General features: G+C 68.7%; 53 protein-coding genes and 1 tRNA gene (2 of these 54 only partly in view). 27 read left to right on the top strand and 27 right to left on the bottom strand.

Features of this window, described 5'->3' with window-relative positions:
* On the bottom strand, positions 1-212 hold the 5' portion of the coding sequence (locus tag IE263_RS02400) for an HAD family hydrolase (RefSeq protein ID WP_189931613.1). It extends 421 nt beyond the left edge of the window; 212 of the gene's 633 nt are visible here — the first part of the coding sequence; its start codon is at positions 210-212; its stop codon lies off the left edge, out of view.
* A gap of 193 nt (positions 213-405) precedes the next feature.
* Here IE263_RS02400 and IE263_RS02395 point away from each other — a divergent pair, with 193 nt between their 5' ends.
* Positions 406-1,272: a GNAT family N-acetyltransferase gene (locus IE263_RS02395; RefSeq protein ID WP_189931611.1), complete on the top strand. Its 867-nt coding sequence runs from the start codon at positions 406-408 to the stop codon at positions 1,270-1,272.
* A gap of 156 nt (positions 1,273-1,428) precedes the next feature.
* On the opposite strand, the gene IE263_RS02390 is transcribed toward IE263_RS02395, so the two are convergent.
* Complete coding sequence (locus IE263_RS02390) at positions 1,429-2,637, bottom strand: MFS transporter (RefSeq protein WP_189931609.1); 1,209 nt, start codon at positions 2,635-2,637, stop codon at positions 1,429-1,431.
* 143 nt (positions 2,638-2,780) lie between these two features.
* Between IE263_RS02390 and IE263_RS02385 the strand changes: the two genes are divergently transcribed.
* Complete coding sequence (locus IE263_RS02385) at positions 2,781-3,245, top strand: MarR family winged helix-turn-helix transcriptional regulator (RefSeq protein WP_189931606.1); 465 nt, start codon at positions 2,781-2,783, stop codon at positions 3,243-3,245.
* A gap of 9 nt (positions 3,246-3,254) precedes the next feature.
* A complete protein-coding gene (locus IE263_RS02380; protein ID WP_189931604.1) occupies positions 3,255-3,707 on the top strand; it encodes a GNAT family N-acetyltransferase in 453 nt (150 codons plus the stop codon).
* Positions 3,708-3,786: 79 nt separating this feature from the next.
* On the opposite strand, the gene IE263_RS02375 is transcribed toward IE263_RS02380, so the two are convergent.
* Together IE263_RS02375 and dnaB are read right to left on the bottom strand one after the other, a co-directional pair.
* Positions 3,787-5,172, bottom strand: coding sequence for a serine hydrolase domain-containing protein (locus IE263_RS02375; protein WP_189931602.1), 1,386 nt, complete (start codon positions 5,170-5,172; stop codon positions 3,787-3,789).
* 60 nt (positions 5,173-5,232) lie between these two features.
* A complete protein-coding gene (gene dnaB, locus IE263_RS02370) occupies positions 5,233-6,711 on the bottom strand; it encodes a replicative DNA helicase (protein ID WP_189931600.1) in 1,479 nt (492 codons plus the stop codon).
* A 450-nt stretch (positions 6,712-7,161) separates the two neighbouring features.
* Between dnaB and IE263_RS02365 the strand changes: the two genes are divergently transcribed.
* On the top strand, positions 7,162-8,508 hold the full coding sequence (locus tag IE263_RS02365) for an MATE family efflux transporter (protein ID WP_373311839.1): 1,347 nt from the start codon (positions 7,162-7,164) through the stop codon (positions 8,506-8,508).
* A 149-nt stretch (positions 8,509-8,657) separates the two neighbouring features.
* Here the strand turns inward: IE263_RS02365 and rplI are convergent, their stop codons facing one another.
* The 4 genes from rplI to rpsF all read right to left on the bottom strand — a co-directional run bounded on the left by rplI (position 8,658) and on the right by rpsF (position 10,350).
* Positions 8,658-9,104 carry a 50S ribosomal protein L9 gene (rplI, locus tag IE263_RS02360; RefSeq protein ID WP_189931596.1) on the bottom strand — a complete coding sequence of 149 codons (447 nt, stop codon included), beginning with the start codon at positions 9,102-9,104 and terminating at the stop codon, positions 8,658-8,660.
* An 18-nt stretch (positions 9,105-9,122) separates the two neighbouring features.
* Entirely contained in the window at positions 9,123-9,359 is a 237-nt protein-coding gene (rpsR, locus tag IE263_RS02355; RefSeq protein ID WP_003949403.1) for a 30S ribosomal protein S18, read from the bottom strand.
* Positions 9,360-9,403: 44 nt separating this feature from the next.
* The gene (locus IE263_RS02350; RefSeq protein WP_189931594.1) at positions 9,404-9,979 is read right to left on the bottom strand and encodes a single-stranded DNA-binding protein; all 576 of its coding nucleotides are present in this window, start codon (positions 9,977-9,979) and stop codon (positions 9,404-9,406) included.
* A gap of 80 nt (positions 9,980-10,059) precedes the next feature.
* The gene (rpsF, locus tag IE263_RS02345; RefSeq protein WP_006604399.1) at positions 10,060-10,350 is read right to left on the bottom strand and encodes a 30S ribosomal protein S6; all 291 of its coding nucleotides are present in this window, start codon (positions 10,348-10,350) and stop codon (positions 10,060-10,062) included.
* Positions 10,351-10,638: 288 nt separating this feature from the next.
* On the opposite strand from rpsF, the gene IE263_RS02340 reads away from it, so the two are divergent.
* From IE263_RS02340 to IE263_RS02330, 3 genes are all read left to right on the top strand, one after another.
* Positions 10,639-10,953, top strand: coding sequence for a hypothetical protein (locus tag IE263_RS02340; protein WP_189931592.1), 315 nt, complete (start codon positions 10,639-10,641; stop codon positions 10,951-10,953).
* Positions 10,954-11,162: 209 nt separating this feature from the next.
* Complete coding sequence (femX, locus tag IE263_RS02335) at positions 11,163-12,284, top strand: peptidoglycan bridge formation glycyltransferase FemX (protein WP_189931590.1); 1,122 nt, start codon at positions 11,163-11,165, stop codon at positions 12,282-12,284.
* A gap of 82 nt (positions 12,285-12,366) precedes the next feature.
* Positions 12,367-13,398: an alanine racemase gene (locus IE263_RS02330; protein ID WP_189931588.1), complete on the top strand. Its 1,032-nt coding sequence runs from the start codon at positions 12,367-12,369 to the stop codon at positions 13,396-13,398.
* A 101-nt stretch (positions 13,399-13,499) separates the two neighbouring features.
* Here IE263_RS02330 and IE263_RS02325 read toward each other — a convergent pair whose 3' ends face one another.
* Together IE263_RS02325 and IE263_RS02320 are read right to left on the bottom strand one after the other, a co-directional pair.
* Complete coding sequence (locus tag IE263_RS02325; RefSeq protein WP_373311838.1) at positions 13,500-14,999, bottom strand: glycosyltransferase family 87 protein; 1,500 nt, start codon at positions 14,997-14,999, stop codon at positions 13,500-13,502.
* Positions 15,000-15,129: 130 nt separating this feature from the next.
* On the bottom strand, positions 15,130-17,808 hold the full coding sequence (locus tag IE263_RS02320) for a transglycosylase domain-containing protein (RefSeq protein ID WP_189931584.1): 2,679 nt from the start codon (positions 17,806-17,808) through the stop codon (positions 15,130-15,132).
* Between the two features lie 385 nt (positions 17,809-18,193).
* Here IE263_RS02320 and IE263_RS02315 point away from each other — a divergent pair, with 385 nt between their 5' ends.
* From IE263_RS02315 to IE263_RS02300, 4 genes are all read left to right on the top strand, one after another.
* Entirely contained in the window at positions 18,194-18,874 is a 681-nt protein-coding gene (locus tag IE263_RS02315) for a PadR family transcriptional regulator (protein WP_189931582.1), read from the top strand.
* Positions 18,875-18,918: 44 nt separating this feature from the next.
* Entirely contained in the window at positions 18,919-20,001 is a 1,083-nt protein-coding gene (locus tag IE263_RS02310) for an inositol-3-phosphate synthase (RefSeq protein ID WP_189931579.1), read from the top strand.
* Positions 20,002-20,091: 90 nt separating this feature from the next.
* The gene (locus IE263_RS02305; RefSeq protein ID WP_189931577.1) at positions 20,092-21,354 is read left to right on the top strand and encodes an MFS transporter; all 1,263 of its coding nucleotides are present in this window, start codon (positions 20,092-20,094) and stop codon (positions 21,352-21,354) included.
* 124 nt (positions 21,355-21,478) lie between these two features.
* Positions 21,479-21,991: an LppU/SCO3897 family protein gene (locus IE263_RS02300; RefSeq protein ID WP_189931575.1), complete on the top strand. Its 513-nt coding sequence runs from the start codon at positions 21,479-21,481 to the stop codon at positions 21,989-21,991.
* 104 nt (positions 21,992-22,095) lie between these two features.
* Here the strand turns inward: IE263_RS02300 and IE263_RS02295 are convergent, their stop codons facing one another.
* Positions 22,096-23,562: a CCA tRNA nucleotidyltransferase gene (locus IE263_RS02295; protein ID WP_189931572.1), complete on the bottom strand. Its 1,467-nt coding sequence runs from the start codon at positions 23,560-23,562 to the stop codon at positions 22,096-22,098.
* A gap of 258 nt (positions 23,563-23,820) precedes the next feature.
* On the opposite strand from IE263_RS02295, the gene IE263_RS02290 reads away from it, so the two are divergent.
* The 7 genes from IE263_RS02290 (at position 23,821) to trxA (ending at position 33,589) form a co-directional block, all read left to right on the top strand.
* A complete protein-coding gene (locus IE263_RS02290) occupies positions 23,821-26,211 on the top strand; it encodes a DUF6049 family protein (RefSeq protein ID WP_189931570.1) in 2,391 nt (796 codons plus the stop codon).
* A gap of 44 nt (positions 26,212-26,255) precedes the next feature.
* Positions 26,256-28,532 (top strand): murein biosynthesis integral membrane protein MurJ, encoded by a 2,277-nt coding sequence (gene murJ / locus IE263_RS02285; protein WP_189931568.1) that lies wholly within the window; start codon positions 26,256-26,258, stop codon positions 28,530-28,532.
* Between the two features lie 138 nt (positions 28,533-28,670).
* The gene (locus IE263_RS02280) at positions 28,671-30,392 is read left to right on the top strand and encodes a protein kinase family protein (RefSeq protein WP_189931566.1); all 1,722 of its coding nucleotides are present in this window, start codon (positions 28,671-28,673) and stop codon (positions 30,390-30,392) included.
* A gap of 27 nt (positions 30,393-30,419) precedes the next feature.
* A complete protein-coding gene (gene sigM, locus IE263_RS02275; protein ID WP_189931564.1) occupies positions 30,420-31,145 on the top strand; it encodes an RNA polymerase sigma factor SigM in 726 nt (241 codons plus the stop codon).
* A complete protein-coding gene (locus IE263_RS02270) occupies positions 31,142-32,056 on the top strand; it encodes an anti-sigma factor family protein (protein WP_189931562.1) in 915 nt (304 codons plus the stop codon). Before sigM ends, IE263_RS02270 begins: the two co-directional genes overlap by 4 nt.
* A gap of 192 nt (positions 32,057-32,248) precedes the next feature.
* Positions 32,249-33,217, top strand: a complete 969-nt coding sequence (gene trxB / locus IE263_RS02265; RefSeq protein WP_189931560.1) for a thioredoxin-disulfide reductase — start codon at positions 32,249-32,251, stop codon at positions 33,215-33,217.
* Positions 33,218-33,259: 42 nt separating this feature from the next.
* On the top strand, positions 33,260-33,589 hold the full coding sequence (gene trxA / locus IE263_RS02260; RefSeq protein WP_189931557.1) for a thioredoxin: 330 nt from the start codon (positions 33,260-33,262) through the stop codon (positions 33,587-33,589).
* A 129-nt stretch (positions 33,590-33,718) separates the two neighbouring features.
* On the opposite strand, the gene IE263_RS02255 is transcribed toward trxA, so the two are convergent.
* From IE263_RS02255 to rpmH, 9 genes are all read right to left on the bottom strand, one after another.
* Complete coding sequence (locus IE263_RS02255) at positions 33,719-34,336, bottom strand: GNAT family N-acetyltransferase (protein ID WP_189931555.1); 618 nt, start codon at positions 34,334-34,336, stop codon at positions 33,719-33,721.
* Between the two features lie 327 nt (positions 34,337-34,663).
* Complete coding sequence (locus IE263_RS02250; protein ID WP_189931553.1) at positions 34,664-35,764, bottom strand: ParB/RepB/Spo0J family partition protein; 1,101 nt, start codon at positions 35,762-35,764, stop codon at positions 34,664-34,666.
* Positions 35,761-36,831, bottom strand: coding sequence for a ParA family protein (locus tag IE263_RS02245; RefSeq protein ID WP_189932022.1), 1,071 nt, complete (start codon positions 36,829-36,831; stop codon positions 35,761-35,763). Before IE263_RS02245 ends, IE263_RS02250 begins: the two co-directional genes overlap by 4 nt.
* 265 nt (positions 36,832-37,096) lie before the next feature.
* Positions 37,097-37,813: a 16S rRNA (guanine(527)-N(7))-methyltransferase RsmG gene (rsmG, locus tag IE263_RS02240; protein ID WP_189931550.1), complete on the bottom strand. Its 717-nt coding sequence runs from the start codon at positions 37,811-37,813 to the stop codon at positions 37,097-37,099.
* Between the two features lie 118 nt (positions 37,814-37,931).
* Positions 37,932-38,444 (bottom strand): Jag family protein, encoded by a 513-nt coding sequence (locus IE263_RS02235; RefSeq protein WP_189931548.1) that lies wholly within the window; start codon positions 38,442-38,444, stop codon positions 37,932-37,934.
* A 15-nt stretch (positions 38,445-38,459) separates the two neighbouring features.
* Positions 38,460-39,719 carry a membrane protein insertase YidC gene (gene yidC, locus IE263_RS02230; protein ID WP_189931546.1) on the bottom strand — a complete coding sequence of 420 codons (1,260 nt, stop codon included), beginning with the start codon at positions 39,717-39,719 and terminating at the stop codon, positions 38,460-38,462.
* A 3-nt stretch (positions 39,720-39,722) separates the two neighbouring features.
* Positions 39,723-40,076, bottom strand: a complete 354-nt coding sequence (gene yidD / locus IE263_RS02225) for a membrane protein insertion efficiency factor YidD (RefSeq protein ID WP_189931544.1) — start codon at positions 40,074-40,076, stop codon at positions 39,723-39,725.
* Positions 40,073-40,444 carry a ribonuclease P protein component gene (gene rnpA, locus IE263_RS02220; protein WP_189931542.1) on the bottom strand — a complete coding sequence of 124 codons (372 nt, stop codon included), beginning with the start codon at positions 40,442-40,444 and terminating at the stop codon, positions 40,073-40,075. Before rnpA ends, yidD begins: the two co-directional genes overlap by 4 nt.
* A gap of 21 nt (positions 40,445-40,465) precedes the next feature.
* On the bottom strand, positions 40,466-40,603 hold the full coding sequence (rpmH, locus tag IE263_RS02215; protein ID WP_003956500.1) for a 50S ribosomal protein L34: 138 nt from the start codon (positions 40,601-40,603) through the stop codon (positions 40,466-40,468).
* Between the two features lie 377 nt (positions 40,604-40,980).
* Between rpmH and dnaA the strand changes: the two genes are divergently transcribed.
* The 9 genes from dnaA to IE263_RS02170 all read left to right on the top strand — a co-directional run bounded on the left by dnaA (position 40,981) and on the right by IE263_RS02170 (position 53,984).
* Positions 40,981-42,912, top strand: a complete 1,932-nt coding sequence (gene dnaA / locus IE263_RS02210) for a chromosomal replication initiator protein DnaA (protein WP_189931540.1) — start codon at positions 40,981-40,983, stop codon at positions 42,910-42,912.
* A gap of 924 nt (positions 42,913-43,836) precedes the next feature.
* Positions 43,837-44,967: a DNA polymerase III subunit beta gene (dnaN, locus tag IE263_RS02205; RefSeq protein ID WP_189931538.1), complete on the top strand. Its 1,131-nt coding sequence runs from the start codon at positions 43,837-43,839 to the stop codon at positions 44,965-44,967.
* A gap of 198 nt (positions 44,968-45,165) precedes the next feature.
* Complete coding sequence (gene gnd, locus IE263_RS02200) at positions 45,166-46,041, top strand: phosphogluconate dehydrogenase (NAD(+)-dependent, decarboxylating) (protein ID WP_189931536.1); 876 nt, start codon at positions 45,166-45,168, stop codon at positions 46,039-46,041.
* 53 nt (positions 46,042-46,094) lie between these two features.
* Positions 46,095-47,216, top strand: coding sequence for a DNA replication/repair protein RecF (recF, locus tag IE263_RS02195; RefSeq protein ID WP_189931534.1), 1,122 nt, complete (start codon positions 46,095-46,097; stop codon positions 47,214-47,216).
* Positions 47,213-47,749 (top strand): DciA family protein, encoded by a 537-nt coding sequence (locus IE263_RS02190; RefSeq protein ID WP_189931532.1) that lies wholly within the window; start codon positions 47,213-47,215, stop codon positions 47,747-47,749. Before recF ends, IE263_RS02190 begins: the two co-directional genes overlap by 4 nt.
* A 430-nt stretch (positions 47,750-48,179) precedes the next feature.
* Positions 48,180-50,240 (top strand): DNA topoisomerase (ATP-hydrolyzing) subunit B, encoded by a 2,061-nt coding sequence (gyrB, locus tag IE263_RS02185; protein WP_189931529.1) that lies wholly within the window; start codon positions 48,180-48,182, stop codon positions 50,238-50,240.
* 42 nt (positions 50,241-50,282) lie between these two features.
* Positions 50,283-52,877 (top strand): DNA gyrase subunit A, encoded by a 2,595-nt coding sequence (gyrA, locus tag IE263_RS02180; protein WP_189931527.1) that lies wholly within the window; start codon positions 50,283-50,285, stop codon positions 52,875-52,877.
* A gap of 18 nt (positions 52,878-52,895) precedes the next feature.
* Positions 52,896-53,786 carry a DUF3566 domain-containing protein gene (locus IE263_RS02175; protein ID WP_189931525.1) on the top strand — a complete coding sequence of 297 codons (891 nt, stop codon included), beginning with the start codon at positions 52,896-52,898 and terminating at the stop codon, positions 53,784-53,786.
* Between the two features lie 124 nt (positions 53,787-53,910).
* Positions 53,911-53,984: transfer RNA gene (locus tag IE263_RS02170), tRNA-Ile, on the top strand.
* An 81-nt stretch (positions 53,985-54,065) separates the two neighbouring features.
* Here the strand turns inward: IE263_RS02170 and IE263_RS02165 are convergent.
* The 7 genes from IE263_RS02165 to IE263_RS02135 all read right to left on the bottom strand — a co-directional run.
* Positions 54,066-55,223 (bottom strand): tyrosine-type recombinase/integrase, encoded by a 1,158-nt coding sequence (locus IE263_RS02165; RefSeq protein ID WP_189931523.1) that lies wholly within the window; start codon positions 55,221-55,223, stop codon positions 54,066-54,068.
* Positions 55,223-55,411: a helix-turn-helix domain-containing protein gene (locus IE263_RS02160; RefSeq protein ID WP_189931521.1), complete on the bottom strand. Its 189-nt coding sequence runs from the start codon at positions 55,409-55,411 to the stop codon at positions 55,223-55,225. The genes IE263_RS02165 and IE263_RS02160 overlap by 1 nt, the downstream gene beginning before the upstream one ends.
* Entirely contained in the window at positions 55,408-56,706 is a 1,299-nt protein-coding gene (locus tag IE263_RS02155; protein ID WP_189932020.1) for a replication initiator, read from the bottom strand. The genes IE263_RS02160 and IE263_RS02155 overlap by 4 nt, the downstream gene beginning before the upstream one ends.
* A gap of 158 nt (positions 56,707-56,864) precedes the next feature.
* The gene (locus tag IE263_RS02150; RefSeq protein ID WP_189931519.1) at positions 56,865-57,116 is read right to left on the bottom strand and encodes a SpdD protein; all 252 of its coding nucleotides are present in this window, start codon (positions 57,114-57,116) and stop codon (positions 56,865-56,867) included.
* Positions 57,117-57,138: 22 nt separating this feature from the next.
* Positions 57,139-57,333, bottom strand: coding sequence for a hypothetical protein (locus IE263_RS02145; RefSeq protein ID WP_189931517.1), 195 nt, complete (start codon positions 57,331-57,333; stop codon positions 57,139-57,141).
* 16 nt (positions 57,334-57,349) lie between these two features.
* Positions 57,350-57,541, bottom strand: a complete 192-nt coding sequence (locus tag IE263_RS02140) for a mobile element transfer protein (protein WP_010985414.1) — start codon at positions 57,539-57,541, stop codon at positions 57,350-57,352.
* Between the two features lie 11 nt (positions 57,542-57,552).
* On the bottom strand, positions 57,553-57,671 hold the end of the coding sequence (locus IE263_RS02135) for a DUF2637 domain-containing protein (RefSeq protein ID WP_189931515.1). Its footprint extends 508 nt past the window's final position; the window shows 119 of its 627 coding nt (coding positions 509-627); the start codon falls outside the window, past its right edge; the stop codon is at positions 57,553-57,555.

Genomic DNA, 57,671 nt, shown 5'->3' with positions numbered 1-57,671 from the left:
TCGAAGGCCGCCGTCACATGTGCGTCGGTGAGCTGCGCCCAGAGGGCGTGCACCTGTGTCGCGTACTCCGGCGGCCCGATACGTCCTGCCGAGATTGCCCGGTCCAATGCGACCGTCTCTGCTTCCAGTCCGAGTTGACGCGAAATCTCGACCGGTGCTGATGTCCCGTACAGCAACGTGCCGTCAAGATCGAAGAGATGAAGTCTCGTCACGGGCCGAGGCTAACGGGAGGTACCGACAGCACCTTGCGAGGGTGACCAAGGGTCCGCTGCTCGCCGATGTTTCACGTGAAACGTCCCCCGCCTGTCGGCATGCTGTGGAGTTGGCCACGGCATGGCCAAAAGCATCTGTGTCCGCGGGGAAACAGGTGGACGGCGGGGGCACCGGTCGGACAGCCTGACCCGCGTGCCGACTCCTTTCCCCGCCGCTCTCCCCATCCGCCGTCTGACGCATCGCGATCTCACCGCCTGCGCCGACTTGTCCGAGGACCGGGGGTGGCCACGCGAGGAGCACAAGTGGGGTCTCCTCCTCACCGCCGGGAAGGGGTACGGCATCGACGACCCCGACGGGGGTCTCGTCAGCGCCTGCGTGGTCACCGAGTACGGTCCGCCCGGTCGGCCCGCTCTCGGAGCCATCGGCATGGTGCTGGTCGCCGAACGGCACGCCCGTCAGGGCATCGGCCGTCGCCTGATGCGGCATGTCGTCTCCACGATGGGCACCACCCCGCTGACCCTGCACGCCACACCGAACGGCCGTCCGCTGTACGAGGAGCTGGGGTTCAAGGTCATCGGCCGGGCGGAGATGGTGGTCGGACACCTCACAGCTCAGGGATTGGCGCCCGGCGTCGTCACCCGTGCGGCCACGGCCGAGGACCTCGCCACGATCCTCCGGCTCGACGAAGAAGTGTTCGGCGCCGACCGCACGCACATGATCGCCCGTCTGCCCGCCTTCGCCGACCAGGTACGGGTCGCCGAGGACGACGGCCGGATCATCGGCTACGCGGCCGCCTGGCCCAACATGGACACCCATGTGGTGGGTCCGCTGATCGCCCGGGACACAGAGACGGCGAAGGCCCTCCTGGCCTCCCTCGCCGCCCACACCGACCGGCCCCTGCGCACCGACATCGACGTACGACACGAGGAACTGCTCGCCTGGGTGAAGGCGCGGGGTCTGGAGTCCGTCGCCTTCAACGCCGTGATGACCTATGGGACTGCGGACCTGCCAGGTGACTGGCACCGACGATTTGCCCCGCTGACAGTCGCGGCCGGCTGAGGCTCTCGCACACGACGACGCCGGTTCCGTGATCTATGAGGAACCGGCGTTCGTGGTGGACAGCAGTGGCCGGTCGAGTGCGGTGGGCAGGCTGGGAAAGGCCCCCTCCCGAGGACCGGTCCGCCGGAACGGTCTGGCCCGGTCGACCGGCAGGGCTCAGCGGCGGACGGCCAGCGGCTGCTTGGCAGGCGTACCGCCGGCGACGACCGTGCTGGGGGCGCTGTCGCGGCGCTCCAGTGCGGCCGAGACGAACGCGAGGATCAGGGCGGCCGCCGCGAGCACGGCGCCGACCCAGTTGGGAGCCGTGTAACCGAGGCCGGCGGCGATGACGAGGCCACCGAGCCAGGCGGACAGGGCGTTGCCGAGGTTGAAGGCCCCGATGTTGACCGCAGAGGCGAGCGTCGGGGCGCCGTGCGCCTGGTCGAGAACGCGCTTCTGCAGCGGCGGGACGGTCGCGAAGCCCAGGGCGCCGATCAGGGCGATCGTGACGGCCGCGAGGACCTTGTGGTGCGCGGTCAGGGTGAAGAGCGCCAGGACGACCGCCAGGGCGCCCAGAGAGACGTACAGCATCGGCATCAGGGCGCGGTCGGCGTACTTGCCGCCGACGAGGTTTCCGCCGACCATACCGAGCCCGAAGAGGACCAGCAGCCAGGTGACGGAGCCGTCGGCGAAGCCGGCGACGTGGGTCATCATCGGCGCGATGTACGTGATGGCCGCGAAGACACCACCGAAGCCCAGGACGGTCATCGCCATGGCGAGCAGGACCTGCGCGTTCTTGAACGCGGCCAGCTCGTGGCGCAGGCGTACGCCCTCCGGCCGGGGCAGGTCGGGGACGAGCTTGGCGACGCCGGCAAGGCCGACCACACCGAGGGCGGCGACGATCCCGAAGGTGACGCGCCAGCCGGCGCTCTGCCCGACGAGGGTGCCCAGCGGGACCCCGACGACGTTGGCGACGGTCAGGCCGGTGAACATCATCGCGATGGCGCCGGCCTTCTTGTCCGGGGCGACCAGGTCGGCCGCGACGACGGAGCCGATGCCGAAGAAGGCGCCGTGCGCGAGGGAGGCGACCACGCGGCCGATCAGCATGACCGCGAAGGCCGGGGCGAGGGCGGACAGCAGATTGCCGACGATGAACAGACCCATCAGCAGCATCAGCATCCGCTTGCGGGAGATCTTGGTACCGAGGACGGTCATCAGCGGTGCGCCGAACATGACGCCGAGCGCGTAGCCGGTCACGAGGAAGCCGGCGGTGGGGACGGAGACCCCGAAGTCGCCCGCGACCTCGGGCAGCAAGCCCATGATCACGAACTCGGTCGTTCCGATCCCGAAGGCCCCGATCGCGAGGGCCAGAAGCGCGAGAGGCATGGTGGGGTACACCTTCCCAGACGATTGCATGTGCGCTTTGCGTGCGCCCACAATAGTTGCAGACGCGCTATACCTGCAAACGCCGACTATCGCGGCACTGCTCTATCCTGGTTTCAGCCGCCCCGGGACGGAGGAAGACGCCCATGACTGCGACGGACCCCGCGCTCACCGCCCTCGCCCAGGGCTGGTGCGCCCTCTCCCTGCTGCACGGGAGGATCGAGGCCCACATCGAGCGTGCGCTGCAGGCCAAGCACGACCTGAGCGTGCGCGAGTACTCCCTGCTCGATGTGCTCAGCCGCCAGCACGACGGCGACGGGGGCCATCTCCAGATGAAGCAGGTCGCAGACGCGGTCGTCCTCAGCCAGAGCGCCACCACCCGGCTCGTCACCCGGCTCGAGGATCGCGGGCTGCTCGAGCGCTATCTGTGCCCCACCGACCGCCGCGGCATCTACACCAACGTCACCGAGGCCGGCCTCAAGCTGCTAGGCGAAGCCCGCCCCACCAATGACACGGCACTGCGCGAGGCCCTCGACGAGGCCGCCAAGAACCCGGAACTGGCCCCACTGGTACGGGTCGTGGAGTCACTGAAGGCGCCCGCCGCTGCATAGGCTGCGGCCATGGGAGATCTTGACATACGCGCCGCCGTCCCCGACGACATCCCCGCCATCGTCGGCTTGCTCGCTGACGACCCGCTGGGCGCCCAGCGCGAGTCGCTGGACGACTTCACGCCGTATCTGGCCGCACTGGAACGGCTCAGCGCCGACCCGAACCAGCGTCTGGTCGTCGCCGTACGGGACGGGCGCGTCGTCGGCACCCTCCAGTTGACGATCGTCCCCGGCCTGTCCCGACGTGGTGCGACCAGGTCCATCATCGAGGGCGTACGCGTCCACGCCGACGAGCGCGGCAGCGGTCTGGGAACACGGTTCATCGAGTGGGCGATCGAGGAATCCCGGCGTGAGAACTGCCAGTTGGTGCAGCTGACCTCCGACAACACGCGCACCGACGCACACCGCTTCTACGAGCGACTGGGCTTCGTGGCCTCGCATGTGGGCTTCAAACTCCAGCTCTGAGCCTGCGGCACCCACAGCAGAAGCGCCTTGTTTCACGTGAAACAAGGCGCTTCCTTCACTCGGAGGTACTCGGTGGTGGCTAGCCGATCCCCCGCCATCCCTCCGGGTCGATACCACCGGGCACAGCAGCCCCTTCCTCGTACGGCTGGCGCGTGAACACGAACGACCCGAGGTCCAGATGGTCCACGGTGCCGTCCGGGCGCCGTACGGCCCGCAGGACCTCTCCGGCGAAGTACCCCTCCAGCCCCGACCAGGTCCCGTCACCGTTCGCCCGGAACCGTGAGCGCCGTCCGCTGCCGGAGAGCGGCCCCAGGGAGACGAACCCGTCCGCCGTGAGACGCAGAGCGAAGGGACTCGTGCCCCAGTACCACTGGCCCGCCAGCTCCAGAACGGAGCGGTCGACCTCCCGCAACGGCTTCCAGGGTTCAGGGATCCGCGGCTCAGCCTCGGCGACGATGCGTACGAGGTCGGCGGCCACCTGGGTCACCATCGGGCCGGAGGTGCAGTTGGCGAGCACCACCGCGGCGACGTCGTCGGCCACGCTGAGGGTGAGGCTCGCCAGGAAACCCGGTACCGAGCCGGAGTGGCCCACCAGCAGTCGGCCGCCCTGGTTCTCGATCCGTAGGCCGAGCCCGTACGTGCCGCCGTCCACGAGGTCAGTGAGCTCGGCCGGCGCGGCGGGCGTCCGCATCTCCCGCAGGGTCTCCGCGCTCAGGACCCGGTCGTCCCCACGGGCCAGGAAGGCGGCGAACCGCGCCAGATCGCCGGTCGTTGACCAGAGTTGCCCGGCCGCGACCATCCTCCCGAAGTCCTCGGTGGGCTCGGGCAGCATCACGTCGGCCCACGGATGCACTGCCCAGCCACCCGCGTGCGGGTGCTGCGGTCGCATGCTCGTGCGATTCAGGCTCAGGGGTTCGAGCACTTCACGCCGTAGTACGTCGTCCCACGGAGCTCCGCGGAGTTCTTCAACGAGCGCGCCCAGAAGGCTGTAACCGGGGTTGGAGTAGTGGAACCGACGCCCCGCCGGGTGCAGGACGGGCTGGTCGCCGAGAACGTCGGTGAGCTCGGGACGCAGCGAGCCCGGCGTCCGCTCCCACCACGGCCCGGGGGATTCTGCCGCCAAACCACCGGTGTGGGCGAGCAGTTGGGCGATCGTGGCCTCCCCCGCGCCGGTTCCCGGCAGATGCTTCTCCAGCGGATCCTCGAGGTCGAGCACTCCTTCGTCGCGCAGCCGCAGCACGAGAACGGCGGTGAAGGTCTTGGTGATCGAGCCGATCCGGTACTGCACGTCCTCGTCCGGCGCGTGCCCGTCGACCGAGGTCCGCGCCCCGTGCCACACGGCACGCCCGTCCCGTACGACCGCGGCGACCAGCGACGGGGACCGCCCTTCGGACTGGGCCACGGCGATGCGGTGCAGCAGCGCACGCCGTGTGGCGGGAAGCAGCTCTTCCTGAGATGACGTCATGGGCCCAGTCCACCCGGAAGGCGCAGCCGAGGTCGAGCCCATTTCGCTCAGGGCGCCGGCTCAGGTCTGTGCCATGTCCACGAAGCGCGAGTAGTGGCCCTGGAAGGCGACGGTGATGGTGGCCGTCGGGCCGTTACGGTGCTTGCCCACGATGATGTCCGCCTCGCCTGCGCGGGGCGACTCCTTCTCGTACGCGTCCTCGCGGTGCAGCAGGATCACCATGTCGGCGTCCTGCTCGATGGAGCCGGACTCACGCAGGTCGGAGACCATCGGCTTCTTGTCCGTGCGCTGCTCGGGACCACGGTTGAGCTGCGAGAGCGCGATCACCGGGACCTCGAGTTCCTTGGCCAGGAGCTTGAGGTTCCGGGACATGTCCGAGACCTCCTGCTGACGGCTCTCGGAGCGCTTGGAGCCGCCGGCCTGCATCAGCTGCAGATAGTCGATGATCACGAGCTTGATGTCGTTGCGCTGCTTCAGCCGACGGCACTTCGCGCGGATCTCCATCATCGACAGGTTCGGGGAGTCGTCGATGTAGAGCGGCGCGGACGAGACCTCGGGCATCCGGCGCGCCAGACGGGTCCAGTCCTCGTCCGTCATGGTGCCGGAACGCATGTGGTGCAGGGCGACGCGGGCCTCGGCGGACAGCAGACGCATCGCGATCTCGTTGCGGCCCATTTCGAGGGAGAAGATGACGCTCGGCAGGTTGTGCTTGATCGACGCGGCCCGGGCGAAGTCCAGGGCGAGCGTGGACTTACCCATGGCGGGACGAGCCGCGATGACGATCATCTGACCCGGGTGCAGGCCGTTGGTGAGCGAGTCGAGGTCGGTGAACCCCGTGGGCACACCGGTCATCTCGCCACTGCGCGAACCGATCGCCTCGATCTCGTCGAGGGCGCCCTCCATGATGTCGCCGAGGGGGAGGTAGTCCTCGCTGGTGCGCTGTTCGGTGACGGCGTAGATCTCCGCCTGGGCCCGGTTGACGATCTCGTCGACGTCGTCGTCGCCCGCGTATCCCATCTGTGTGATGCGGGTGCCGGCCTCGACCAGGCGGCGCAGGACCGCGCGCTCGTGCACGATCTCCGCGTAGTACTCGGCGTTCGCAGCCGTGGGCACCGTCTGGACGAGCGTGTGCAGGTACGACGCGCCGCCCACCTTGTTGATCTCGCCGCGCTTGGTCAGCTCGGCGGCGATCGTGATGGGGTCGGCCGGCTCGCCCTTGGCATAGACGTCGAGGATCGCCTGGAAGATCGTCTCGTGGGCGGGCTTGTAGAAGTCGTGGCCCTTGAGGATCTCGACCACGTCGGCGATGGCGTCCTTGGACAGGAGCATGCCGCCGAGGACGGACTGTTCGGCGTCGAGGTCCTGCGGCGGAACCCGCTCGAAGGCCGTGCCGCCGCCGTCCCACTCGCTGCTGTCCCGGCCCCGGTCGTGCTGTTCGTCACGACCACGGCCGCCGTCGCCGCGTCGCCGGGCGGAGGGCAGACGATCACTGGGACCGCTGTCGGCCCACGGATCGTCCAAGGGCTCGGAAATGCTCACCGAGCCACCTCCTCCCGTCCGCGGAGCGGACCTCGCCGTGCCCCTCATTTCTACGGCACGGCACTGACAACTGAGAGGCCCAACTCCGGTTCTCGCGCGTCGGTTTTGTGAGGTTTGCACAGCCGACGGAGGGAGCGGGCGTCGGACAACCGTAGGCCTGCGGGCACCGTCAGCCAATCTGGTTATCCACAGGCCATGTGGACGACGGCCCCGATGCTGTGGAGAACTCCGCAAAACCTGTGCACGACCCGGTGGACAGCCCTGTGAACAAGCCCTCGACTTTTCCCACGTAAGCCAGCTGACCTGCACGTTTACCGTCCACCGGCTGTGCAGAAGAAAAACTTTCCCGGTCGGGCCAAGATCGCTTCGAACGGTGCGCGAGAGGACACGCGATGAGACGAAGAGTAAGGGTCACTCGCTGCTTGTATCACTTACCTGTGGACGATTAGATTGGTGGTCATGACACAGGCTCCCGCGACGCCCGAGGCCACCCGGCGAAAGCACGATCGAGAGATCATCGCACTGGCCGTACCGGCCTTCGGCGCACTCGTCGCCGAGCCCCTCTTCGTCATGGCCGACAGCGCCATCGTGGGCCACCTCGGTACCGCACAACTCGCCGGCCTCGGTGTCGCCTCGGCGCTCCTGACGACCGCCGTCAGCATCTTCGTCTTCCTCGCCTACGCCACCACGGGGGCCGTCGCCCGCCGCGTGGGCGCCGGCGACCTCCCGGCGGCCATCCGCCAGGGAATGGACGGCATCTGGCTGGCGCTGCTGCTCGGTGCCGCGGTGATCGCCGCCGTCCTGCCGACGGCCCCCGCGCTCGTGGAGCTCTTCGGCGCGTCAGACACAGCAGCGCCGTACGCGACCACCTATCTGCGCATCTCGGCACTCGGCATCCCGGCCATGCTCGTCGTCCTGGCCGCGACCGGCGTCCTGCGCGGTCTCCAGGACACGCGGACACCGCTCTACGTCGCCATCGCGGGATTCGTCGCCAACGCCGCCCTGAACGCCGGTCTCGTCTACGGCGCGGATCTCGGCATCGCGGGCTCCGCCTGGGGCACCGTCCTCGCCCAGTGCGGCATGGCCGCGGCCTACCTCGTCGTGGTCGTCCGGGGTGCCCGCCGCCACGGCGCCTCGCTGCGCCCCGACGCCGCCGGCATACGGGCCTCCGCCCAGGCCGGGGTGCCCCTGCTGGTGCGCACGCTGTCCCTGCGGGCCGTTCTGATGATCGCCACCGCTGTGGCCGCGCGCCTCGGTGACGCCGACATCGCAGCTCACCAGATCGTCCTGTCCCTGTGGAGCCTGCTCGCCTTCGCCCTCGACGCCATCGCCATCGCAGGGCAGGCCATCATCGGGCGCTGTCTCGGCGCCAACGACGCCCAGGGTGCCCGCGCCGCCTGTCGCCGCATGGTGGAGTGGGGCATCGCTGTGGGTGTCGCACTCGGTCTGCTGGTGGTGATCAGCCGACCGCTCTTCCTGTCGCTGTTCACCGGCGACCACATCGTGAAGGACGCAGCGCTACCTGCCCTCTTGGTGGTGGCGCTCTCCCAGCCGATCTGCGGCGTCGTCTTCGTCCTGGACGGTGTACTGATGGGCGCGGGCGACGGCCCCTATCTCGCCTGGGCGATGGTGCTCACCTTGGCCGTCTTCGCTCCGGTGGCCCTGCTGGTGCCGACTCTCGGTGGTGGACTCACCGCGCTGTGGGGAGCGATGACGCTGATGATGCTGGTGCGGCTGCTGACTCTCTGGCTGCGTGCCCGCTCCGGCCGCTGGGTGGTCATCGGCGCCAGCCGCTGACCGTTTCACGTGAAACCGACGTTTCCCGTGAAACAGCGCCGCCCCACACCGACAGGCGGACAGCCGCAGCGGACGTCGGCCCGAGCATGCAGAAGGGGCCGCACTCGAAGGTGCGACCCCTCCTCAGCTCTTCAAGCCGAGCGCAGCGATCAGGCCGCGATGACCTCGATGTTGACCTTGGCGGCAACCTCGGGGTGCAGACGCACGGACGTCTCGTGGGCGCCCAGGGTCTTGATCGGCGCGCCGAGCTCGATGCGGCGCTTGTCGACCTCGGGGCCACCGGCAGCCTTGATCGCCGAGGCGATGTCGGCCGGGGTGACGGAACCGAAGAGACGACCGGCGTCGCCGGAGCGGACGGCCAGACGGACCTTCACACCCTCGAGCTGGGCCTTGACCTGGTTGGCCTGCTCGATGGTCTGGATCTCGTGGATCTTGCGAGCACGACGGATCTGCTCGACGTCCTTCTCGCCACCCTTGGTCCAGCGGATCGCGAACTTCCGCGGGATCAGGTAGTTGCGAGCGTAACCGTCCTTGACGTCGACGACGTCGCCCGCGGCACCGAGGCCGGAAACCTCGTGGGTGAGGATGATCTTCATGTGTCGGTCACCCTTCCCTTAGCGCGCGGTGGAGGTGTAGGGCAGCAGCGCCATCTCACGGCTGTTCTTGACGGCCGTGGCGACGTCACGCTGGTGCTGCGTGCAGTTGCCGGTCACGCGGCGGGCACGGATCTTGCCGCGGTCGGAAATGAACTTCCGCAGCATGTTCGTGTCCTTGTAGTCCACGTACGTGACCTTGTCCTTGCAGAAAGCGCAGACCTTCTTCTTCGGCTTGCGCACAGGCGGCTTCGCCATGGTGTTTCTCCTGTGTGATCAAGAAGTTGGGTGTGAACCCGCCCTTAGAAGGGGGGCTCGTCCGAGTAGCCGCCACCCTGGCCGCCGCCGGAGTTTCCACCCCAGCCGCCACCGCCGCCCTGGCTGCCACCGGCGGGAGCGCCGGACGCCCACGGGTCGTCGGCGGGAGCGCCGCCGCCCTGCTGACCGCCGCCGGGGCCGCCGCCCCAGCCGCCGCCACCCTGGCCGCCGCCGTAACCGCCCTGGCCACCGCGGCCGGAGGTCTTGGTGACCTTCGCCGTGGCGTTGCGCAGGCTGGGGCCGACTTCCTCGACGTCCAGCTCGAAGACCGTGCGCTTGACACCCTCACGGTCCTCGTAGGACCGCTGCTTCAGCCGGCCCTGCACGATGACGCGCATGCCTCGCTGGAGCGACTCGGCGACGTTCTCCGCCGCCTGGCGCCAGACCGAGCAGGTCAGGAAGAGGCTTTCGCCGTCCTTCCACTCGTTCGTCTGGCGGTCGAAGGTGCGGGGAGTGGACGCGACACGGAACTTCGCGACCGCCGCACCGGAAGGGGTGAAGCGCAGCTCGGGGTCGTCGACAAGATTGCCGATGACCGTGATGACGGTCTCGCCTGCCATGGGGAACCTCTCGGCGGGTTTGCTGCTGCTGGCTGCTTGTGCTGCTACTCAGATTCCCGAGATCAGCTGAGCGGAAGAGCTCAGTGGGTCTCGGGGCGGAGGACCTTGGTCCGGAGGACCGACTCGTTCAGGTTCATCTGGCGGTCGAGCTCCTTGACGACCGCAGGCTCGGCCTGCAGGTCGATGACCGAGTAGATGCCCTCAGGCTTCTTCTTGATCTCGTACGAGAGACGACGACGGCCCCAGGTGTCGACCTTCTCCACCTTTCCGTTGCCCTCACGGACGACGGAGAGGAAGTTCTCGATCAGCGGGGAGACAGCGCGCTCCTCGAGATCGGGGTCGAGGATGACCATCACCTCGTAGTGACGCATGTGGAACCCACCTCCTTTGGACTCAGCGGCCACGGTCGTTCCGTGGCAGGAGGGTTGTGATGCGTACGCAACGGTATCGGCCGCCACTGACAATCGGGGGTCGGCTTGCGACGTTCCCCGCTCTGAGCTGGGCGGAGTTCCTGGCTGTGCCTGGGCAGACACCGGTGCAGACGGTACAGACTACCTGCACACCGGCTTCCGGTTGAAATCCGGCCGGGTGGACCGCCAATCTGTACACGTCGGGTGTGTATGGCGCTACGATGCGCCGCCTTCCGCAGGAGGTGCCCTATGGCACAGGCATTGCGACCCAACACCGGAATCGGTTCCCTCTTCGCCACCGACGGCAAGCCCCACCCCGTCCAGCACGCGCTTCTCGCGGTGACCCTGGTCCTCGGTGTGACGTCGTTCGTGACGGCGCAGTTCGACAGCCTGCATCTGCTCAGTTCCTGGACCGGTCTGGCGGGGATCGGGACCGGCGCGTACGGACAGTGGATCTCCGAGACCACCCGTGAGCGCTTCGGTCTGATCCTGGGCCTCGGTGCCTCCGGCGTCGGATTCTTCCTCGGCATGGCGCACGGCGGCCTCTTCGGCGGGCTCTGGTGACCTGACCGACGGCGATCCGGCACCCGGACACCGTCCACAACCCACACGCGTAGCGGCTGCTGCGCCCCGGCGGACTGCTCCGGCCGTCCATGGGCCGGGGCGAAGCAGCCGTACGCCCAGTCGGGCCGCCCGCAAGGCGCAGTAGGCTTCGGCGCGAGAGCCGGAGCCCCTGTACCCATGGGGACACACCAGCCCGAGGAGCGCCCCGAATGAGCCTGACCCTGAGGACGATCAGTCGCGAGCAGCATCTGGCATACATCCAGAGCCTGCCGTCGGCGAGCCACATGCAGGTTCCGGCCTGGGCAGACGTCAAGGCGGAGTGGCGTTCGGAGAACCTCGGCTGGTTCGACGGCAGGACCGGCGAGCTCGTCGGTGTCGGCCTGGTCCTCTACCGTCAACTGCCCAAGATCAAGCGGTACTTGGCCTATCTGCCCGAGGGCCCGGTCATCAACTGGTATGCGCCAAATCTGACCGAGTGGCTGGAACCGATGCTCGCGCACCTCAAGCAGCAGGGCGCGTTCTCCGTGAAGATGGGCCCGCCGGTGATCATCCGGCGCTGGGAGGCCACGTCCATCAAGGCGGGCATCCAGAACCCGGACGTGAAGCGACTGCGCGACATCGAGGCCGACTTCATCGAGCCGCGCGCCTTCGAGGTGGCCGACAAGCTGCGCCGGATGGGCTGGCAGCAGGGTGAGGACGGCGGCGCCGGCTTCGGCGACGTCCAGCCGCGTTACGTCTACCAGGTACCGCTGGCGAACCGTTCCCTTGAAGAGGTCCACAAGAACTTCAACCAGCTGTGGCGCCGCAACATCAAGAAGGCCGAGAAGGCCGGCGTCGAGGTCGTCCAGGGCGGTTATCACGACCTTGAGGAGTGGCAGCGGCTGTACGAGATCACGGCCGTGCGCGATCACTTCCGGCCGCGCCCGCTGTCGTACTTCCAGCGCATGTGGACGGCCCTCAACACCGAGGACCCCAACCGCATGCGGCTGTACTTCGCCCGCCACAACGGAGTGAACCTGTCGGCGGCGACGATGCTGATCGTCGGCGGGCACGTCTGGTACTCCTACGGCGCCTCCGACAACATCGGCCGGGAGTTCCGCCCCTCGAACGCGATGCAGTGGCGGATGCTGCGCGACGCCTACGCGCTCGGCGCGACCGTTTACGACCTGCGCGGCATCTCCGACTCGCTGGACGAGTCGGACCACCTGTTCGGCCTGATCCAGTTCAAGGTCGGCACGGGCGGACAGGCCGCCGAGTACCTCGGCGAGTGGGACTTCCCGCTGAACAAGCTGCTCCACAAGGCGCTCGACATCTACATGTCGCGCCGCTGAGCACGCGTTCGCCGCTTCGACAAGGTCACCAGCTCCCCCACCTCTGACACACCCAGCCACGAGAAAGGTTCCAGGTCCGGCCATGGCGCTCACGCTCTACGTCGACACCGCGCGCTGGCGGGCGCACCACAAGCACGTGCAGGAGCAGTTCCCCGGGCTCGTCCCGGTCTGCAAGGGCAACGGCTACGGCTTCGGGCACGAGCGGCTGGCGGAGGAGGCCACCCGGCTGGGCTCGGACATCCTCGCCGTCGGCACCACGTACGAGGCAGCGCGCATCAAGGACTTCTTCGGCGGTGACCTGCTGGTGCTGACGCCGTACCGGCGCGGCGAGGAGCCCGTGCCGCTGCCCGACCGGGTCGTGCGCTCGGTGTCGTCGGTGGACGGCGTGTACGGCCTCGTGGGCGCCCGCGTGGTGATCGAGGTGATGTCCTCGATGAAGCGGCACGGCATCAGCGAGCAGGACCTGCCGCAGTTGCACGCCGCCATCGAGAACGTCCGGCTGGAGGGCTTCGCCATCCACCTGCCGCTGGACCGCACCGACGGCTCCGACGCCGTCGAGGAGGTCATCGGCTGGATGGACCGGCTGCGCGCGGCCCGGCTGCCGCTGCACACGATGTTCGTCAGCCACCTCAAGGCCGAGGAACTCGCCCGGCTGCAGCAGCAGTTCCCGCAGACCCGCTTCCGCGCCCGTATCGGCACGCGGCTGTGGCTGGGGGACCACGAGGCCACCGAGTACCGCGGTGCCGTCCTGGACGTCACGCGCGTCGCCAAGGGTGACCGGTTCGGCTACCGGCAGCAGAAGGCGGCCTCGGACGGCTTCCTGGTGGTCGTGGCGGGCGGTACGTCGCACGGGGTGGGCCTGGAGGCCCCCAAGGCCCTGCACGGCGTCATGCCGCGTGCCAAGGGCGTTGCCCGGGCCGGCCTCGCCACGGTGAACCGGAACCTCTCGCCGTTCGTCTGGGGTGGCAAGCAGCGCTGGTTCGCCGAGCCGCCGCACATGCAGGTGTCCATCCTGTTCGTGCCCGCGGATGCCCCGGAGCCGACGGTCGGCGACGAGCTGGTGGCCCATCTGCGGCACACCACCACACAGTTCGACCGGCTCGTGGACCGCTGAGCAGGCGCGAACCCGAGCACAACAGCAACGCGCAAAGGCCGTACACGGGGACTTCCGTGTACGGCCTTTGCGCGTTGCCGGGGGAGGAGACCCCTGTTCGCTCAGGGCGAACCGTCGGTCGCGCCTTGCTTGCCCCACTCCACCTGCGGCCCGTCGAACTGCGTCGCGTGCTCGGGGGGATGGGCCGCCGCGCCGAGGACGAAGACGTCCTCCGCGCCGTCGAGCACACCGCCCGAGGGATCGTCGTCGCCAGCCTGTCGCACCACGTCCCGTTCCGGCATCAGGATGTCCCGTACGACCATGACGCACAGATACAGCGTGCCCAGCAGGTGGACGCCGATGGCCCAGTGATAGCCGTCGGTCGGCAGACCCTTGTGGGCGTCTCCACTGGTGGTGTACGCGAGGTACATCCAGATCCCCAGGAAGTACGCCACCTCGCATACCTGCCAGATCAGGAAGTCACGCCACTTCGGCCGGGCCAGCGCCGCCAGCGGGACCAGCCACAGGACGTACTGCGGCGAGTAGACCTTGTTGGTGAGGATGAAGGCCGCCACCACCAGGAAGGCGAGTTGGGCGAAGCGGGGGCGGCGCGGAGCGGTGAGCGTCAGCCCCGCGACACCCACGAAGCACACCACCACCAGGAGCGTGGCCAGGGTGTTGACGCTGTCGGTGGTGAGGGGATCGCTGGAGTTCTGGGCGAGGATCAGCCAGAAGGAGCCGAAGTCGACGCCCCGTTCCTGGCTGAACGTGTAGAACTTCGACCAGCCCTCGAAGGCGAAGAGCATCACCGGCAGGTTCACCACCAGCCAGGCGGTGAGGGCACCGCCCACGGCGGTGACGAAGGCCCGCCACTTCCCGGCCCGCCAGCACAGCACGAACAGCGGCCCGAGCAGGAAGACGGGGTAGAGCTTGGCGGCCGTGGCGAGCCCCAGCAGGACTCCGAAGGCGAGCGACCGGCCCCGCGACCACATCAGCATCGCCGCGGCCGTCAGAGCGACCGCCAGCAAGTCCCAGTTGATGGTGGCGGTCAGCGCGAAAGCGGGCGCCAGGGCGACCAGCAGGCCGTCCCAGGGACGCCGGGCGTGCGTGCGGGTCACGCAGACGGCGATGACGGCCGCGCACGCCATCAGCATCCCGGCATTGACCATCCAGTACCACTGCTCCTGGTCCTGGATGCTGCCGCTGCCCGGTGTCAGCCAGCTGGCGACCTCCATGAACACACCGGTGAGCACCGGGTATTCGAGGTACTCCATGTCACCGGAGAGCTTGTCGAAGTACGGCACGAGCCCATCGGCGAACCCGCGCCCCTGGTAGAGGTGCGGGATGTCCGAGTAACAGGCGTGCGTGTACTGCGAGCTGGCGCCGAAGAACCAGGCACCGTTGTAGCAGGGCGCCTTCTGGACCAGTCCGAGGGCGAACATCCCGATCGCCACGAGCGCGATGACCCGTACGGGAGTCAGCCAGGACGTCCCGGTCAGGGCCCGCCGTCCGAGGGGACCGCCGATGAGCTCACTGCCGGCGGCGGCGATCTCGTCGTCCCTGGTAGGCCGTACCGGATCCGGCTCGTGGAGGCGCTCTGGCGTCGATTCTGCACTGGGCATGGGCCTCATCCTGCCGTACGGACCTAGGAAAACGCCGAGGGCCGCCCCACCTGGTGCGGTGGGACGGCCCTCGTTTCACGTGAAACATCCGCATGTTTCACGTGAAACACCCGTGTCGGGCGATGGGCGGCTAACCGGTCTCGCCTCCGAAGAAGCCTCCACCGTTGCCGTTGCCGTTGCTGTTGTCGTCCGACTCTGTGGGCGTCGGCGACGGACTGATCTCGCCCGTGCCGCCGTCCGCGCCCCCGCTGTTCGCGCCGCCCGTGGCGTCCTGGCAGTCGAAGAAGTTGGTGCACGACTCGCTCGGGGAGGGAGACGGCTCGGTGACCGTCTCGCTGGGCGTCGGGGACGGCGAGGGGCTCTCCTCCTCGCTCTCGGTGACCGACGGAGTGGGAGACGGGAGCGGGTCCTCATTGAGGACCTCACCGATGGGCTCAGGGGTCGGGAAGTCCTCCACCGGCAGGCCCTTCATCGCGTCTTCCATGTAGTCGTGCCAGATCTCCGCCGGGAACGAGGCACCGTGGATCTTCTCCTGGCCACCCGTGCCGAACATCTCCAGGAAGCTGCGGTTCTTGTTCGACTCGTCGTCGTCCAACCGGAACATGGTGATCGCGGTCGACAGCTGCGGCGTGTAGCCGACGAACCAGGCCGACTTGTTGCCGTCGGTGGTACCGGTCTTTCCGGCCACATCACGGCCGTCCAGCTGCGCGGCGGTACCCGTGCCCTTCTCGACCACGGTCTTCAGGACGTCCGTGACGTTGTCGGCGACCTTCGAGGTGAACGCCTGCTTCGTCGCGGCCTTGTGCGTGTACATCACGCCGTCCTTGCTCTTGACCTGCTGGACGGAGTACGGCTCCCGCTGCTTGCCGCTGGCCGCGAAGGTGGCGTAGGCACCCGCCATCCGGATCGCGCTCGGGTCGGAGATGCCGATCGAGAACGACGGGAAGGTGGTACCGGCGAGAGTGCTGTCCTTCACCCCGGCGTTGACGGCGGCTTCCCTCACCTTGTCCAGGCCGACGTCCATGCCGAGCTGCACGAAGGCGGAGTTCACCGACTCGCGCATCGCCTCCCGCAGGTCGATCTTGAAGTTGGGCGGACTGCCGTAGGAGGCCTGGCCGTCATTGGTCTGCAGCCACTCCTCGCCCTTCTCGTTCTTCCAGATCGTCCCGTCGTAGTCCCTGATCTTGAGCTTGTTCTTACCGCTGAACAGGCTCTTGGGGGAGACGATGGTGCGCTCGTCCTGGGCCTGTGACGAGCCCAGCTCGGGGTTACGGACGCCCCAGGTCATCGCAGCCGCGAGGACGAACGGCTTGAAGGTCGAGCCCACCTGGGCACCGGTCTGGTCGGCATTGTTGGTGAAGTGCTTGGTCGCGTCCTCACCGCCGTAGATCGCCTCGATGGCGCCGGTCTCCGGGTTCACGGACGCGCCGCCGAACTGGACGTGCGTGTCCGTGTCGGGGCGCTCCTTGGGCTTGATGTTGGCCTTCTGGACCTTCGTGACAGCCGCGGTGAGCTCGTTGACCTTCTTCTTGTCGAAGGTCGTGTAGATCGAGTAGCCGCCCTGCCTCAGCTTGTCCTCAGTGATCCCGGTTTCCTTGCTGTGGGTGACCACGTAGCTGTTGGCGAGGTCGACGAGATAGCCGGTCTGGCCGCTCAGCTGGGTGTTGGAGCGCGGGTTCTTCCACTTGGGGAGCGTGGTGTACTTGGCCCGCTCCACGGGGTCCAGGTGCTTGTACTCGACCATTTTGTTGAGCGTGTCCTGCATCTGGCGCAGGGCCCGCCTGCTGTTGTCCTCCGGCCTCGCGGACGGGTCGATGGACACCGCGCCCGCGGGGTCGTAATACGTGGGGCCCTTCAGCATGGCAGCCAGGAAGGCGCACTCGCCCGGGTTCAGCTTGATGGCGTCCTTGTCGAAGTACGCGCGAGCGGCGGCCTGGATCCCGTAGGCGTTGCGCCCGTAGTACGAGGAGTTCAGGTAGCCGGCCATGATGTCGTCCTTGTCGACCTCGGCCCCCACCTTGATGGCGACGAAGATCTCCTTGAACTTCCGGGAGATCGTCTGGGACTGGTCGTTCAGCATGGCGTTCTTGACGTACTGCTGGGTGATGGTCGAGCCACCCTGCGTCTGGCCGCCCCGGGCCATGTTGAAGACGGCGCGGGCGATGCCCTTGGGGTCGATGCCGCTGTCCTGGTAGAAGGTCTTGTTCTCCTGGGAGATCACTGCATTGCGCATCGCCTCGGGGATCTGGGAGAGGTCGATGATCTGGCGGTTCGTCTCACCACCGGTGGCAACCATCTGGCTGCCGTCCTTCCAGTAGTAGACGTTGTTCTGCGCCTCGGCCGTCTCGTCGACCTTCGGGACGCCCACCATGGCGTAGCCGATGCCCGCCACGGCCACCAGGCTGCCGACGAAACCGACGAACAGGCCGGCGACGAGCTTCCAGGAGGGCACCCAGCGGCGCCAGCCGTCCTTGTAGGCGCGCGGGTAGTCGATCAGGCGCTTCCCGCCGGGTGCGGGGCGTCCCCTGCCCCGGCCGGGGGGACCGGACGAGCCGCCACGGCGGCCACCTGTCGGGTCGGCCGCTCTGCGCCGGCCACCCTGTGCCGCGCGCCGGGACTCGGCGCGGCCGCCGGGCGACCGCTCCTCGCCTCCCAACCCGTAGAAACCCGACCCGTACGAGTCGGAAGGAGACCCGGTGGCGCCTCGCGGTGCCGCACGGCGGCCGGAGGACGAGCCGGACTGGCCGCGCCGGGCCGCGGCACGTCCGCCTCCCTGCGGCTGCGGCGGTTTGCGACGGTGCTCGCTCATCGAACGACTACTCCTCGGGCAGGCGCATCCGTGCGCGCCTGGAAACGGCGGCTGGTTTCCTATCCCCCCGAAGTACGGATGCGGTCGGTCGCGCATTCACCCGTACGGAACCGGGGACCTCGACGCCCCCCGGCGTCACGCGAGTCCCGGTGGTCTGCATGGCGCACAGACTACGCACCGCCAAAACCCACCGAGCTCCGAAGTTCACCCCAAACCTGACAAATCGCTTGTGATGAATCGGTGATGTGATCCCGTTCACCATGCCCGCTCTTGTTCCGCCCGGAAGGCCGTTCTATCGTCGTGATGTATCGAGTCGATACATCAGCGCGACATACAACCGTCAGGGCACCCGTCACCACGGGTCGTGGCAGAGAGGAGGCGATCTATGAGCCGGCGTTCCGGGATCCTCGAGTTCGCCGTACTCGGCCTGCTCCGCGAGTCCCCGATGCACGGCTATGAGCTGCGCAAACGACTCAATACGTCACTGGGTGTGTTCCGTGCGTTCAGCTACGGCACGCTCTACCCCTGTCTCAAGACGCTGGTCGCCAACGGCTGGTTGATCGAAGAGGCGGGGAACAGTCCGGAGGACGCCCTGACCGCTCCTCTCACGGGCCGCCGCGCCAAGATCGTCTATCGGCTGACGGCGGAAGGTAAGGAGCACTTCGAGGAGCTGCTCTCGCAGACGGGGCCCGACGCGTACGAGGACGAGCACTTCGCAGCTCGTTTCGCCTTCTTCGGGCAGACCTCGCGCGACGTCCGTATGCGAGTCCTCGAAGGCCGCCGCAGCCGGCTGGAGGAGCGCCTGGAGAAGATGCGCGCCTCCCTGGCGCGCACCCGGGAGCGCCTCGACGACTACACGCTTGAGCTCCAGCGCCACGGGATGGAGTCCGTGGAGCGCGAAGTGCGCTGGCTGAACGAGCTCATCGAGAGCGAGCGGGCCGGACGGGACCTGAGGGGTCCCACCGGGGGGTCCGCTCAGCAGGACACCACATCTGGAGCGACGGGCGGCCTGCCCCGTCCCGGGGACGCCCCCGGGACGGATACGCCCGACGACACCGCCACGTGAGCGCCCACTCAGGGCCTCACTCGTACACACAGGGAGCAACCGGAATGGGTTCGGTTCGCGTAGCCATCGTCGGCGTGGGCAACTGCGCCGCATCGCTGGTGCAGGGCGTGGAGTACTACAAGGACGCCGACCCGGCGTCCAAGGTCCCGGGCCTGATGCACGTGCAGTTCGGCGACTACCACGTCCGTGACGTCGAGTTCGTCGCCGCGTTCGACGTGGACGCGAAGAAGGTCGGCCTCGACCTCGCGGACGCCATCGGCGCGTCCGAGAACAACACCATCAAGATCTGCGACGTGCCCACCACCGGTGTCACGGTCCAGCGCGGCCACACCTTCGACGGCCTCGGCAAGTACTACCGCCAGACCATCGAGGAGTCCGCCGAGGAGCCGGTCGACGTCGTCCAGGTCCTCAAGGACAAGAAGGTCGACGTCCTCGTCTGCTACCTGCCCGTCGGCTCCGAGGACGCGGCGAAGTTCTACGCCCAGTGCGCCATCGACGCCAAGGTCGCCTTCGTCAACGCCCTCCCGGTCTTCATCGCCGGCACCAAGGAGTGGGCGGACAAGTTCACCGAGGCGGGCGTCCCGATCGTCGGTGACGACATCAAGTCGCAGGTCGGCGCCACCATCACGCACCGCGTCATGGCGAAGCTGTTCGAGGACCGCGGCGTCATCCTGGACCGCACGATGCAGCTGAACGTCGGCGGCAACATGGACTTCAAGAACATGCTCGAGCGCGAGCGCCTGGAGTCCAAGAAGATCTCCAAGACGCAGGCCGTCACCTCCCAGATCCCGGACCGGGACCTCGGTGAGAAGAACGTCCACATCGGTCCGTCCGACTACGTCGCCTGGCTCGACGACCGCAAGTGGGCCTACGTCCGTCTCGAGGGCCGCGCCTTCGGTGACGTCCCGCTGAACCTGGAGTACAAGCTCGAGGTCTGGGACTCCCCGAACTCCGCGGGTGTCATCATCGACGCCCTGCGCGCCGCGAAGATCGCCAAGGACCGCGGCATCGGCGGCCCGATCCTGTCGGCGTCGAGCTACTTCATGAAGTCCCCGCCGGTCCAGTACTTCGACGACGAGGCCCGCGAGAACGTCGAGAAGTTCATCAAGGGTGAGGTCGAGCGCTAAAGCTCGTCGCTGAGTCGCTCCTGCCAGGGCTGAAGAGGGTCCCCGGGTCGCAATGACCGGGGGCCCTCTCCGTATGTGAGGCTGTGCCCCATGGCCGTCGTCCGCGATCTGCGCGTCCTGCTGCGTTTCGGCAACTTCCGGCGCCTGCTCGCCGTACGGCTGCTCTCGCAGTGCGCTGACGGTGTCTACCAGGTCGCGCTCGCCACGTACGTCGTCTTCTCCCCGGAGAAACAGACCTCGGCCGCCGCGATCGCCTCCGCGATGGCGGTCCTGCTGCTGCCCTACTCCCTGGTCGGCCCGTTCGCCGGCGTCCTGCTGGACCGCTGGCGCCGCCGCCAGGTCTTCCTCTACGGCAACCTGCTGCGCGCCCTGCTGGCCTCGGTGACGGCCGTCCTGATGCTCAGCCATGTCCCCGACTGGCTCTTCTACGTCTCCGCGCTGTGCGTCACCGCGGTCAATCGCTTCGTCCTCGCGGGCCTGTCGGCCGCGCTTCCGCGCGTGGTCGACGCCGAGCGTCTGGTGATGGCCAACTCCCTCTCCCCGACCGCCGGGACACTGGCCGCGACCGCGGGCGGCGGCCTCGCCTTCGGCGTACGGCTGGTGGTCGCGGACTCCGACGCGGCCGTCGTCCTGCTGGGCGCGGCCCTGTACCTGTGCGGGGCGCTCGCGTCGCTGCGCATCGCGCGGGAACTGCTGGGGCCCGACCCGGCGTTGGTGCAGCCCCGACTCACCACAGCGCTCACCGGAACCGCCCGCGACCTGGTGGCGGGCGTACGGCATCTCGCCGAGCCCTCCCGCCGGGAAGCCGCCTGGGCGCTCGGCGCGATGACGCTCATGCGGTTCTGCTACGGCGCCCTGCTGGTCATGCTGCTGATGCTGTGCCGATACGCCCTGACCTCCGACCCCGACGACGGACTCGCCCTGCTGGGGCTGGCGTTGGTCATCTCCGGCGCCGGTTTCTTCGCGGCGGCCGTCGTGACGCCGTGGGCGGTGCAACGGCTCGGGTCGGGCCGCTGGATCGTCGTGTGTGCCGCGGCCGCCGCCGTCCTGGAACCCGCCCTCGGTCTCCCGTTCGCCGCAGCTCCCCTGCTGGTCGCGACGTTCGTCCTCGGTCTGACCACTCAAGGGGCGAAGATCGCCACGGACACGATCGTGCAGTCCTCGGTCGACGACGGCTTCCGCGGCCGGATCTTCTCCGTCTACGACGTGCTCTTCAACGTCGCCTTCGTCGGCGCCGCAGCGGTCGCCGCGCTGATGCTGCCACCGGACGGCCGTTCAGTGACCCTGGTGATCACGGTCGCCGTGACCTACGGAGCGGTTGCTACGGCTATGGCCCGCTTTGAGCGCCGATAAGTGTCACATCAAGGCCACAGAGCCACTCCTGGCTACAGGCTTGTCAGTGGGGGCCGATAACTTACGTGGGTCTTACGCGCTCCTTATGCGCGCACTCAGCCATGCTTTTCTAGGGGGACCCCAAGTGACGACTCCGCCGCCCCAGGGCCAGAACCCGTTCGCCCAGGGCCAGCAGCCCTACGGCCAGCCCCAGGCTCAGGCCCCGTATCCGCCCCAGGGCGGCTACCCGCAGCAGCCCGGCCAGCCGGGCTTCCCCCCGCAGGGCGCGGCTCCGTACGCGCCGGTTCCGCCGCAGCAGCCCCGCCGCAAGGTCAGCTTCAAGACGATCAAGAACATCCTGTTCGTCGTGGCCGTCGCCGCCATGGCCGTCATCGGCTACATCACCAGCCAGGACGACGCCAAGCGGGCCGAGGTCGGCGACTGCCTGAAGTCTCCGTCGTCGTCGGCTTCCGACGACGTCCTGGAGGTCGTGGACTGCTCCTCGTCCGGCGCAGAGGTCAAGGTCCTCAAGAAGGTCAAGGGCCACTACACGGAGCTCACCGCCGAGACGGAGTGCCGCAAGGTCAGCGGGGCCACCAGCTACTACGCCGAGACGGGCGACGGCGACGAGTTCCTGCTGTGCCTCGTCGACGTCTGACCTGACCCAACTGCTTCGAGGGGCGGTGTTTCACGTGAAACACCGCCCCTCGGCGTATCCGGGTGGGGCATGTTTCACGTGAAACATGCCCCCGTTTCACGGCCTCAGCTCTGCTCGGCCCACCACTCCTTGAGCGCCGCCACCGCCGCGTCGTACTCCATCGGCCCGTTCTCCAGCCGCAGCTCCAGCAGGTGCTTGTACGCCTTGCCGACGACGGGACCGGGACCGACGCCCAGGATCTCCATGATCTGGTTGCCGTCGAGGTCGGGACGGATCGCGTCCAGCTCCTCCTGCTCCTTCAGCTGAGCGATGCGCTCCTCCAGCCCGTCGTAGGCGCGCGAGAGTGCGGCTGCCTTGCGCTTGTTCCGCGTCGTGCAGTCCGACCGGGTCAGCTTGTGGAGACGCTCGAGGAGCGGTCCCGCGTCCCGCACATAGCGGCGAACAGCGGAGTCGGTCCACTCACCGGTGCCGTACCCGTGGAAGCGCAGGTGGAGTTCGACGAGGCGCGAGACGTCCTTCACCAGCTCGTTGGAGTACTTCAACCCCGTCATGCGCTTCTTCGTCATCTTCGCTCCGACCACTTCGTGGTGATGGAACGAGACCCGGCCGTCCTTCTCGAAGCGGCGGGTCCGCGGCTTGCCGATGTCGTGCAGCAGCGCAGCAAGACGGAGGGTGAGGTCGGGGCCGTTCTCCTCCAGCGCGATCGCCTGCTCCAGGACGATCAGCGTGTGCTCGTAGACGTCCTTGTGCCGGTGGTGCTCGTCGCTCTCCAGCCGCAGAGCGGGCAGCTCCGGCAGAACATGCTTGGCGAGACCGGTTTCGACGAGCAGCGTCAGGCCCTTGCGCGGGTGTGCGGACAGGATCAGCTTGTTCAGCTCGTCCCGGATCCGCTCGGCGGAGACGATCTCCAGGCGGCCGGCCATCTCCGTCATCGCCGTGACGACCTCGGGGGCGACCTCGAAGTCGAGCTGGGCGGCGAAGCGGGCGGCACGCATCATCCGCAGCGGGTCGTCCGAGAAGGACTCCTCGGGCGTGCCCGGGGTCCGCAGCACACGCGCCGCGAGGTCCTCGAGGCCGCCGTGCGGGTCGATGAACTCCTTCTCCGGCAGCGCCACGGCCATCGCGTTCACGGTGAAGTCACGCCGGACGAGGTCCTGCTCGATGGAGTCGCCGTACGACACCTCAGGCTTGCGCGAGGTCCGGTCGTAGGCCTCCGACCGGTAGGTCGTCACCTCGATCTGAAAGCGCCTGTCAACGTCACCGACGCGGGCATCCTTCTGCGCCCCGACGGTGCCGAAGGCGATCCCGACCTCCCACACGGCGTCCGCCCAGGGCCGGACGATCTTCAGGACGTCCTCGGGGCGGGCGTCCGTCGTGAAGTCGAGGTCGTTGCCGAGCCGGCCGAGCAGCGCGTCCCGGACCGAGCCGCCGACCAGGGCGAGGGAGAACCCGGCCTCCCGGAAGCGGCGGGCGAGGTCGTCGGCGACAGGGGCGACCCGCAGGAGTTCACTCACCGCGCGGTGCTGCACCTGGCTCAGGACACTGAGGTTGTCTTCGTTGGCGTTCGGCACAACAGAAGAGGGTACGTGGCCCGGCGAGCCGCGGGCGCGTCGATTAAGGCGGGCGGACACCTGCCCCGATAGCGGCCCAAGATCAGCGCTCGTGACGTACGCAGGCGCTCCTCTTTATAGATACACATAGAGGGCAGTACCGACAGTCCCCCCTGATCTTGTGGAGCAGTCCGCGGCACTTACCCTCAGCGCGCATCGTTACCATGCGTGGACGCACATTCCGACGACCACTGACGACGACGAGGGACGGACGAACGCGTGGCCGAGGCGGCAGACACCCCGGGGATGACTCCCTCACCTGCCCGCCGGTGGCTGCGGCGCACCGGAGCACTGCTCGCGGGAGCGCCTCTGCTGGCCGGTCTGCTCCAGCTGCCCACCTCCTCGGCGCAAGCCGTCGGCCAGGCCTCCGCCAAGGAAGCCTCCGGCGCGGGCACGGTGGCCGTCGCCGTCGACTCGCTCACCCCCAGCGCCCCGACCGACGGCGACACCCTGACCGTGTCCGGCACGGTGACCAACAACGGCAAGCAGGCGGTCACCGACGCGCACGTGGATCTCCGGGTGGGCGACGAGCTGACGACCCGCTCGGCGATCGACAGCGCGGCCAAGCGGGCCGACGATCTCTCCGGCCCCTTGGGGGACGCGGTGGGCGGCAAGTACATCGCCAAGTTCGCCCGGCTCACGCCGGGCGTCGCCCAGCACTTCAGCATCTCCGTACCGGTCGACGAGCTCGACCTGGGGGACGGCGGGGTCTACCCCGTGGGCGTCTCCCTCTGGGGCGAGACCGCCGCGAAGCCGTGGGAGCAGGTGATGGGCGTCCAGCGGACGTTCCTGCCGTGGCAGCCCGAGGAGGCGGACACCGCGACGAAGACGACCGTGCTGTGGCCGCTGGTCTCCACGGTCCACATGACGGCGGAGACCGGTTCCAACGAGCAGCAGACGCCTGTCTTCCTCAATGACGACCTCGCCGAGGAGATCTCGCCCGGCGGCCGCCTCGACCAGCTGGTGAGCCTGGGCAAGGCACTCGACGTCACCTGGGTGATCGACCCGGACCTGCTGGCTTCCGTCGACGCCATGGCCGGCCGCTACGACGTACGGAGCGGCAACGGCAGCACCACCATGGCCGGCACCCACCAGGCGGTCGCCAAGCAGTGGCTCGACGAGCTGCAGCAGGCGGTCCAGGGCAAGGAGGTCGTGGCGCTGCCCTTCGCCGACCCGGACCTGGCCTCTCTCGCCCACAACGGCACCGGTGTCACCGGCTCGCTCAGCCAGCTCAAGGCGGCCACCGACGTCGCCGCCACCACGGTGGAGACGGTGCTCCACGTCACCCCGAGCACCGACTTCGCCTGGCCGGTGGAGGGCGCCGTCGACCCGTCGATCGTGAAGGTCGCCACCTCCGCCGGCGCCGACAAGGTGATCGCACGCAGCGACAGCCTGGAGGAGACCGGCGACCTGTCGTACACACCCTCCGCGGCGCGCCCCATCGGCGGCGGCACCACGGCGGTGGTCGCGGACACACGGCTGTCGACGGCGTTCCAGGACGATCTGACGAAGGCCTCCGCGTCCACGCTCGCCGTCCAGGAGTTCCTCGCGCAGAGCCTGGCGCTGAATTTGCAGACGGGCAAGCAGCGCAGCATCGTCGTCGCCCCGCAGCGGATGCCGACCGCGAGCCAGGCCCAGGCCCTGGCCGAGGCGGTCACCGCCCTCCAGGGCGGCACCTGGTCGCAGACCCAGCAGCTCGCGGCGGCCGCCACGGCCAAGCCCGACCCCGGCGCCACCACGAAGGTGCCGTCGCGGTCGAAGTACCCATCCTCGCTGGCCAAGCAGGAGCTGCCCCGATCGGCCTTCCAGGAGATCGCGGCCACGCAGGACAAGCTGGACAACTTCACGGTGATCCTCACCGACGAGTCCCGGGTGGTGACCCCCTTCGGGCGGGCGATCAACCGAGAGATGTCCGCGTCGTGGCGGGGCCGGACCACCGCGGCGAGCTCCTTCCGCCGGGGCGTGCAGGAGCACATCGACACCCTCGCCGCCCAGGTCAAGCTGATCGAGAAGTCGGAGACCAAGCTCTCCGGGCGCAGCGCCACGATCCCCGTGACCGTGCAGAACAACCTGGTGCAGGGCGTCGACCACCTGGTGTTGCGACTCACCTCCACGAACGAGACCCGTCTCGAGATCGGCGGCCACAGCTTCGACGAGCAGCCCATCACGGTCTCCGGCGGGCACAGCACGACGGTGAAGTTCACCACGTCCGCCAACGTCAACGGCCAGACGACAGTGGTCGCCCAGCTGTACACCGAGGACGGCCGGCCATACGGTGCACCGGTCACGTTCGACGTGAAGGTCACCGAAATCACGGCCACCGTCATGCTGGTCATCGGCGGCGGTGTCCTGCTCCTGGTGCTGGCCGGCTTCCGTATGTACACCCAGCGCAAGCGTGCCGCGGCCCGCGAGGTTGAGGAGGATGCTCACGACGAGGCGGGCGAGGCCGTCGGCACCCCGGTGGCCTCTCAGGGTTCCGAGGACCGTCTCACCGAAGAATCCGGTGCCCGGTCGGGGGCAGACGACCCGGTGCAGCCGAGTGACGAGAGCCCGGACACCGCAGCGGAAAGCGCCGACCCGTCCGGGACGGGTGAGAGAGTGGACCGTTGAGGATGTCGTGGCCGGTGGGCCCGGGACGATGAGGTGGGGTAACCATGAACGCGCCGTACGACGGTGACCGCGGCCAGGCCGCGGGCAGCTCGGGCTACCCCGAGGGTCCGCCGCCCGAGCACGGCCAGGTGCCGCCGCAGCACCCCGCGGACATGTACCTCCAGGACGCCTACAGCCAGGACCCCTACCGGTCCCAGGACCTCACCGCGCAGGACCCGGTCGCCGAGGCGCTCTACGACCGCGCCGCGCACCCCCCGCCGCCCCCGGGCACGTACCAGCCGCAGCAGCCGCTGTACGGCCAGCCGCAGCAGTCCCCGTACGCCCCCGACCCGCGGGTGTGGGCCCAGACGCCACCGCCCGAGCCGGAGGGCCCGACCCAGTACCTGCCGTACGGCGACGATCCGCGTACGACCCAGTTCGTGGGCGTGGACGACCTCGTCAGCCACTCCGGCGAGGAGCGGCACGAGCCCGACGCCTTCGCGCACCTCTTCCGGGACCAGCAGCAGGGCGGCGTCCATGCGCCGACGCAGCACCCGGCGGTGCCGGGGCCGACCCCGGCACCGGGCGGCGAGGAAGCCGCGTCGCACTACCAGGCGCCGCAGTACCAGACGCCGGCGCAGTACGAGGCTCCGGCCGCCGAGCCCACCGCCCCGGAACCGGCCCCCGCCCCCGCGCCCGCCGCGAAGAAGGGCGGGCGGGCCGCCGGCCTGCTGAAGTCCAGCGCTGTGATGGCGGCGGGCACGATGGTCTCGCGCCTCACCGGCTTCATCCGCTCCGCGCTGATCGTCTCGGCGCTCGGCGTCGGCCTGCTCGGTGACACCTTCCAGGTCGCCTACCAGCTGCCGACGATGATCTACATCCTGACGGTCGGCGGTGGCCTCAACTCCGTCTTCGTGCCGCAGCTCGTGCGGGCCATGAAGGAGGACGAGGACGGCGGGGAGGCGTACGCCAACCGGCTGCTGACGCTGGTCATGGTGGCGCTGGGCGTGCTCACGGTCGCCGCGATCGCCGCGGCTCCCGTCCTGATCCGCCTCCTGTCCGACTCGGTGGCCAGCGACGCGGCGGCCAACGAGGTCGGCATCACCTTCGTCCGCTACTTCCTGCCCTCGATCTTCTTCATGGGCATCCACGTCGTGATGGGGCAGATCCTCAACGCGCGCGGCAAGTTCGGCGCAATGATGTGGACGCCGGTCCTGAACAACATCGTCATCATCGTGACGCTGGGCATGTTCATGTGGGTCTACGGCACCGCCGCAGACTCCGGCATGAAGGTCACGACCATCCCTCCGGAGGGCCAGCGGCTCCTTGGCATCGGCGTGCTGCTCGGCCTGGTCGTACAGGCCCTGGCGATGATTCCCTACCTGCGCGAGACCGGCTTCCGGCTGCGGCTGCGCTTCGACTGGAAGGGGCACGGCCTCGGCAAGGCCGTGACACTCGCCAAGTGGACCTTCCTGTTCGTCCTCGCCAACCAGGCCGGCGCGATCGTCGTCTCCCAGCTGTCCACCGCGGCCGGCAAGGACTCGCCCGTCGACGGCACCGGCTTCGCCGCCTACGCCAACGCCCAGCTGATCTGGGGCCTCCCGCAGGCCATCATCACCGTCTCCCTGATGGCCGCCCTGCTGCCCCGCCTCTCCCGCTCGGCGGCCGAGGGCGACGGCGGCGCGGTCCGCGACGACATCTCCCAGGGCCTGCGCACCACGGCCGTCGCGATCGTGCCCATCGCGTTCGGGTTCCTCGCACTCGGCATCCCGATGTGCACCCTGATCTTCGGTTCCTCGGGTACCAGCGAGGCCACCAACATGGGCTTCATGCTGATGGCCTTCGGCCTCGGCCTGATCCCGTACTCCGTGCAGTACGTCGTCCTGCGCGCCTTCTACGCCTACGAGGACACCCGCACCCCCTTCTACAACACGGTCATCGTGGCCGCGGTCAACGCCGGCGCCTCGGCGGTCTGCTACTTCGTGCTCGACCCGCGCTGGGCCGTGGTCGGCATGGCCGCCTCCTACGGCCTGGCCTACGCGATCGGCGTCGGCGTCGCCTGGAACCGGCTGCGCAAGCGGCTCGGCGGCGACCTCGACGGCTCCCGCGTCCTGCGGACGTACGCACGGCTGGGCATCGCCTCCGTGCCGGCCGCCCTGCTCAGCGGCGCCGCCTGCTACGGCATCGGCCACAGCCTCGGCCAGGGCGTCCTCGGCTCCTTCGCCGCGCTGCTCGTCGGCGGGGCCGTTCTGCTCGGCATCTTCTACGTCGCCGCCCGCCGCATGCGCATCGAGGAGCTCAACTCGCTCGTGGGCATGGTGCGCGGACGCCTGGGTCGCTGAAGCGGGGGGTAGGCGCACAACCATCGTCCGCCGCCGCGTGTCGTGCATAGCGGCGGACTGTGGGCACAATTGGTTTCGGCGTCGGACGGCGCGCACGACGTCGGACGGCGCGCAATGGATGGGGAGGCAGGGACGACGGTGGCGGAACGGAGTACGGCTGCCGTCGACGTGGCAGACAACAGCGGTGACGAGCCGCTGACCGCACAGGCGGACCAGTCCACGGCCGACGGGGTGGCCAAGAACCGGGAGCGGGACACGGACAGCGACGAGGCACAGGGGAGTGGGGGGACGGAGCGTCCCGGGAAGGCCTCGGCGCCGGAACTGCACAGCGGGCACAAGCTCGCCAGACGCTACCGCCTCGAGGACTGTGTCACCCGTCTGGACGGTTTCAGCAGTTGGCGCGCGGTCGACGAGAAACTCCGTCGCGCCGTCGGCGTCCACGTCCTGCCCGCCGATCACACCCGGGCCCGTTCCGTGCTGGCCGCGGCCCGTTCCTCCGCGCTGCTCGGCGACCCCCGCTTCGTCCAGGTCCTGGACGCCGTCGAGGAGAACGACCTCGTCTACGTCGTCCACGAGTGGCTGCCCGACGCCACCGAGCTGACCACACTCCTCGCCGCCGGGCCGCTGGAGCCCCACGACGCCTACCAGATGGTCAGCCAGATCGCCTCCGCCATGGCTGCCGCCCACCGCGAGGGCCTCGCACATCTGCGCCTGAACCCCAACGCCGTGCTGCGCACCTCCACGGGCCAGTGGCGCATCCGCGGTCTCGCCGTGAACGCCGCGCTGCGCGGCATCGGCTCCGACACACCCCAGCGCACCGACACCGAAGCGATCGGCGCCCTCCTGTACGCGGCGCTCACCCAGCGCTGGCCGTACGAGAGCGACGCCTACGGTCTGTCCGGACTGCCCAAGGACATCGGGCTGATCGCTCCCGACCAGGTGCGGGCCGGCATCCACCGGGGCCTGTCGGAACTCGCCATGCGTGCCCTCGTCAACGACGGGGCGACCGCCTCGCGGCACGAAGCCGCGTGCACCACGCCCGAGGAGCTCGTGAAGGCGATCGGCGAGATGCCGCGCATCCGCCCGCCGGAGCCCACGTTCACCGCTCCCCCGGAGTACCAGCGCACGACGTACCAGCAGGGCACCTACGGCCGCCCTGCCCCGCATCCGGGCGTCACCCAGCCCGTGCCGACCCCGCCGCCGCCGCTGCAGAGCCGGACCGGCAAGGCACTGAAGTGGGCGGTCTCCGCCCTGCTCATCACCGCTCTCGGGCTGGGCAGCTGGCAGCTGGCGGACGCCCTGATGGACCAGGGCAACAAGTCCGAGGACACCAACCAGACGCAGACGACGGACGGCGGCGACAAGAACACTCCGGCGCCCAAGCCGGTCAGGACGCTCCCCATTGAGGACGCCGCCGAGTACTACCCCGACGGCAACCCCCAGCATCCCGACGACGTGAGCAAGACCTACGACGGCGACACGTCCACCGGCTGGCGTACCAGCAGCTTCCTGGACGGTCCCAAGCTGGTGATAAAGCCCGGCGTCGGCATCGTCTACGACCTCGGCTCCGCCAAGGAAGTATCGGCCGCGACGCTCTCTCTGCGGTACGGCGGCAACCACACGGCGGTCGAGCTGTACGCGACGGACTCCCCCAGTTCGTCCACACCGCTGAGTTCCATGAAGGAGCTCGGCAAGGTGACGACGAGCAGCACCTCCGCGAAGGTGACCGTCGGCAAGCCGGTGAAGAGCCGGTACGTCCTGGTCTGGCTGACGGCGCTGCCGTACTCCGGTGACGACCCCGCCAACTACAGCAACCGGGGCTACAAGCAGGCCATCACCGAAGTGAAGTTCACGGGCTGAGGTCTCAGCAGAGGGGGAGGGGGTCCGATGGCAGAAGGCACCGCCTATGGCGACGCAAGCGATCAGGATCTACTCGCCCGTCATGTGGAGGGCGACCCCGACGCCTTCGGTGAGCTCGTACGGCGCCACCGCGACCGACTGTGGGCGGTGGCCCTGCGGACCTTGGGAGACCGCGAGGAGGCCGCTGACGCGGTCCAGGACGCCCTCGTGTCCGCGTATCGGGCCGCCCACACCTTCCGGGGCCAGTCCGCCGTCACGACGTGGCTGCACCGCATTACGGTGAACGCCTGCCTGGATCGGGCCCGGAAAGCGGCTTCCCGCAAGACCTCACCGGTCGACGACACCGAGCGTCTGGAGCAGCTGCTGGAGCCGCACGAGTCGGCCTCGGCCCCTGCGGAGCGCGCCGATCTGCACCGCCAGCTCCTCGAGGCGCTGGGCACGCTCCCGCCCGACCAGCGCGCCGCACTCGTCCTGGTGGACATGCAGGGCTACCCCGTCGCCGAGGCCGCCCGGATGCTCGACGTGCCGACCGGGACGGTGAAGAGCCGCTGTGCCCGGGGCAGAGCCAAGCTGCTGCCGCTGCTCACCCATCTCCGACCGGAAAACACCGGCGAAGAGAGACAAAGCATGGCGGGACGGAACCAGGCGCAGGGGACATCCGTCCCACCCGCAGCGGCGCCTCAGGACGAGGGACCGGACGGCGCCGGGACGGGCGATTCAACTGCTGTGAAGGGCGGAGGTGGGCGAGCGTGACATCGACGACAGACACGACCGGGCACCCGGACGTCGCGGAGATCTCCGACCTCACCGAGGGAATCCTTCCGCCCTCCCGCAGCGCCGATGTGCGTCGGCATCTCGACGTGTGCGAGCTCTGCGCGGACGTTCACGCCTCGCTGGAGGAGATCCGTGGTCTCCTGGGCACGCTGCCCGGGCCGCAGCGTATGCCGGACGACGTCGCCCACCGCCTCGACGCCGCGCTCGCCGCCGAGGCCCTGCTGCATGCCACGACACCGGAGACCGCGGCCGCTGCGAAGAACGCCACGGTGTCCGAGCCCGAATCCGACACGGACCGCGCAGCGCACGTTTCACGTGAAACATCGACAGCAACGGCCCGCCCCACCGGGCACGCCCGCAGCTCCACCACCGGCCCGGGCCGCAAGGAACGCAAGCGGAGTGGGCGCCGCAAGGTCGCCGTCCTGGGGACCGTCTTCGCTGTCGCCGCACTGGGGCTCGGCTCGGCCCTGGTGTCGTCACTGACGGACGACGGGGGATCCGGCACCTCGGCGCACCAGACGAAGTCCACCGCCGTCGACACCTTCGCCGACAGCACCCTGGAGCAGCAGGTCGCGGATCTCCTCGCCAAGGCGCAGGACTCCGAGAGCTCGGACAGCTTGGGGATACAGAGCGCTCCCGGAACCCCCACCACCAAGGTCTTCAAGGAACCGACGGTCCCGCCCTGCGTCCAGAAGGGGATCGGCCAGAGCGACGCGGCCCTCGCCATCGAAGAGGGCACGTACGAGGGGAAGGACGCGCTGCTCGTCGTGCTGCCCGATCCTTCAGACAGCGCCCGCGTCAACGCCTATCTCATGGATGCAACCTGTAAGGAGCATCCGTCGGTCGGCCCGGCCAAGGTCCTTCTGAAGGACTCCTACACACGCCACTGACAGCTCGGATCCTCACACCACTGGCAGCTCAGGCTTCGTCTCCGTCCTGCGTGGTATCCCGTACGGTGTCGGCCCCTCCGTGTGCCCGGACACAGCGGGAATGCACGCCCCTTAGGATCCGTTGGGTGGGGTGAGAGTTCAGAGAAGCTCCCACCGGTCGAACGACGCAGACCAGAGACGAGGAATCTAGCCGTGAGCGACGTCCGTAACGTGATCATCATCGGCTCCGGGCCCGCCGGCTACACGGCGGCGCTGTACACCGCGCGAGCGTCGCTGAAGCCGCTGGTATTCGAAGGGGCAGTCACCGCGGGCGGCGCGCTGATGAACACGACCGAGGTGGAGAACTTCCCCGGCTTCCAGGACGGCATCATGGGCCCCGAGCTCATGGACAACATGCGCGCCCAGGCCGAGCGGTTCGGCGCCGAACTCGTTCCGGACGACATCGTCTCAGTCGATCTCTCCGGTGAGATCAAGACTGTCACGGACACCGCCGGCACCGTCCACCAGGCCAAGGCCGTCATCGTCGCCACCGGCTCGCAGCACCGCAAGCTCGGCCTGCCGAACGAGGACGCCCTCTCCGGCCGTGGCGTCTCGTGGTGCGCCACGTGCGACGGCTTCTTCTTCAAGGACCAGGACATCGCCGTGATCGGCGGCGGCGACACCGCGATGGAGGAGGCCACGTTCCTCTCGCGCTTCGCCAAGTCCGTGACGATCGTCCACCGCCGGGACACCCTGCGCGCCTCCAAGGCGATGCAGGAGCGCGCCTTCGCCGACCCGAAGATCAAGTTCGTCTGGGACAGCGAGGTCGCCGAGATCCAGGGCGACCAGAAGCTGGCCGGCCTGAAGCTGCGGAACCTCAAGACCGGTGAGCTCTCCGACCTGCCGGTGACCGGTCTGTTCATCGCGATCGGCCACGACCCGCGCACCGAACTCTTCAAGGGTCATCTCGACCTGGACGAGGAGGGCTACCTGAAGGTCGCCGCGCCCTCCACCCGGACGAACCTGACCGGTGTCTTCGCTGCCGGTGACGTGGTCGACCACACTTACCGCCAGGCGATCACCGCGGCCGGTACGGGCTGCTCCGCCGCTCTCGACGCCGAGCGCTTCCTCGCCGCCCTCGCGGACGAGGAGCAGGCCGAGCCCGAGAAGACCGCCGTCTGACCCTCCTCCCGCCCCACCGCACACCAGTTAAAGGAGCCCGCCGTGGCCGACCTGAAGAACGTGACCGACGACTCCTTCGAGCAGGACGTCCTCAAGAGCGACAAGCCCGTCCTGGTGGACTTCTGGGCCGCCTGGTGCGGTCCGTGCCGCCAGATTGCTCCGTCCCTCGAGGCGATCGCCAACGAGTACGGCGACAAGATCGAGGTCGTCAAGCTCAACATTGACGAGAACCCGGGTACGGCTGCCAAGTACGGCGTCATGTCCATCCCGACCCTGAACGTCTACCAGAACGGCGAGGTCGCCAAGACCATCGTCGGCGCCAAGCCGAAGGCCGCGATCGTCCGCGACCTCGAGGACTTCATCGCTGAGTGACGTTCTGAGCCGTCGCTGCGGCGGCCGATGTTTCACGTGAAACACGAATGGGCCAGCCCGGAAGGGCTGGCCCATTCGTATGCCCCGAAAGCTCGGGCCGGCGCTCTTCAAGCGACCGCACAACACCACTCACAGCGGTCGCAGCGCCGGCTCCTTCTGTACCGCCCCCAGCAGCCGGTCGAGCGCCATCTCCACGTCTTCCTTCCAGGAGAGCGTGGTCCGCAGCTCCAGCCTCAGCCGAGGGTGGGAGTGATGAGGCCGCACCGTCTTGAAGCCCACCGCCAGGAGATGGTCGGCGGGCAGCACACAGGCCGGCTCCTTCCAGCGGGCGTCGCCGAACGCCTCGATCGCCTTGAATCCCCGGCGCAGCAGATCCTTGGCGACCGTCTGCACCATCACCCGGCCGAGCCCCTGGCCCTGATACCCCGGCATGATGAACGCCGTCATCAGTTGCACCGCGTCCGGAGACACCGGGCTGGTGGGGAACGCCGTCGAGCGAGGCACATACGCGGGCGGGGCATAGAGCACGAAGCCCACGGGGACGTCGTCGACATAGACAACCCGGCCGCAGGAACCCCAATCCAGAAGGACGGCGGAGATCCAGGCCTCCTTCTCGAGGGCCGCCGTGCCCGCTCTTACCGCGGCCTCACCGCTGACAGGGTCCAATTCCCAGAAGACGCACGAGCGGCAGCGCTGGGGAAGTTCTTGAAGGTTGTCCAGCGTGAGCGGTACGAGCCGGCGCCCCATGAAGGCTGTTCCTCGCTTCCTTCGCTCGCAGCGTCGCGAGCGGCTGTCAGAGCACTCCGTTCCCTGAGCAGGCTGCCGACGAAGCCTCCCACCGCGCCCAGCCCCAGTCCCGCACTCACCAGTCCGGCCCGGCTCATCGTTCGCATGGCCCCCGCCTCCCACTCCGAGGTGCTGCCAGGTGGTGTGCCATACCCGAACGCATCGTATCCACCATGCGATTCCATCGATACCGCATGAAAGCAAAGAGCGAGCCGTGTTCCGGTACACATCGGACACGGCCCGCTCTTGCGATCGGCCGGGGCGGGAGCTCCCCGGCCGCTGGACGGCTCAGCCTTCTGTTTCCTCGGAATCGCCTTCCACAAGGCCCTTCTGGAGGACGGGGCCTTCGCCGGGGGCAAGCGTGTCAAGGATGCGTTCGAGGTCCTCCATGGAGGCGAACTCGACGGTGATCTTCCCCTTCTTCTGCCCGAGGTCGACCTTCACGCGCGTCTCGAAGCGGTCGGAGAGCCTCGTGGCGAGGTCGGACAGTGCCGGGGAGACGCGGCCCCCGGCACGAGGTCCCTTGGAGCGCTGCGGCGTCTGCGGCCGGGAGCCCATGAGGGTCACGATCTCCTCGACGGCCCGCACCGAGAGTCCCTCAGCCACGATCCGATGGGCCAGCCGGTCCTGCTCCTCCGAGTCGTCGACGGAAAGCAGTGCCCGGGCGTGGCCGGCGGAGAGAACACCGGCAGCGACACGGCGCTGGACCGCCGGCGAAAGCTTCAGCAGACGCAGGGTGTTGGAGACCTGCGGGCGGGACCGGCCGATGCGGTCCGCCAGCTGGTCGTGCGTGCAGTTGAAGTCCTTCAGCAGCTGGTCGTAGGCGGCCGCCTCCTCTAGCGGGTTCAGCTGGGCCCGGTGGAGGTTCTCCAGGAGGGCGTCCAGGAGCAGCTTCTCGTCCTCCGTGGCCCGCACGATGGCGGGGATCGCCTCCAGGCCTGCCTCGCGGCAGGCCCGCCAGCGCCGCTCACCCATGATGAGCTCGTACCGCGCAGGACCGAGTTGCCGGACAACGACCGGCTGCAGAAGACCGACTTCCTTGATGGAAGTGATCAGCTCCTGCAGCGCGTCCTCGTCGAAGACCTCACGCGGCTGGCGGGGGTTCGGTGTGATCGCATCGAGGGGGATCTCGGCGAAGTGAGCGCCCAGGGGAGAAGAGGGCGTCTCCACGGCGCCGATCGCCGACGGTTCCTCTGTTTCACGTGAAACAGAGGGCAGCGTCGCCACCTTCGCCGCGGCCACCCCGCGGTCGGACGTCAGCAGCGGGACCGCTGCAGGGGACGTGGACGCCCCGCCTCCCACCGGGGCCGAAGCCGGCGACTTCTCGGTCGGGGCAGCAGGGATCAGTGCACCGAGACCACGCCCCAGCCCCCTCCGTCGCTCACTCACTGAATCCCCTCCATGCTCGGGTTGTTCTGTACGCCGATATGGGCGTGGGTGGCGTCGTAGCTGACGCCAACGCCCTTCAGCGCGATCTCACGTGCCGCCTCAAGGTAGGAGAGGGCACCACTCGATCCAGGATCGTAAGTCAGCACCGTCTGCCCATAGCTCGGCGCCTCGGAGATACGGACCGAGCGGGGAATGCTCGTCCGCAGCACCTCGTCACCGAAGTGGGTGCGCACCTCCTCCGCGACCTGCGACGCAAGGCGCGTCCGGCCGTCGTACATGGTGAGCAGGATGGTCGACACATGCAGTGCGGGGTTGAGGTGCCCCCGCACCAGGTCGACGTTGCGCAGCAGCTGGCCCAGCCCCTCCAGCGCGTAGTACTCGCACTGAATCGGGATGAGGACTTCCTGGCCCGCCACCAGCGCGTTGACCGTCAGCAGGCCGAGTGAGGGCGGGCAGTCGATGAGGATGTAGTCCAGCGGCTGCTCGTAGGCCTGGATCGCTCGCTGCAGTCGGCTTTCGCGCGCCACCAGGGACACCAGCTCGATCTCCGCACCGGCGAGATCGATCGTGGCGGGAGCGCAGAAGAGGCCCTCGACATCGGGAACCGGCTGAACGACTTCCGCGAGCGGGCGGCTCTCGACCAACACGTCGTAGATGGACGGGACTTCGGCGTGATGGTCGATCCCCAAGGCAGTGGACGCGTTGCCCTGCGGGTCGAGGTCGATCACCAGAACACGGCCACCATGCAGGGCCAGGGAAGCGGCAAGATTGACGGTCGTCGTCGTCTTGCCCACGCCTCCCTTCTGGTTGGCGACCACGATGACACGGGTCTGCTCGGGCCGCGGCAGGCCCTCGCCGGCGCGGCCCAGAGCCTCCACCGCCAGTTGGGCAGCACGACCGATCGGAGTGTCGTCCATCGGAGGCGGTGTTTCACGTGAAACATCCTCCCCCATCGACTCGGTACGGGGACCGGGGACCGGATCGGTCATCGGTCCCGCGATGTTGGCGTCGGACCGCAAGGATTCACTCTCCTCGACTTCAGGCTCGCAATGAACAGAGCCTCCCATGTCTTCGGGGTCGCGAACCAGTGAGGCCTGTTGTTCTGTGGAGAAATCCACCTCTGTGGACAACTCCGGTCCCTTGTCGAGTGAGCCGAGAGGCTTCCGCTCGCGGGGTTCGGCCGCGGCGCGGCCCCGACTGATGATGCCGTGCAGCAGTGAGCGACGTTTCACGTGAAACACGATGCACAGCGCCCACGGCCGAACTGTCGCGACACTCCGTCGCGCGTGGGTTTGGCACCTTGTGTGGAGTACGGCTGGTCTCCAGGCCGAATCAGCGGCGGCGCCGTGCGCGTCCCGTCCGGGCCGCCTTGGCCCGCTTGGCCGCGAATCGCACACCGCCAGGGCTTTCCCCGACCTCGACTCGCACCACTGTGGAGGGTGGATCGACCACGCCCTCTCCGACGTGAAGGATCGAGGTACCGACCGCGCCCAGCTTGCTCAGCGCGGTGGCCGCGCTCTTCAGCTCCTCCTCAGCGGTGTCGCCCTTGAGCGCGAGCATCTCACCGTAGGGACGCAGCAACGGGATGCCCCAGGTGGCCAGGCGGTCCAGCGGTGCCACGGCACGGGCGGTCACGACGTGGACCGGCGGCAGCTTGCCCATGACCTCCTCGGCGCGGCCGCGGACAACGGTCACATGATCCAGGCCGAGGAGCTCGACGACCTCGGTCAAAAAGTTGGTGCGCCGAAGAAGCGGCTCCAGCAGGGTGATCTTCAGGTCCTCACGTACGAGCGCCAGGGGAATACCGGGCAGGCCGGCACCGGAGCCGACGTCGCACACCGTCACCCCCTCGGGCACGACCTCGGAGAGCACCGCGCAGTTCAGCAGGTGCCGCTCCCAGAGTCGTGGCACCTCCCGCGGACCGATGAGCCCACGCTGCACACCTGCCTCGGCCAGGAGCTCGGCGTACCGGACCGCATCCGCGAAGCGATCACCGAATACCTCGCGTGCCTGCTCGGGCGCAGGGGGGAGCTCCGCTGCCTCCGTCACGGGGACCGTCCTTCCGTACCGCATCGACGCGCTGAGCGCCGACCACCAGAACTACCAGGCTGACAAAGACCGGCCCCGCCTGCGCAACAGACGGGGCCGGAGGAACGTACGTACCGAATCAGTCGGGGAGCACGACGACGAAGCGCTGCGGCTCCTCGCCCTCGGACTCGCTGCGCAGGCCGGCCGCCTTGACCGCGTCGTGGACGACCTTGCGCTCGAAGGGGGTCATCGGCTTCAGCTTCACCGGCTCGCCGCTGTTCTTCGCGTCGGCCGCGGCCTTGGCGCCCAGCTCGGAGAGCTCGGTGCGCTTCTTGGCGCGGTAGCCCGCGATGTCCAGCATCAGCCGGCTGCGGTCGCCGGTCTCCCGGTGCACGGCCAGGCGCGTCAGCTCCTGCAGTGCCTCCAGCACCTCGCCGTCCCGGCCGACCAGCTTCTGCAGATCACGGCTGGCCGTGTCGCTGATGATCGACACAGAGGCACGGTCGGCCTCGACGTCCATGTCGATGTCGCCGTCGAGATCGGCGATGTCCAGCAGACCCTCGAGGTAGTCCGCCGCGATCTCGCCCTCCTGCTCCAGGCGGGTCAGGGTGTCTGCACCCTCGGCGGCGGCGGAGGTGGTGCCTTCCGTCACGGGATGGGCTCCTTCTTACTTCTTGGACGGGGACTTGGGGCGCTGCGGGCCACCCTTGCGCTGCCCGGACTGGGCCTTGCTGCGGCCGCCGGAGCCGGACTTCGGCTTGGCGGAGCCGGCGGGCTTGGTGTCCTGCGGCTCGTCGGACTTGCTCAGCGAGATGGTCTCGCCGGCCGCCTTCGGGCTTCCGGACTGGCGCTGGGCCTTGCTCTGGCGCTTGGGCTGCTGACGCTTGCCCGCAGCCGTCGTGGGCGCGCCGTCCTCGGTCAGGGTGGCGGTCTGGGCCTCGCCCTTCACCACGGTGCCGTCGGCCTGGGCCGCGAGGCCCGCCTTGTTCAGGCCGTTGATGAACTTGCGCTCGTACTCGTTGCGGTCCCGGCCCTTGGCCACGATGGCCTTGACGATGGCCTTCTCGCCTCGGCCGCGCGTCTTACCGTGGTGCGTGACCCGCTTGTGCAGGCGCTCCAGGTAGGAGGCCTGGGCCTTGGAACCCGGGGTCGGGTTGTTGTGGATGACGTACATCTGCTGGCCCATGGTCCACACGTTGGTGGTCAACCAGTAGACGAGGACACCGACCGGGAAGTTGATGCCGAAGACGGCGAACATGATGGGGAAGACGTACATCAGCATCTTCTGCTGCTGCATGAACGGCGTCTTCACGGTGGTGTCGACGTTCTTCGTCATCAGCTGGCGCTGTGTGTAGAACTGCGACGCCGACATCAGGACGATCATGACCGCGGTGACGATGCGGACGCTGGTGAGCGAGGCGTCGAGAGCTACGACGTCCGACGAGCTGTCGGTGAACTTCGCGGCCAGCGGAGCGCCGAAGATGTGCGCCTTCTGCGCGCTCTCCAGCAGGCTCTGGTTGATCACACCGATGGTGTCACCGTTCGCGATGCTGTTGAGCACGTGGTACAGAGCGAAGAAGAACGGGGACTGCGCCAGGATGGGAAGGCACGAGGAGAGCGGGTTGGTGCCCGTCTCCTTGTACAGCTTCATCATCTCTTCCGACTGGCGCTGCCGGTCGTTCTTGTAGCGCTCCTGGATCTTCTTCATCTCCGGCTGGAGCGTCTGCATCGCCCGCGTCGCCTTGATCTGCTTCACGAAGAGCGGGATCAGGCAGATACGGATCACGATCACCAGGGACACGATGGACAGGCCCCAGGCCCACCCGGTGTCAGGGCCGAAGATCGCGCCGTACACCGTGTGGAACTGGACGATGACCCAGGAGACAGGTGTCGTGATGAAACTGAAGAGGCTTGCAATCGTGTCCACTAATCATGCTCCTTGGGCATGGGACGGGGTCTCTGCGGCCGGGCTCGAAGGACGATTCTCCTCGGTGGCCGTTTCGGCGGCGGAGGGCCCGCCCTTGCGTGCGCGCCAGGCGTCGCGCAGCATCTCGTGCCACCGCGGGCGCTTGCGCGGCGGAACATGATCAACGCCTCCCAGCGACCACGGGTTGCACCGCAGGATGCGCCAGGCGGTGAGAGCCGTTCCCTTGATCGCACCGTGCCGGTCGATGGCCGTGTAGCCGTAGTGGGAGCACGACGGGTAGTACTTGCACACCGGCCCGAGCAGCGGACTGATCGTCCACTGGTAGAGCTTGATCAGGGCCAGCAGCGGGTACTTCATCGCGCGCCCCCTCCCAGCAGCCGTTGAAGGGCGGCATCAAGGTCTTGGACCAGCTGTGCGTGGTCGGCGTCACCCGCACCGGGCAGCGCCCGTACGACTACCAGGCTACCGGGGGGCAACTGGGCGACTCGATCGCGCATCAGATGGCGCAGTCTGCGTTTCACCGCGTTGCGCACGACCGCACCACCCACAGCCTTGCTCACGACGAAACCCGCACGCGTCGGGGGAGCGCTCTCCCCAGGCGCGTGCGGGTCCGTGGCACCGCTTCGAAGGTGGACGACGAGAGTCGGGCGTCCGGCCCGACGGCCCCGTCGTACCGCGGTCGCGAAGTCCTCGCGCCGCCTCAGCCGGTTCTCGGTGGGCAGCACGACGGCATGACCTGACCGGGATCAGGCGGACAGACGGGCGCGACCCTTGCTACGGCGGGACGCGAGGATCGCGCGGCCGGCACGGGTGCGCATACGCAACCGGAAGCCGTGGGTCTTCGCGCGACGACGGTTGTTCGGCTGGAAGGTGCGCTTGCTCACTCGGGGGCTCCAGAAATCAATCGGTAGTGGCGGGGTGCCGTCCTGGCTGTCACCGTGCGCCCACGAGTAGCTCGCGTTCAGCGCCCGAGTGCACCGCTTCCCGATCACCTTGACGCGATCTGTGCCCATCGGAGGCAGGCGGCAGCAGCCATCGACAACTCGACCTGGTTACGGTACGCGGGGCTACGCCATCCGGTCAAACCAGCGGCCACCGGGAGACACTGTCCACAGCCTGGGGACAACAACTTGAACCGTACCCGCCGCGCTGACTACCGTGGCTGGACTCCGATTCGTTCCCTTGTCCCTGGCCCCACCCGATGTGAAACCGACCCGTCCCACCGTCACACGTTCGTGGGACCTGTGAGAGAGCGTGCCCTGTGGCTGACGTACCTGCCGATCTTGCCGCAGTGTGGCCACGCGTACTGGAGCATCTCCTCGGAGAAGGCCGCGGGCAGGGTGTCGAGGCGAAGGACGAGCGCTGGATCCGGCGCTGCCAGCCGCTTGCGCTGGTCGCCGACACCGCCCTGCTCGCCGTGCCCAACGAATTCGCGAAGGGCGTACTCGAGGGCCGTCTCGCCCCGATCGTCAGCGAGACCCTGAGCCGCGAGTGCGGCCGCCCGATCCGCATCGCGATCACCGTCGACGAGTCCGCGGGCGAGCCGCCGGCTCCGCCCGCACCCCCCACCCAGCCGCGCTACGAGGAGACCGAGCTTCCCTCCGGCCCGTACGACAGCCCGTACGACAAGCCCTACGAGAGCCAGTACGACGGCTACGGCCGGCACCGCGCCGAGCATCGCCCGGGGCCCTCCGGCGACCAGGGCTCCCGCCAGGACCAGCTGCCGACCGCCCGGCCCGCGTACCCGTCGGAGTACCAGCGCCCCGAGCCCGGCGCCTGGCCGCGGCCCACGCAGGACGAGTACGGCTGGCAGCAGCAGCGCCTCGGCTTCCCCGAGCGCGACCCGTACGCATCACCCTCGCAGGACACCTACGGCGGCCCGTCGGGGCAGGACGCCTACGGCTCGCCTCCCCAGGACTACCGCCCCCAGGCGATGGACCGGCCGTCCTACGACCCGTCGCCCTACGACCCCAAGCGCTCCGACTACGAGCCGTCGCGCCCCGAGTACGACCAGCGCGACCCGGCTCGTCGTGACCTGCCCGAGCCGTCGGCCGGCGGGCCTCCGCACCGCGGAGGTCCCGGAGGTCCCGGTCAGCCCGGCACTGGCGCGCCCGGTCCGCTGGGCGCGCAGCCCGCGCCGGCGAGCGGTCCCGGTGAGCCGACGGCGCGGCTGAATCCGAAGTACCTCTTCGACACCTTCGTCATCGGCGCCTCCAACCGCTTCGCGCACGCGGCCGCGGTCGCCGTCGCCGAGGCGCCCGCGAAGGCGTACAACCCCCTCTTCATCTATGGGGAGTCGGGGCTCGGCAAGACGCACCTGCTGCACGCGATCGGGCACTACGCGCGCAGCCTGTACCCGGGCACGCGCGTGCGCTATGTGAGCTCGGAGGAGTTCACCAACGAGTTCATCAACTCCATCCGCGACGGCAAGGGCGACAGCTTCCGCAAGCGCTACCGCGAGATGGACATCCTGCTCGTCGACGACATCCAGTTCCTGGCGGACAAGGAGTCGACGCAGGAGGAGTTCTTCCACACGTTCAACACGCTCCACAACGCGAACAAGCAGATCGTGCTGTCCAGCGACCGGCCGCCGAAGCAGCTGGTGACGCTGGAGGACCGGCTGCGGAACCGTTTCGAGTGGGGCCTGATCACCGACGTCCAGCCGCCCGAGCTGGAGACCCGCATCGCCATCCTTCGTAAGAAGGCGGTGCAGGAGCAGCTGAACGCGCCGCCGGAGGTGCTGGAGTTCATCGCCTCCCGCATCTCGCGCAACATCCGCGAGCTGGAGGGCGCGCTGATCCGGGTGACGGCCTTCGCGTCGCTCAACCGGCAGCCGGTGGACCTGGGCCTGACGGAGATCGTCCTCAAGGACCTGATCCCGGGCGGCGAGGACTCGGCGCCCGAGATCACCTCCACGGCGATCATGAGTGCGACCGCCGACTACTTCGGTCTCACGGTCGAGGATCTGTGCGGCAGCTCACGCGGCCGCCAGCTCGTCACGGCCCGCCAGATCGCCATGTACCTGTGCCGCGAGCTCACGGACCTGTCGCTGCCGAAGATCGGCGCGCTGTTCGGTGGCCGCGACCACACGACGGTGATGCACGCCGACCGCAAGATCCGCAATCTGATGGCCGAGCGGCGCTCCATCTACAACCAGGTGACCGAGCTGACCAACCGCATCAAGGCCGGCTGAGGGCTGCAGAGGCCGACCGAAGGCGGCGGCGAACGGCACCAGAGACACGCTCGAGGGCGCTTCCGGAGGGATCCGGAGGCGCCCTTCTTCGTGCCACGGGGGAAGCGACCGGGTGCCGCGTGGAAGCACGCCGGTCATCCGCTGTTCGATTAACCGCCGCGTTACGGCCACTCTCCACAGATTCGCCGACTTTTTCCCCTCCACAGCCTGGGGACTGCCCGGTTGTCCAGATCGTGTCCACAGGCCCCCCTGTCGAAAGGCCATCAGGCCAGGTCACCCGGTTGTGGATTCGTGGACGAAGGATCTCCACAGACTGTGGACAGCGAGCTGATCCACACCCTGTGCACGAAGTTGTCCACCGGCAACCCACAGGATCGCGCCGGTTGTCCCCAGCCGTCGCCCGCTTCTCCACATGCCTGTCCACTGTTCGGCAACCTGACGCGCCTCCTCACCGGCTCGAGTGAAAGGCGTCACACGAAGCTGCCGGGTTGGCCTGTGGGAAAGACGGGTAAACCTGGGGACGGCTCTGGGGAGAAGTAGCCCCAGCCTGTGCACGGGGTGTGCAGAACTTTCCGTTCTCCACAGAGCACCCCGGTTGTCCACCGCCTCCGCCCACAGGGCCCGTGGACAAAATCTCGCCCCTGAGCTGCGACAACGCAGTTATCCACGGTATCCACAGGCCCTACTACTACTCCCGACCATAGAGAGCTCGGAATCCGTTTCGAAGTGGGTCCTGTGCACAACTCGCTCTTCGCTGCCCGGCTGCCTCTCGTCACGACTTGACCCCGAGAGGCACCTACTGTCAGTGCGGTGCGTCAGACTGGTCCCCGGTGGTCCTTCCCCTCACAGGGGCCGACGACACCGAGACAGACGACGAAGGCCAGGCAGGGCGAGAAGCGCCGGCAACAGCAGGAGGCGGCAAGAGTGAAGATCCGGGTGGAACGCGACGTACTCGCGGAGGCAGTGGCCTGGGCGGCGCGCAGCCTCCCGGCCCGTCCGCCGGCGCCTGTCCTCGCCGGCCTCCTGCTGAAGGCCGAGGACGGTGCCCTCAGCCTCTCCAGCTTCGACTACGAGGTCTCCGCGCGCGTGTCGGTGGAGGCCGAGGTGGAGGAGGAGGGCACGGTGCTCGTCTCCGGCCGCCTGCTCGCGGACATCTGCCGCGCCCTCCCCAACCGTCCGGTGGAGATTTCCACAGACGGTGTACGGGCGACGGTGGTCTGCGGCTCCTCGCGCTTCACCCTCCACACACTGCCTGTGGAGGAGTACCCGTCGCTGCCGCAGATGCCGAACGCGACGGGCACGGTCCCCGGCGAGGTCTTCGCCTCGGCGGCCGCCCAGGTCGCCATCGCCGCCGGCCGTGACGACACGCTGCCCGTCCTCACCGGTGTGCGCATCGAGATCGAGGGCGACACCGTCACGCTGGCCTCCACCGACCGCTACCGCTTCGCGGTCCGCGAGTTCCTGTGGAAGCCGGAGAACCCGGACGCCTCCGCGGTCGCCCTGGTGCCGGCCAAGACGCTCCTGGACACCGCCAAGGCGCTGACCAGCGGCGACAACGTCACACTGGCGCTGTCCGGCTCGGGCGCGGGTGAGGGCCTGATCGGTTTCGAGGGCGCGGGCCGGCGTACGACGACGCGACTGCTGGAGGGCGACCTCCCGAAGTACCGCACGCTGTTCCCGACCGAGTTCAACAGCATCGCCGTCATCGAGACGGCCCCCTTCGTGGAGGCCGTCAAGCGTGTGGCCCTGGTCGCCGAGCGCAACACCCCGGTGCGGCTGAGCTTCGAGCAGGGCGTGCTCATCCTGGAGGCCGGTTCCAGCGACGACGCACAGGCTGTGGAAAGGGTCGACGCCCAGCTCGAGGGCGACGACATCTCCATCGCCTTCAACCCGACCTTCCTGCTGGACGGCCTGAGCGCCATCGACTCCCCGGTCGCCCAGCTGTCCTTCACGACGTCCACGAAGCCCGCGCTGCTCAGCGGCAAGCCGGCGGTGGACGCCGAGGCGGACGAGGCCTACAAGTACCTGATCATGCCGGTGCGGCTGAGCGGCTGAGCCGGCCGAGCTGCCTGACGTTGTCCACAGGCCGTGGAGAAAGACCTCCCGGCCTGTGGGCGAAGCCGCAGGTGAACGCGCGGATGGGCCGTACGTCTGAGCGCGTATGCCCACAGGTGTGCGTGACCGTCCGGGTTTAGGCTCGGACATGGGTACGAAGGTGCCCCACACGCCACACAGCGACCTAAGGAACAACTGATGGAGCTCGGTCTCGTCGGCCTCGGCAAGATGGGCGGCAACATGCGCGAGCGGATCCGCCGCGCAGGCCACACCGTCATCGGATACGACCGCAACCCGGACCTCGCCGATGTCCACAGCCTCTCTGAGCTTGTGGGCAAGCTCAAGGGCCCGCGCGTCGTATGGGTGATGGTTCCGGCAGGCGCCGCCACCCAGTCGACGATCGACGAGCTCGCCGAGCTGCTGGAGCCGGGCGACGTGGTTGTCGACGGCGGCAACTCCCGCTGGACGGACGACGAGAAGCACGCCGAGGAGCTGGCCGCCAAGGGCATCGGTTTCGTCGACTGCGGCGTCTCCGGCGGCGTCTGGGGCCTGGAGAACGGCTACGCGCTGATGTACGGCGGCGACGCGGAGAACGTCGCCAAGGTGCAGCCGATCTTCGACGCCCTCAAGCCCGAGGGCGACTTCGGTTCGGTGCACGCCGGCAAGGTCGGCGCCGGTCACTTCGCGAAGATGGTCCACAACGGCATCGAGTACGCCATGATGCAGGCCTACGCCGAGGGCTGGGAGCTCCTGGAGAAGGTCGACTCGGTCACCGACGTCCGCGAGGTCTTCCGTTCCTGGCAGGAGGGCACGGTCATCCGTTCCTGGCTGCTGGACCTGGCGGTCAACGCCCTCGACGAGGACGAGCACCTGGACAAGCTGCGCGGTTACGCACAGGACTCCGGCGAGGGCCGCTGGACCGTGGAGGCCGCCATCGACAACGCCGTGCCGCTGCCCGCGATCACGGCCTCGCTGTTCGCGCGGTTCGCCTCCCGTCAGGAGGACTCGCCGCAGATGAAGATGATCGCGGCGCTGCGCAACCAGTTCGGCGGCCACGCGGTCGAGAAGAAGTAATCCACAGGGCCGCTCGGCGGCCCACAACGTTGGGGGAGGTCGGCGAAACGACCATGCACGTCACGCATCTGTCGCTGGCCGACTTCCGCTCGTACGCCCGGGTCGAAGTCCCGCTCGACCCGGGCGTCACTGCCTTCGTGGGCCCGAACGGGCAGGGCAAGACGAATCTCGTCGAGGCCGTCGGCTACCTCGCCACCCTCGGCAGCCACCGCGTCGCCTCCGACGCGCCGCTGGTGCGCATGGGCGCCGACCGCGCGGTCATCCGGGCGCAGGTCCGGCAGGGCGAGCGGCAGCAGCTGGTCGAGCTGGAGCTGAACCCCGGCAAGGCCAACCGCGCCCGCATCAACCGGTCCTCGCAGGTCAGGCCTCGTGACGTGCTGGGGATCGTCCGGACCGTGCTGTTCGCGCCCGAGGACCTCGCCCTGGTGAAGGGCGACCCCGGGGAGCGGCGGCGCTTCCTGGACGAGCTGATCACCGCGCGCTCCCCGCGCATGGCCGGTGTGCGCTCCGACTACGAGCGCGTCCTCAAGCAGCGCAACACCCTCCTCAAGTCGGCCGCGCTGGCCCGTCGCCATGGCGGCCGCTCCATGGACCTGTCCACCCTCGACGTGTGGGACCAGCACCTCGCGCGCGTGGGCGCCGAGTTGCTCGCCCAGCGCCTCGACCTAGTGGCCGCGATCCAGCCGCTCACCGACAAGGCGTACGAGCAGCTGGCCCCCGGCGGCGGCCCGGTCGCCCTGGAGTACAAGCCGTCGGCGCCGGGTGAGGCGCACACGCGCGAGGATCTCTACGAGCAGCTGATGGCGGCGCTCGCGGACGCCCGGAAGCAGGAGATCGAGCGGGGCGTCACCCTCGTAGGCCCTCATCGGGACGATGTGGTTCTCAAACTCGGTCAGCTGCCGGCCAAGGGATACGCCTCCCACGGCGAGTCCTGGTCCTACGCGCTCGCGCTGCGGCTGGCCTCCTACGACCTGCTGCGGGCCGAGGGCAACGAGCCGGTGCTGGTCCTCGACGACGTCTTCGCCGAGTTGGACGCCCGGCGCCGCGAGCGGCTGGCGGAGCTGGTCGCGCCCGGTGAGCAGGTGCTGGTGACGGCCGCGGTCGACGACGACGTACCGCACGTGCTCACCGGCGCGCGGTACGCGGTGTCGGACGGGACGGTGGAACGCGTATGAGCGCGGACGAGTCCGGCCCGAAGAAGACCCCCGAGCCCTCCGGCGTCGACCTCGCGCGCGTGGCGCTGCGGGCGGCGCGCGAGCAGGCACGCGCGCGTGGGGACGCGGCGCGGCAGAAGAAGCAGGCGCGGCGCGGGGGCGGTCTGCGCTCCGGCGCCCGCGCGGACGGCCGCGACCCGATGGCGCTCGGCGCCGCGATCAACCGGCTCCTGACCGAGCGCGGCTGGGAGGCGCCGGCCGCGGTGGGCGGGGTGATGGGCCGCTGGCCGCAGATCGTCGGCGAGGACGTGGCCAAGCACTGCGTGCCGGAGCGGTACGACGAGGACGAGCGCGTGCTGGTCGTGCGCTGCGACTCCACGGCCTGGGCGACGAACCTGCGGCTGCTCGCCCCGACGCTGGTCGCCCGTCTCAACGAGGACCTGGGCCACGGCAGGGTCAAGCAGATCAAGGTGCAGGGCCCCGGCGGCCCCGCCCGCCGCTACGGCCCCCTGCGGGCCCCGGGCAGCATGGGCCCCGGCGACACCTACGGGTGATGTGCGTCACGTATTTCCGGCCGGGACGGGGCTGTCGCACCGTCCCGCCCGTCGTTCTCCGGGCCGGAAGATCGCCCGGGCACCCGTCCTGAACGGCCCGCACGCGGTTGCGAATCCGGACCTGACTCCACGGTAGCCAAGGGTTGACACCCGGAAGCGCTGAGTGCCTCTGTGAGCCTCTTGGAGCCCCGCTCCGCATATGGGGACCCGGCCGAGACCGGTTGAGGGCGGCACATGAGGACTCAGGTACCGGCAAACCCCCATCACTGTCGGCGCTACCGGTAGACTGGAAGCCAATCCCGCCCCAAACGTGGGGACCGTCCGGGAAAAGCTGAGCAACGCTGATCAAGGCTTACCAACGCAACATGCCGCAGCCGCTCCGGCAACCCGCCGACGAGCCCGGCTCGTGCTGTGCCAGAAAGGGCGCTTCGTGGCCGATTCCGGCAACCCCAACGAGAACATCCCGTCCACCGACACTGGCGTGAACAGCGAGGCGATCACCTCCAACGGCGAGGTCACCGCCTCGTACGACGCCAGTGCCATCACCGTCCTCGAGGGCTTGGACGCGGTCCGCAAGCGCCCCGGTATGTACATCGGCTCCACGGGCGAGCGCGGTCTGCACCACCTCGTGTACGAGGTCGTCGACAACTCGGTCGACGAGGCGCTGGCCGGTCACGCGGACACCATCGACGTGACGATCCTCGCCGACGGCGGCGTCCGGGTCGTTGACAACGGCCGTGGCATCCCGGTGGGCATCGTCCCCTCCGAGGGCAAGCCGGCCGTCGAGGTCGTGCTCACCGTGCTGCACGCGGGCGGCAAGTTCGGCGGCGGCGGTTACGCGGTCTCCGGCGGTCTGCACGGCGTGGGTGTCTCCGTGGTGAACGCCCTGTCGTCCAAGGTCGCGGTCGAGGTGAGGACCGACGGCCACCGCTGGACGCAGGACTACAAGATGGGCGTCCCCACGGCCCCGCTGGCCCAGCACGAGGCCACGGACGAGACGGGCACCTCGGTCACCTTCTGGGCCGACGGCGACATCTTCGAGACCACCGAGTACTCCTTCGAGACGCTCTCGCGGCGCTTCCAGGAGATGGCGTTCCTCAACAAGGGCCTGACGATCAAGCTCACCGACGAGCGTGAGTCGGCGAAGGCCACCGCGGGCGCGGACGAGGCGGGTGCGGACGAGAAGGACGAGGTCAAGACCGTCACGTACCACTACGAGGGCGGCATCGTCGACTTCGTGAAGTACCTCAACTCCCGCAAGGGCGACGTGGTGCACCCGACGGTGATCGACCTGGAGGCGGAGGACAAGGAGAAGAGCCTGTCCCTCGAGGTCGCCATGCAGTGGAACAGCGGCTACAGCGAGGGCGTGTACTCCTTCGCCAACATCATCCACACCCACGAGGGCGGTACGCACGAGGAGGGCTTCCGCGCCGCGTTGACCAACCTGGTCAACAAGTACGCGCGCGACAAGAAGCTGCTGCGGGAGAAGGACGACAACCTCACGGGCGACGACATCCGCGAGGGTCTGACCGCGATCATCTCGGTCAAGCTGAGCGAGCCCCAGTTCGAGGGCCAGACGAAGACCAAGCTGGGCAACACCGAGGCGAAGACCTTCGTCCAGAAGGCGGTCTACGAGCACCTCAACGACTGGCTGGACCGCAACCCGAACGAGGCGGCGGACATCGTCCGCAAGGGCATCCAGGCCGCCACCGCGCGTGTGGCGGCCCGCAAGGCGCGTGACCTGACGCGTCGTAAGGGTCTGCTGGAGTCGGCGTCCCTGCCGGGCAAGCTCTCCGACTGCCAGTCGAACGACCCCACCAAGTGCGAGATCTTCATCGTCGAGGGTGACTCCGCCGGCGGCTCGGCCAAGTCCGGCCGCAACCCGCAGTACCAGGCGATCCTCCCGATCCGCGGCAAGATCCTCAACGTCGAGAAGGCCAGGATCGACAAGATCCTGCAGAACCAGGAGATCCAGGCGCTGATCTCCGCCTTCGGCACCGGCGTGCACGAGGACTTCGACATCGAGAAGCTCCGCTACCACAAGATCATCCTGATGGCGGACGCCGACGTCGACGGTCAGCACATCAGCACCCTGCTGCTGACCTTCCTGTTCCGCTTCATGCGGCCGCTGGTCGAGGCCGGGCACGTGTACCTCTCCCGTCCCCCGCTGTACAAGATCAAGTGGGGCCGGGACGACATCGAGTACGCCTACTCGGACCGCGAGCGCGACGCGCTGATCGAGATGGGTCGCCAGCGCGGCAAGCGCATCCGCGAGGACTCGATCCAGCGCTTCAAGGGTCTCGGCGAGATGAACGCCGAGGAACTGCGCGTGACGACGATGGACCAGGAGCACCGGGTGCTCGGCCAGGTCACCCTCGACGACGCCGCCCAGGCCGACGACCTGTTCTCGGTCCTGATGGGCGAGGACGTCGAAGCCCGCCGCGCGTTCATCCAGCGCAACGCCAAGGACGTCCGCTTCCTCGACATCTGAGTCGGTCTCAGCTGACCGCACCAGGAAGGATCTTCACCAGCAATGGCCGACGAGAACACTCCCGTCACCCCTGAAGAGGGCGGCGAAGTCGCGATGCGCGTCGAGCCCGTCGGGCTCGAGACGGAGATGCAGCGCTCGTACCTGGACTACGCGATGTCCGTCATCGTGTCCCGTGCGCTGCCCGACGTCCGTGACGGTCTCAAGCCCGTCCACCGCCGCGTCCTGTACGCCATGTACGACGGCGGCTACCGCCCCGAGCGCGGCTTCTACAAGTGCGCCCGTGTCGTCGGCGACGTCATGGGCAACTACCACCCCCACGGCGACTCCTCGATCTACGACGCCCTGGTGCGCCTCGCCCAGCCATGGTCGATGCGGATGCCACTGGTTGACTCCAACGGCAACTTCGGCTCCCCGGGCAACGACCCGGCGGCGGCGATGCGCTACACCGAGTGCAAGCTGGCACCGCTGTCCATGGAGATGGTCCGTGACATCGACGAGGAGACCGTCGACTTCACGGACAACTACGACGGCCGCTCCCAGGAGCCGACCGTCCTGCCCGCCCGCTTCCCGAACCTGCTGATCAACGGCTCGGCCGGGATCGCGGTCGGCATGGCGACCAACATCCCGCCGCACAACCTGCGCGAGGTCGCGGCCGGCGCCCAGTGGTACCTGGAGAACCCGGAGGCCTCGCACGAGGAGCTGCTCGACGCCCTGATCGAGCGCATCAAGGGCCCCGACTTCCCGACCGGCGCGCTCGTCGTCGGCCGCAAGGGCATCGAGGAGGCCTACCGCACCGGCCGCGGCTCGATCACCATGCGCGCGGTCGTCGAGGTGGAGGAGATCCAGAACCGCCAGTGCCTGGTGGTCACGGAGCTGCCCTACCAGGTCAACCCCGACAACCTCGCGCAGAAGATCGCCGACCTGGTGAAGGACGGCAAGATCGGCGGGATCGCGGACGTCCGCGACGAGACCAGCTCGCGCACCGGTCAGCGTCTCGTCATCGTGCTCAAGAGGGACGCGGTCGCCAAGGTCGTCCTGAACAACCTCTACAAGCACACCGACCTGCAGACGAACTTCGGTGCCAACATGCTGGCGCTGGTCGACGGTGTACCGCGCACGCTGTCGCTGGACGCGTTCATCCGCCACTGGGTGACGCACCAGATCGAGGTCATCGTCCGCCGTACGCGCTTCAGGCTGCGCAAGGCGGAGGAGCGGGCGCACATCCTGCGCGGTCTGCTGAAGGCCCTGGACGCCATCGACGAGGTCATCGCGCTGATCCGGCGCAGTGAGACCGTCGACGTCGCGCGCACCGGCCTGATGGGGCTCCTGGAGATCGACGAGATCCAGGCCAACGCCATCCTCGAGATGCAGCTGCGCCGCCTGGCCGCCCTGGAGCGCCAGAAGATCGTCCAGGAGCACGACGAACTCCAGGCGAAGATCAACGAGTACAACGAGATCCTCGCCTCCCCGGTCCGCCAGCGCGGCATTGTCAGCGAGGAGCTGGCCGCGATCGTCGAGAAGTACGGCGACGACCGCAAGACCAAGCTGGTGCCCTACGACGGTGACATGTCCATCGAGGACCTGATCGCCGAGGAGGACATCGTCGTCACCGTCACGCGCGGCGGCTACGTCAAGCGGACGAAGACGGACGACTACCGTGCCCAGAAGCGCGGCGGCAAGGGCGTGCGCGGCACGAAGCTCAAGGAAGACGACATCGTCGACCACTTCTTCGTCTCGACCACGCACCACTGGCTGCTGTTCTTCACCAACAAGGGCCGGGTGTACCGGGCCAAGGCGTACGAGCTGCCCGACGCCGGGCGTGACGCGCGTGGACAGCACGTCGCGAACCTGCTGGCCTTCCAGCCGGACGAGGCGATCGCCGAGATCCTCGCGATCCGCGACTACGACGCGGCGCCCTACCTGGTGCTGGCCACCAAGGCCGGCCTGGTCAAGAAGACGCCGCTGAAGGATTACGATTCGCCCCGCTCCGGCGGTGTGATCGCGATCAATCTCCGCGAGCGGGAGGACGGTTCCGACGACGAACTGATCGGCGCCGAACTGGTCTCGGCCGACGATGATCTGCTTCTGATCAGCAAGAAGGCGCAATCCATCAGGTTCACTGCGTCGGACGACACTCTGCGCCCCATGGGCCGCGCCACCTCGGGCGTCAAGGGCATGAGTTTCCGCGAGGGCGACGAGCTGCTCTCGATGAATGTTGTTCGACCCGGTACGTTCGTGTTCACTGCCACGGACGGTGGGTACGCGAAGCGGACCCCCGTCGACGAGTACCGCGTCCAGGGTCGCGGCGGCCTCGGCATCAAGGCTGCCAAGATCGTCGAGGATCGCGGCTCGCTCGTCGGCGCGCTGGTGGTCGAGGAGACGGATGAGATCCTCGCCATCACGCTCGGTGGCGGTGTGATTCGTACGCGAGTCAATGAGATCAGGGAGACGGGCCGTGACACCATGGGCGTCCAACTGATCAACCTGGGCAAGCGCGATGCCGTCGTCGGTATCGCACGTAACGCCGAGGCGGGGCGCGAGGCGGAGGAGGTCGACGGCGACATCGCCGTGGACGAGACCGCAGAGGGCGCCGCGACCAGCGGCACGGACGAGGGTGAGACGCCCTCGGCCGAGTAGCACGAGGAGTGAGTCATCGTGAGCGGAGCCACGGGCGCCGGTTCGGTCGGTACGTCGGCCGGCACCTCTGCCGACCCTTCTACCGGTCCTTCTGCCGGTAAGGAAACGGACGACGGAGGCCGTGGCTCCGCCGCGGGGGCGAAGGACGCGCGGGTGACCGACGCGCGGGGGACCGACGCCGGTGGGGCCGACGCACAGATGACGGACCCGCACACGACCAACCTGCAGGCGATCAAGGCGCCCCTGAAGGGCGCGAAGGACTCGCCCTCGCCCGACACTCATGGATCCCAGGGGGGAACTGTGACGGACACCCGAGGCCCGCAGACCCAGCAGTACGCGGCTGGAGCGGGCCCGGCCGCTCCGGGCGCCCAGGCGCAGCCGCAGGCCGCCGGAGAGGCCCAGCAGGCCTCCCCGCTGCCCGGCGAGCGCCGGTCGCAGCAGCCCTCCGGGCCCTACCACCCGCCGCAGGCCTACCAGACCCAGGCCACCCCGGCCGGCGCGGTCCGCCGTCCGCGCACCGGCGCCAGCACCACGCCCCGCGTGCGCAAGGCGCGGCTGCGTGTGGCGAAGGCCGACCCGTGGTCGGTGATGAAGGTCAGCTTCCTGCTCTCCATCGCGCTCGGCATCTGCACGATCATCGCGGCGGCCGTGCTGTGGATGGTCATGGACGCGATGGGCGTCTTCTCGACGGTCGGCGGCACGATCTCGGAGGCCACCGGCTCGAACGAGTCGAACGGCTTCGACCTCCAGTCGTTCCTCTCCCTCCCCCACGTCCTGATGTTCACGTCGATCATCGCGGTCATCGACGTCGTCCTCGCGACGGCCCTCGCGACGCTCGGCGCGTTCATCTACAACCTCTCCGCCGGCTTCGTCGGCGGCATCGAACTGACGCTGGCCGAGGACGAGTGACCTCAGCCCCGACGGTCGTTTCAAACCTCCGCCGAGGGTCCGCCGGGAACCGATTTTGGGACTGCCCACGTCGTGCGCTAATCTTCAGGAGTCAGCGCGCGGGACACACACCGCAGAGCGCGGCGGGGCTATAGCTCAGTTGGTTAGAGCGCATCCCTGATAAGGATGAGGCCACAGGTTCAAATCCTGTTAGCCCCACATGCGAGAAGACCCCCGGTCCAGTGGACCGGGGGTCTTTTGACACCAGTGGTTGACACCAACAGCGGCGAATGGCTGCGGTCAGCCGATGAGCGGATCTTCGAGCAGCTCTGCGAGCATCGTCACAGCCTCCCTCTCACTGTCGCCCACCACGTGCGTGTACACGTCCATGGTCATGCTGATCTGGCTGTGGCGGAGGATCGCCTGAGCGACCTTGGGGTGGACCTTCAGGAAGGCCAGGAGGGTCCCGCAGGTGTGGCGAGCGAGCCGGACCGTGATGCGGCGGACGTCGGCCCGCTTCACGAGGCGATCGAAGGTCCGGGAGAAGCCCGTGGGGTCGATCATGCCGCCGTGCTCCGAGGAGAAGATCAGATCGTGTCCGTCCTGCTGGGCCCAGTGGGCACCGGCGATCTTCTGTTCCAGCTCCTGGAGCTCCCGCCGCTCTTCGAGGACGCGGGCGCAGAATTCGGGCAGCGGGAGCACCGCCTGTGAGGACTCCGTCTTGAGGTCCTTGAGGACCAGGCCGACGCCCTTCTCGCGCTGCACCTGCTTGACCGGGGTGAACCGGCCGGCCTCGAAGTCGATGTCCTGCCAGCGGAGCCCCAGGACCTCACTGCGGCGGAGGCCGAGCACCAGGACCAGGACGCAGGCCGCGTAGAGGCGGTGAGCCCGGACCGATCGAAGGAAGGCGATCGCCTCGCGTGCGCTCCACGCCGTGCCCTTGTCCTTGGAGACCTTGGGCATGTCGACCAGGAGGGCGACGTTGCGCGTCAGCAGCTCTTCACGGATGGCCCGGTTGAGGGCGTTACGGAGGACGCGGAGCACCTCGAAGCGGGTGGCGGCGCCGACCTTTTCGCGCTTCAGCAGGGCCATGAAGGTGCGGAGTTGAGCCGGGGTGAGCTTGACGAGGGGCTTTTTGCCGAGGTGGGGCAGCAGGTAGAGCCTGACTTTGGACTCGTACTTGACGTACGTGTTGTGCTCGCATTCCGGCTCCACGATGTGCTCAAGCCAGTAGTTCAGCCACTCGCCGAGCGACCAGGAGCGGGACGGCACCGGGACGCCGTTGCGCTCCTGGTCCTGGAGCTTGCCGAGCTTCTCGTTGGCGTCGTCCCACGTGGCCCCGTAGACGGTCTTACGGACCCGGTTGCCGTCCGTGTCGGTGACGTATGCGCGTCCCATGTAACGGCCGTCCGACCGCCTTGAGATCGTGCCCCCGCCGTTGGGTCGCCTCTTGGCCATCAGGCGGCCTCCCCCATCTGCTGGTGGACGAAGTCGCGTACGGCTTCGTCCGGGATGCGACGGCAGCCGTCGACCTTGATGGAGACCAGACGGCGGGTGCGGATGAGGTCGTACACCTTGGTGCGGCCGACCTTGAGCCGGGTCATGACCTCAGGCACGGTGAGCAGTTCAGGGGCGGCGGTGGTCATGCTGCGGCTCCTTCCGGGGCGGTCTGGTGGTCGGGTTGCGCGTCACCGTTGAGGCTCGCGGCGAGCCAGGCTTCGGCGTCGGAGAGGCCGGTTCCGGCGAAGGCCCAGTGCGCGAGGACGTAGGTCGTCTCGGGTGCGCGGTCGGGTGCGGTGGCTGCGGCCTGTGCGCGTCGCCATTCGGCGCGGGCGTCGCGGAGTGCGCCGAGGGTGGTGGAGTAGCGGCGGGACTTGGTGGAGAAGTGGCCGCGGAAGCCGAGCATGTGGGCCCAGGCGCGCAGGCGGAGGTGTTCGAGGTCCTTGCGTGCGCCGAGGGCCCAGGCGGTTCGGATCAGGCGGCGCGCGTGCTCGCTGATGTCGAGCTGGGCGAGTTCGGCGACGAACTTGAGCGGCCGGTCGAGAGCTCCCGTGGCCGTCTCCGCGCCCTTGGTGGCGTACTTGGCGACGTAGGCGGCGACGGCTCGTTCGGTCAGCTCCTGGCCGTCGTTGAAGTCGGCGGATCGGATGGTGCGGACGTCGAGCTGGCGGCCGAAGGCGAAGCTGTGGGCGCGGCCGTCGATGGTCGGGCCGTCGACATGGACCTTGGACGCGGCGGCGGTGATGGCGTCGGTCAGCAGCTCGGCGGTGGCCCAGGCCGGGGGCGGAGTGTCGCCGCCGCCGGGGCCGTCGAGGCGTATGACCGCGTGGAAGTGGACCGCACCGCGCTTCTGGTACTCGGCGACCTTGGCGAAGGAGACGCGGGCATGGTCGCGGAGCTCCCGTTGCGACAGGCCGGCGCGCTTGCCGACCTCCCGGCGCAGGTAGGTGGAGAAGCGGCGCCAGAGGGGACCGGCGTGCGCGTTCCAGAGGACGGCGGCTTCGTAGTCGTAGGTGTCCGGGTTGAGCGGGGAGCCGAGGGCTTCGTCCTCCTGGTCGTGGTGGGTGCCGCAGCGGCAGGGGCGTCCGTCGGTGCGGCGGTTGTGGACCGGGCCGAAGCCGGGGGCGGTGAAGGTGGCGAAGACGCGGGGGTGGGTAGCGACGCGTTCCGGGGTGCCCTTGCCACCGCGCAGGCCTGCTGTGATCAGTTGGAAGGTGTCGCGGCGGTAGACCTCCGAGCAGGCCGCGCAGCGGGTCGTGCGGCGGTTGTTGCAGCGAACGAGGAGTTGGCCGGCCGGGAGATCGCCCGAGTCGAGGCGGTGGAGGATGCGGCCGATCTCGCCAGTGGCGGTGTCGACGTCGTACTCAGTGCGATGGCCGTCCAGACGGATGGGGTGGGTGCAACCGCCGAGCCCGGAGAGCTGGCGGAGGATACCGGGCAGTGTGCCGCCTGCGGCGAGGTTGCTGAGTTCCGGGAGTGGGGGCGGGGTGGCGCGGGTGAAGATGACGGATCTCCTTCTGACGGGCACTTAAGGAGGGGTGGGCCACCGGGGCGGCGCGTACGTGGCGGTGTCGCGCCGCCCCGGAGGTCTGGCCGCAGTCAGCGGCGGTGGTGGTCGCGGAGCAGGGAGCGCAGGACCACGGCGGCGACGGCGACCGAGATGGCCGTGACGGCGACGGCGGCCAGGAGCGCAGTGAGGACGACTCCGCCGACGAGCACGGCCGCGACGGTCTTCTGATCGATGGAGACCGACGGGAGCGAGCGCCGGACCGGGACGGGGACCGGGTCGGTCGGCGCGTGACTGTGCGCGGGCGGCGGGGTGGGGTTGTCCGGGTACTTGGGCAGGAACACGGCGAACTCCTTATCTACTCGTCTAGTCATGTGAGCCGTTTACGACGTCCACGCCGGTACGCGTGCCGGACTCGATGGCGGGGGCGAGGAAGGTGCGCGAGAGCCAGAAGCCGAAGAGGGTGATCAGGACGACGATCCAGACGCGGACGCCGAGGAACTTGACCGCCGCCCAGGCGAAGAAGCCGAGGACGACGACGAGCGGAAGGCTGACGGTCACGGGGTACGGGGTCCTTTCAGCGGACGGGGCAACGGTGAGTGCGAGCGGCCAGCTCGGCGGCGGCGCGGCTGTCGTAGTCGGCGGAGAAGTTGCAGCGCGGGGCGGTGCAGGCGGCGGTGTGCTTCTCGCGGCCGCGGTGGTCGTAGGCGGTGCCGACCTGCACCGGGCCGATGCGGGTGACGTTGCGGAAGCGGCGGTTGGCGGTCATCAGAGCTCCCTTCAGAGGTGGGCGGCGATGGCTTCGGCCATGGGCGCCGGGACACCGAGGCGGGCGCGCAGGGTGGTGACGTCCATGGGGGTGCCGGTTCGGGTGTGGTGCTCGGCGGCGACCTTGCGGG

This window comes from Streptomyces aurantiogriseus, from assembly GCF_014649375.1.
Taxonomy (GTDB): Bacteria; Actinomycetota; Actinomycetes; order Streptomycetales; family Streptomycetaceae; genus Streptomyces; species Streptomyces aurantiogriseus.
Note: the sequence above shows the minus strand (reverse complement) of the source record. Positions and strands in the feature narration are given on the sequence as shown.

Excerpts from the sequence above, each read along its gene's own strand:
- IE263_RS02190 (WP_189931532.1), top strand. The coding sequence starts at position 47,213 with ATGAGCGCGGACGAGTCCGGCCCGAAGAAGACCCCCGAGCCCTCCGGC.
- gnd (WP_189931536.1), top strand. The coding sequence starts at position 45,166 with ATGGAGCTCGGTCTCGTCGGCCTCGGCAAGATGGGCGGCAACATGCGC.
- murJ (WP_189931568.1), top strand. The coding sequence starts at position 26,256 with ATGAACGCGCCGTACGACGGTGACCGCGGCCAGGCCGCGGGCAGCTCG.
- rplI (WP_189931596.1), bottom strand. The coding sequence starts at position 9,104 with ATGAAGATCATCCTCACCCACGAGGTTTCCGGCCTCGGTGCCGCGGGC.
- rpsF (WP_006604399.1), bottom strand. The coding sequence starts at position 10,350 with ATGCGTCACTACGAGGTGATGGTCATCCTCGACCCCGATCTCGAGGAG.
- IE263_RS02165 (WP_189931523.1), bottom strand. The coding sequence starts at position 55,223 with ATGGCCAAGAGGCGACCCAACGGCGGGGGCACGATCTCAAGGCGGTCG.
- recF (WP_189931534.1), top strand. The coding sequence starts at position 46,095 with ATGCACGTCACGCATCTGTCGCTGGCCGACTTCCGCTCGTACGCCCGG.
- IE263_RS02330 (WP_189931588.1), top strand. The coding sequence starts at position 12,367 with ATGGCGCTCACGCTCTACGTCGACACCGCGCGCTGGCGGGCGCACCAC.
- IE263_RS02160 (WP_189931521.1), bottom strand. The coding sequence starts at position 55,411 with ATGACCACCGCCGCCCCTGAACTGCTCACCGTGCCTGAGGTCATGACC.
- IE263_RS02315 (WP_189931582.1), top strand. The coding sequence starts at position 18,194 with ATGAGCCGGCGTTCCGGGATCCTCGAGTTCGCCGTACTCGGCCTGCTC.
- IE263_RS02305 (WP_189931577.1), top strand. The coding sequence starts at position 20,092 with ATGGCCGTCGTCCGCGATCTGCGCGTCCTGCTGCGTTTCGGCAACTTC.
- IE263_RS02320 (WP_189931584.1), bottom strand. The coding sequence starts at position 17,808 with ATGAGCGAGCACCGTCGCAAACCGCCGCAGCCGCAGGGAGGCGGACGT.
- IE263_RS02390 (WP_189931609.1), bottom strand. The coding sequence starts at position 2,637 with ATGCCTCTCGCGCTTCTGGCCCTCGCGATCGGGGCCTTCGGGATCGGA.
- IE263_RS02350 (WP_189931594.1), bottom strand. The coding sequence starts at position 9,979 with ATGGCAGGCGAGACCGTCATCACGGTCATCGGCAATCTTGTCGACGAC.
- IE263_RS02140 (WP_010985414.1), bottom strand. The coding sequence starts at position 57,541 with ATGACCGCCAACCGCCGCTTCCGCAACGTCACCCGCATCGGCCCGGTG.
- IE263_RS02325 (WP_373311838.1), bottom strand. The coding sequence starts at position 14,999 with ATGCCCAGTGCAGAATCGACGCCAGAGCGCCTCCACGAGCCGGATCCG.
- IE263_RS02310 (WP_189931579.1), top strand. The coding sequence starts at position 18,919 with ATGGGTTCGGTTCGCGTAGCCATCGTCGGCGTGGGCAACTGCGCCGCA.
- IE263_RS02375 (WP_189931602.1), bottom strand. The coding sequence starts at position 5,172 with ATGACGTCATCTCAGGAAGAGCTGCTTCCCGCCACACGGCGTGCGCTG.
- IE263_RS02340 (WP_189931592.1), top strand. The coding sequence starts at position 10,639 with ATGGCACAGGCATTGCGACCCAACACCGGAATCGGTTCCCTCTTCGCC.
- IE263_RS02380 (WP_189931604.1), top strand. The coding sequence starts at position 3,255 with ATGGGAGATCTTGACATACGCGCCGCCGTCCCCGACGACATCCCCGCC.
- yidD (WP_189931544.1), bottom strand. The coding sequence starts at position 40,076 with ATGAAGTACCCGCTGCTGGCCCTGATCAAGCTCTACCAGTGGACGATC.
- femX (WP_189931590.1), top strand. The coding sequence starts at position 11,163 with ATGAGCCTGACCCTGAGGACGATCAGTCGCGAGCAGCATCTGGCATAC.
- gyrA (WP_189931527.1), top strand. The coding sequence starts at position 50,283 with ATGGCCGACGAGAACACTCCCGTCACCCCTGAAGAGGGCGGCGAAGTC.
- IE263_RS02245 (WP_189932022.1), bottom strand. The coding sequence starts at position 36,831 with ATGGGAGGCTCTGTTCATTGCGAGCCTGAAGTCGAGGAGAGTGAATCC.
- rpsR (WP_003949403.1), bottom strand. The coding sequence starts at position 9,359 with ATGGCGAAGCCGCCTGTGCGCAAGCCGAAGAAGAAGGTCTGCGCTTTC.
- IE263_RS02255 (WP_189931555.1), bottom strand. The coding sequence starts at position 34,336 with ATGGGGCGCCGGCTCGTACCGCTCACGCTGGACAACCTTCAAGAACTT.
- IE263_RS02385 (WP_189931606.1), top strand. The coding sequence starts at position 2,781 with ATGACTGCGACGGACCCCGCGCTCACCGCCCTCGCCCAGGGCTGGTGC.
- sigM (WP_189931564.1), top strand. The coding sequence starts at position 30,420 with ATGGCAGAAGGCACCGCCTATGGCGACGCAAGCGATCAGGATCTACTC.